The following is a 56814-nucleotide window of genomic DNA, read 5'->3' as shown; positions in this document are numbered from 1 at the left end:
GGCGGATGGCCTCAAGCACATCTTCGGCCTGCAGGATGACCAGATCGGCATTGCAGCCAACCGTCAGGCCGTAATCTTTCAGACCGAGCGTTTTCGCCGAATTGGTGGTGATCGCTTCAAAGACGCGCTGCTTGTCCTCCACGCCGGAAAGCTGGCCCACATGCACAGCCATATGCGCGACCTCCAGCATGTCACCTGAGCCCATGGAATACCAAGGGTCCATGCAGCAATCCTGACCGAAGGAGACGTTGAGCCCGGCGGCCATCAGCTCGCGCACCCGCGTCATGCCGCGGCGTTTGGGATAGGTGTCGTGCCGACCCTGCAGCATGATATTGATGAGTGGGTTCGGGATGACATTGATTTCAGCCTCCGCCATCAGCGGAATGAGCTTGGAAACATAGTAATTGTCCATCGAATGCATGGATGTGAGATGCGAACCGGCAACACGGCCTTGAAGGCCGAAGCGGATCGTTTCAGCCGCCAGCGTCTCGATATGACGGGACATGGGATCGTCGGTTTCATCGCAATGCATGTCGACCGGCAGGCCGCGCTCTGCAGCAATCCGGCAAAGCGCTTCCACAGAGGCGGCACCATCCTGCATGGTGCGCTCGAAATGGGGAATGCCGCCAACCACATCGACGCCCATGTCCAGCGCGCGCTCCAGCGATTTCACGCCGTCCTTGGCCCGGTAATAGCCATCCTGCGGGAAGGCGACGAGCTGAAGGTCGATATAGGGCGCCACGCGCTCCTTCACCTCCAGCATGGCTTCCACGGTGACAAGTCGCGGGTCGGATGTGTCGACATGGCTGCGGATGAACAGAAGGCCTTGCGACACCGCGTAATCGCAATAGGCCAGCGCGCGTTCAATGAGGGCTTCCTTGGTCAGAAGCGGGCGAAGCTCACCCCAGAGCGCTATGCCTTCGAGAAGCGTGCCGGACACATTCATGCGCGGCAAGCCGAGCGAGAGTGTTGCGTCCATGTGAAAATGCGGATCGATGAAAGCGGGGCTCACCATCCGGTTTGTCGCGTCAATGGTCTCACCGGCCTCAGCGCTTATACCGGCCTCGATTGCCCCGATCTTGCCATTTGCGATGCCGATATCGATGCCTTTTCGGCCATCGGGCAGGTTGGCATTTCGGATGATAAGATCGAACATGAATTTAAACTCTGGAACGCTGGGGATATGACGGCGGACATACTGTGGAATTGACAGCATACGAACTATTGCAATGCGCTCCCATGCAGTCAATCGCCGTACTCGGTTTATTGCCTGTGCAATGCAGACAAAGAGGTGACGACAGTCATGTTTTTGTTTTAAACCAAGTTTGAAACAGAGGCTTTCATGCCGCTTTTTGATTGTGAATTTGAACGTCGACCCCACGCCGACATTGGTTTGCGCATTGCAGATAACCCCGCTTTTTTCGACTTTTGAGAATGAAAGGAATAATTCATGTCCAAAACCGTTTTGATCACCGGCGCAACGGCCGGATTTGGCGCTGCCATTGCGCGCACTTTTGCAGCCGATGGCTGGAAGCTTGCCATTACCGGACGGCGCAAGGAACGGCTTGAAGCGCTGGCAGATGAACTGGGCGGGCCGGAGAAGGTATTCATCATGCCTTTCGACATTCGCGACGAGGCTGCAACGCGGGATGCGCTGGCAAACCTTCCGCCGGAATTTGCCGAGATCGATGTGCTGGTCAACAATGCTGGCCTTGCGCTTGGCACCGGGCCGATTGATGCAAGCGATCTGCAAGATTGGAAGACGATGATCGATACGAACATCACCGGTCTTGTGACTATCACGCGCCTGCTGATCGATACGCTGATCGCGCGCAAGGGCCTGATCGTCAATCTGGCCTCCGTTGCCTCCAACTGGGCCTATCCGGGCAGCAATGTTTACGGTGGCACGAAGGCTTTCGTTCAGCAGTTTTCGCTGGGTCTGCGTTCCGATCTCAGTGCCAGGGGCGTGCGGGTTACCTCCATCGAGCCGGGAATGGCGGAAAGTGAATTCACGCTGGTGCGCACGGGCGGCGACAAGGCTGCCTATGACAAGCTCTATGGCGGCGCCAACCCGCTGCAGCCGGAAGATATTGCCCGCACCATCCACTGGGTCGCCACCCAGCCGCCGCACGTGAATATCAACTCGCTCGAAATCATGCCGGTCAGCCAGTCCTGGGCACCGTTTCAGGTGGCGCGGACGTAGTCTTGCTTTGTTGCCCTCTTTCTCCCCTTGGGGAGAAATGTCGGGCGCAGCGCGACAATGAGGGGTTCCAGCCTGAGGGCGAATGAGAACCCCTCATCCGCCCTACGGGCACCTTCTCCCCAAGGGGAGAAGGGGAAATAGCGCCTCGGGCCGTCTCCAAAAAGAAAGGGCCTGAAGCGGTTGCTTCAGGCCCGGCTCAATTTCAAAATTGCGTTCAGGCTTCAGCCGAAAACCTTCGTCAGCGCGTTGTCGATGGCACCAGTCATTGCGTCGATATCGGCTTCGGTGGCAATCAGTGCGGGGCTGAGGCAGAGCGTGTTGTTGAAGCCTGGAACCGAGCGGTTGGTGGCACCGATGATGACGCCCTGGCCGATGCAGTCTGCGACCACGGCCTGAACCTTCTTCTCGTCAGCCGGCTCCTTCGTCTTGCGGTCGGCAACCAGTTCAGCACCGCAGAAGAGACCGATGCCGCGCACCTCACCGATCACGGCGTGGCGTTCCTGCAATGCGTGCAGGTTGTTCATCAGCCGCTCACCCATGGCAGTGGTGTTTTCAAGCAGGCCTTCGTCTTCAATGATGCGCATGTTTTCAAGCGCAGCCGCCGGGCCGGAGACGCAACCGCCGAAAGTGGAGATATCGCGGAAATAGGATAGCGGATCGGTCGGGTCGTCCTTGAACATTTCAAAAACGCGCTCGGTCGTCGCCGTCACGGAGATGGCGGCATAACCGGAGGCAACACCTTTGGCCATGGTGACGAAATCGGGTTCGACGCCATATTGCTGATAGCCGAACCACTTGCCGGTGCGGCCAACACCGCAAACCACTTCGTCGATATGCAGGAAGATATCGTATTTGCGGCAGATTTCCTGCACGCGTTCCCAATAGCCCTTCGGCGGCGTGATGACGCCACCGCCGGCGGTGACCGGCTCAAGGCAGATTGCGCCGATCGTATCCGCGCCTTCGCGCAGGATAACCTCTTCAATGGCGTCAGCCGCGCGCTGACCGTAATTGTCGATATCGCCCCACTGGCTGCGATATTCCAGGCAGTGCGGAACCGAAACGAAGCCCTCGGGCAACGGTCCATATTGGGCCTTGCGCTCTTCCTGGCCACCGGCGGCGAGAGCGCCGAGCGTGGTGCCATGGTAATCGCGCTCGCGGTAAAGGATCTTGTATTTGCGACCGCCATGGTGGCGCTGCGAAATCTGGCGCACCATCTTGAAGACCTTCTCATTGGCCTCCGAGCCGGAGTTGGAATAATAAACGCGGGTGAGGCCCGGCATTTTCTCAATCAGCTTTTCAGCAAAGAGGGCGCCCGGAATGGAGCCGGAAGCACCAGCATAATAGTTGAGCTTCACCAGCTGCTCGCGCACGGCATCCGCAATGCTTTCACGACCGTAACCCACATTCACGGTCCACACGCCGCCAGACAGGCCATCGAGATATTCGCGGCCGTTCACGTCCCAGAGCTTCAAGCCCTTGCCTTCAACGAAGATGCGCGGGTCGACGGTCTCAAAGGGTTTGTGCTGGGTCAGATGGTGCCAGACGTGGCGTTTGTCGGCCTCTACAACGTGGCCCATATCGTTGGGGTTGGCAGCAATGCCCATGGGGTATCTCCTTCAAGCGATGAGGGACCCCGAATACCACATGAGAGGCGAGCGCAACAGCATCTGTGCAACTGGCACCTTAAAAAGCAAAATCTGGCTCTGCGCTGATCTTCAGCCCATGCAGATGTCGTCCATCACTTCGGCAAGAACACGCAAACCTGCTTCAATGCGGCTTTCGGCGACGGAGGTGAAGCCAAGCCGGAAGAAACGGCGGCCTGCATCTGGGTTGGAAAAGAAGATGGCTCCGGCCTCAACGAGAACACCGCGGGCGCGGGCGGCCTCCGCCAGTTTTCGGCTATCCAGCCCTTCAGGCCCTTCAACCCAGAAACTTGTTGCGCCCGGATCACGCCGCCAGGTGCATTGCGGCAGAATTTGCGGCATCAGCCGGGCAATCAGATCAGCACGCTTTTGCAGCACGACACCGGTTTTCTGAATATGCTGGCGATAATGTCCAAGTGCGATGAAAGCGGCCAGAATGCGCTGGTTGTTGGTGGGTGGATGGCGCAGCAGCAAGCGGCGCAACACACGCAATTCGCTGATCACGCCTTTGGGCGCAACGATATAGCCGACCCTGAGTCCCGGCGCGAGCGCCTTGGAAAAGCTGCCGACATAGATGACGCGGCCCGTTTGATCGAGGCTTTTCAGGCAGGGGATTTCCGACTGCGTGGCCTGCGAAAGATCGGCCTCGTAATCGTCTTCGATCAGGATCTGGTCGTTTCGCTCGGCAGCCTCCAGAAGCATCTTTCGGCGGGCAAGCGGCATGGCTGCCGTTGTCGGGCATTGGTGGCCGACAGTCAAGAATGCCACCCGGCATTTCGAAAGCAGCGCATCGGGCAAGACACCGTCCGCATCCATGTTCAGCCGGTGCACATTGCTGGTGGCCAGCGACACGAGGTTGCGAGTATCGGGATAACAAGGGTCTTCGATGCCGGTCGGCGTATCTGCGCCCACAAGAAGCTGTACGAGAATGGAAAGCGCCTGCTGCGATCCAATCGTGACGATGATTTCCTCGGGTTCGGCAAAGATACCGCGCCGGGGCAGAACCTGGACGCGCAGCTGCTCCACGAGATCGGGATCGTCATCGTCTATGCGGTCACCGAGAAAGCCGTGGATTTCTTGCACGCTGGAGGTGGCGCGCACCGCCTCGCGCCAATTGTTGGCGGGGAAGAATTGCGGATCGAACTGACCGAAGAGAAAGGGGTAGGGGTAGTCCATCCAGTCGCGCGGCTTGTTATTCTGCCGCTGGCGGGAGGGATGAATGGCAAAGTGCTCCTGCCAGTCCTTGGCGGCAGCGTCCCGCGTGCTATTTTCGGTGGCGCTCTGACGGTTGATTTCTGCAACAAAGATGCCGCTGCGTTCACGCGAGATCAGAAACCCCTCGTCGATCAGCATCTGATAGGCCGCAGTCACGGTGTTGCGCGCCACCTGCAGAAGGGTGGAGAGTTTGCGGCTGGAGGGCAGGCGTGTGCCTGCTTTCAAGAAGCCGCTTTCAATAGAATAAACCAAAGTGCGGCGGATCTGGATATTCAGGCCCTGGTCACCACGTTCCAGCTCGGAAAACATGCGTTTCCAAACGATATCGGGGTGCAAATTTGGCTGGCTTGTTTTGAGAACCTTCATTGAGGCGTTCTTACTCCCGCTGGCCCGGCGAATCCAGCGCGTGCAAACGGATTTTCCGCCGGGTCATGACAGAGGTAAGATCGAGATGGCGTGGGCAATGTCCTTCTACCCTTGGGGAGAAGGTGGCCTGAAAGGCCGGATGAGGGGTTCCCACACAATCATAAGCGAGAACCCGTCATCTGCCCTGCGGGCATCTTCTCCCCAAGGGGAGAAGAAAATCCGTCATTCGGCGGCCTGCACCTTGGGGCCGGGGACATAATTGAGGATGGGCCCGAGCCAGCGCTCCACCTCTTCGATGTCCATACCCTTGCGCGCGGCATAATCTTCCACCTGGTCGCGCTCGACCTTGGCCACGCCGAAATAATAGCTTTCCGGATGGCTGAAATAAAGGCCGGAGACGGAAGAGCCGGGCCACATGGCCATGCTTTCGGTGAGTGTCACGCCAGTCGTCTTTTCTGCGTCCAGTAGGCGGAAGAGCGTGGTCTTTTCCGTATGGTCGGGCTGGGCGGGATAGCCAGGCGCAGGACGAATGCCCTGATAGGGCTCGCTGATCAGCTCCTGCGGCGCAAAGGTTTCATCGGCACCGTAACCCCAGAGTTCCTTGCGCACCATTTCATGCATGCGTTCGGCAAAGGCTTCGGCAAAACGGTCGGCCAGCGCCTTGACCATGATGGAGGAATAATCGTCATTGGCGCGTTCGAAACGTTCGGCAATGGCCACTTCCTCAATGCCTGCGGTCACCACAAAACCGCCGAGATAGTCTTCCCTGCCGCTGTCCTTCGGAGCCACGAAATCGGAAAGCGCCACATTGGGCCGTCCATCGCGCTTGGAAAGCTGCTGGCGCAGCGTGAAGAATGTGTCGAGCTTTTCTGCGCGGGTCTCATCTGTGAAAAGCTGAACGTCATCGCCCACCGCGTTCGCTGGCCAGAAGCCAACCACGGCGCGCGGTGCAAACCACTTTTCGTCGATGATTTTCGTCAGCATCGCCTGTGCGTCGGCAAAAAGCTGGCGGGCAGCTTCGCCCTGTTTCTCATCCTCGAGAATGGCCGGGTAGCGGCCCTTCAACTCCCAGGTCTGGAAGAAGGGTGTCCAGTCGATATAATCTGACAGTTCGGCCAGATCCCAGGTCTCGAAGGTTTTTGTGCCGAGGAAAGAGGGCTTCGGCGGGGTATAATTTGCCCAATCGATCTTGTGGGCATTGTCGCGGGCCGCGGCATAGCTGATGCGCCGCTTGGCGGCTTCGGCCTTTTCGTGGGCTTCGGCCACTTTGCGGTATTCCTCCTGAATGGCGGTGACGTAACCGGGTTTCTGCTCATCGCTCAGAAGATTTGAGACTACCCCCACGGCGCGCGAGGCGTCCGTCACATAGATTGACTGACCGGCCTTGTAGCGCGGATGGATCTTCACCGCAGTGTGCACCCGGCTTGTGGTCGCCCCACCGATGAGAAGCGGGATATCAAAACCCTGCCGCTCCATTTCAGAGGCCACATGCACCATTTCGTCGAGTGACGGTGTGATCAGGCCGGAAAGGCCGATAATATCGGCATTATGCTCGCGGGCGGTCTGCAGGATTTTTTCGGCCGGGACCATCACGCCAAGGTCGATGATCTCGTAATTGTTGCAGGCCAGAACCACGCCAACGATGTTCTTGCCGATATCGTGCACATCGCCCTTCACGGTTGCCATCACCACCTTGCCGGCGGTCTGGCGGCTGCCGCTGCTTTGCTTTTCCGCTTCCATATAGGGCAGCAGAACGGCAACGGCCTGTTTCATCACGCGGGCGGATTTCACCACCTGGGGCAGGAACATCTTGCCCGCGCCGAAGAGGTCGCCGACCACATTCATGCCCGCCATCAGCGGGCCTTCAATCACGTGCAGCGGGCGCTCGGCGGCTTGGCGGGCTTCCTCTGTGTCGGCATCGATGAATTCGGTGATACCGTTGACGAGGGCATGTTCCAGCCGCTTTTCAACCGGCCAGGTGCGCCAGGTGAGGTCCTTTTCCTTGGCTTCCTTTCCGGCTGCACCCTTGAAGCGTTCGGCAATCTCCAGAAGCCGCTCGGTCGCATCGTCGCGACGGTTCAGCACCACATCTTCGCAGGCTTCGCGCAGTTCCGGCTCAATGGTTTCATAAACGGCAAGCTGACCGGCATTGACGATGCCCATATCCATGCCTTCCTGAATGGCATGATAGAGGAAGACGGCATGCATGGCCTCGCGCACCGGCTCATTGCCGCGGAAGGAGAAGGAGAGGTTGGACACCCCGCCCGACACATGCACATGCGGCAGCGTTTTGATGATATCGCGCGTGGCGGCGATGAAGTCTGCGCCGTAATTGTTGTGTTCCTCAATGCCGGTGGCGACGGCGAAGATATTGGGGTCGAAAACGATATCTTCCGGGGGGAAGCCGACCTCTTCCGTCAAGAGCTTGTAGGCGCGGGTGCAGATTTCCACTTTGCGCGCATGGGTATCGGCCTGACCCTTTTCGTCGAAAGCCATGACCACGATGGCCGCGCCATAGGCCTTGGCAAGGCGGGCCTGCTTGAGGAAGCTTTCCTCGCCTTCCTTCATCGAAATGGAATTAACAAGCGGTTTGCCCTGAACGCATTTCAGGCCTGCCTCGATCACTTCCCATTTGGAGGAATCGATCATGATCGGCACACGGGCAATATCGGGCTCTGCGGCCACCAGGTTCAGATAGTCGACCATCACCTGTTTGGAATCGATGAGACCCTCATCCATGTTGATGTCGATGATCTGCGCGCCGTTTTCCACCTGACTGCGGGCAATATCGAGCGCTTCGGCATAATCGCCGGCAGTGATCAGCTTGCGGAATTTGGCCGAGCCGGTCACGTTGGTGCGCTCGCCCACATTCACGAAGGGAATTTCATCCGTCAGCGTGAAGGGTTCAAGGCCGGATAGACGCATGTGGACCGGCAAATCGGGGACTTGGCGCGGCGGGTATTTCGACACGGCCTCGGCAATGGCGCGAATATGCTCCGGCGTGGAGCCACAGCAGCCGCCAACAATGTTGACGAGGCCGTCGCGCGCAAACTCCTCGATCTGGGCAGCCATGAATTCCGGGCTTTCGTCATATTCGCCGAAACTGTTGGGCAGGCCTGCATTGGGATAGGCGCAGGTGAATGTGTCGGCAACCGATGAAATCTCATCCAGATGGGCGCGCATGGCGTTGGCCCCGAGCGCACAGTTGAGGCCGATGGTGAAAGGCTTGGCGTGGCGCACCGAATGCCAGAAGGCCGTCGGCGTCTGGCCGGAAAGCGTGCGGCCTGAAAGGTCGGTGATGGTGCCGGAAATCATGACCGGCAGATCAACGCCCTTTTCCTCGAAAATCTCCGAACAGGCGAAGATCGCAGCCTTGGCATTCAGCGTGTCGAAAATGGTCTCAATCAGAATAATGTCGGAGCCACCATCGATGAGGCCGCGAAGCTGTTCGCCATAGGCAATGCGCAGATCATCAAACGTGACGGCGCGGTAGCCTGGATTGTTAACATCCGGCGATATGGAGGCCGTGCGGTTTGTCGGGCCGAGCGCGCCTGCCACAAAACGGCGCTTGCCGTCTTCGGCTTCAGCGCGTTTGGCAGCGCGTTTGGCAAGGCGTGCGCCATCCCGGTTCAATTCATAGACCATATCCTCCATGCCGTAATCGGCCTGGGCAATGGAGGTGGAGGAGAATGTATTGGTCTCGATAATGTCTGCGCCGGCAATGGCGTAGCGATAATGGATCTCTTCAATCGCTGCTGGCTGGGTGAGGATCAGAAGATCGTTATTGCCCTGCTGATGGCAATCGCAGCCGCCGAACCGCTGACCGCGAAAGTGATCTTCGCCAAATCCCAGCCCCTGGATCTGCGTGCCCATAGCGCCATCCAGGATCAGAATGCGCTCGCGGGCTGCGGCCTCCAGTGCAGCGCGTGCATCGACTTGCTTTTCCTTGGCGCCTTCGAACAGGCGGTCCATCGTCTCAGACATAGTCACTCCATCCACATAAAGATATGTTTATGTCATTATATAGAGACTTGAGCTGATTGCAAGCGCCGCAAGAGCCTTGTAACGCTGGGAACAAACAGATGCGCGTTAGCATTGTCTAATCAAGCAGGCCGAACGCAGGAATGGATCGGCCAGGAACTTGAGGAGCGTGTCATGAAATCTGTTGCTTTTGCCGTATTTGGTCTTGCCGCAGCGCTTGCAGCCACCTCTGCAGTCGCCACCGTCGGAACCATGATCCACAACCAGTCTCAGCCAAGTTCGCTCGAGACATTTTCCGACATGGTGCCGTGGACCTCCACGCCGAAGCGGGTCGATGTGGCCGATCAGAATCTGGAACGCCTGCCGCCGCGCTACTCGTCCTATGTGACGGATCCGGGCTCCTTGAAAACCGCCGCGAATTCAAGCCGCTTTGTGGTTTATGGATCGATGGGCAATGTGGCGGTTTCTGAAAAGTCTGGCCGGACGCCGATGCCAACGGACCAGACTGCTCTGCTCGAGCCTGAAAGTACTGTTCTTGCGGAAACCAACTAAATTCGGCGCAGGGTTATATCGACTGGTGGGTTCTCAGACAGTCTGACCCTGCACCTCTTCAGCCAGCCACGCGCGAAAGGCTGCAAGCGGGGGATAATCGGCCCGCGCTTCAGGCCAGACGAGCCAATAGGACCCTGCTCCGGCGATGGAGCGCTTGAGCACGGGTTGAAGCCGTCCTTCACGGATTTCAATATCAGCCAGAAAATCGGGCAGCAGCGCCACGCCAAGCCCGGCGATCGCCGCTTGCGTCATCGTGGCGAACTGATCAAACAGCATGCCTGTTATGGGCGGCGTATCGGCCCCTTGCGCGGCAAACCAGCTGCGCCATGCCGTCGGCCGCGTTTCGAGCTGCAACAAGGCCAAGCCCTTCAAATCGTCAGGATGGTTGATCGGGTGTTCAGAAGCGACCGTTGGTGCGATGCATGCCGTCATCCGTTCTTCGAACAATCGCAGGTGATCGGCCTCGCGCCAGTCGTCCGCCCCGAAATGAATGGCAGCATCGAATGTTTCTGCCGCAAAATTGAAACGCTTCAGCCGGGTAGCAAGATTGATCGTGATGCCCGGATGTTTTGCCAGGAAATCGCCCAGCCGCGGGGCCAGCCAACGGGTGCCAAAAGCAGGCAGGATGGATAATGAAAGTGCGCCGCCGCCCGGATTGGTCACGAACTCCATGGACGACCGCTGAATGAGATCAAGCGCACGCGTCACATCGCGGCCATAGGCTTGTGCGGCCTGGGTGGGAACCAGCCTCTGGCGATGCCGCTCGAAAAGCGTGTGGCCGAGCTGATTTTCCAGGTTCTGAACGAGCCGGCTCACCGTGCTTTGCGTGAGATCCAGTTCACGCGCAGCCGCAGCCGTTGAGCCGGTGCGCAAGACGGCCTCAAAGGCAGATAGAAGGCTGATCGAAGGCAGAAAGCGTCGCGGTCTCATGGCTATTCATCTGATACATGGTTTTGAAGAGGATTATTGCCATTTTCTCTGCCGTGCAAGCATAGCACTCATATGCTGCGCTTCGCCGCGCGGGGCGAAATGAAATGGTATGGCCAATATAGGGGGGCCTACCAAGTGCATCACTGTATACATAATGTGGTGAAATTGCTCCTGCCGGACCACATTTTCGTTGCAATGCCCGCCTCAAATGCTAATCTCCAATCAGCAATGTATACAGTTAAAGCTGGCCGCTTGGGAGGGCGTTTTGCGAATGGCACGTTCAAATCTGGCATTTCAGCCCCGTGAGGGCGACATGGTGAGCACCTCGCTCATCAACAATTATTCCATCGAAATCACGGCCAAGGATGCAGCCGCGCTGACGGAAGCGCGCGATCTGATTGCGCCCGGCACGCAGGTATCGGTGACATTTCTGCCGGGTGAAGAAATGCCGGCACGTGTCGCTGCGGCAAAGCAGGTCAAGGCGCTCGGTTTTGTGCCGGTGTCGCACATTTCCGCGCGGCGTATTAAGTCCGAGGCAGAACTCGAACAGTTTCTCGATGCGCTCGTGTCAGAGGCTGAAATCACCAATGTCTTTGTTGTTGCAGGCGACCCCGACAAGCCTGAAGGCCCTTATAATGATGCCCTTGCCGTCATCCAGTCGGGTCTTCTGGAGAAATACGGTATCCGCAAGGTCGGTATTTCCGGCTATCCGGAAGGCCATCCGCAGATCGGCATGCCGCAACTGTGGAAGGCGCTGACCGACAAGCAGGCAATTCTGCAGGAAAAAGGGCTCGATTTCGACGTGACCACCCAGTTTGCCTTCGATGCCGATCCGGTTGTGCGCTGGATTGAAGATGTGCGGGCAGCCGGCGTCCATGCCCCGCTGCGGGTCGGCATTCCGGGACCTGCCAGTGTGAAGACGCTGATGCGCTTTGCAGCGCGCTGTGGCGTTGGAACCTCGACGAAGGTGATGGCGAAATACGGGCTTTCAATCGGTAAGCTTCTGTCTAATGCCGGCCCGGACTCTCTCGTGCGGGATCTCGAGACTGCCATTGATCCTGCCCGCCACGGCGACGTTCGCCTCCACTTCTACCCCTTCGGCGGTCTTGCCAAGACGGGTGAGTGGATCCGCGAATATTCCAAATAATGAAATCAGCGCGCGTGCTTGAGTGCATGCGCTTTTTCCTTCTCTGCTTTATCCTGTGGGAAGAGGCAAGAAGTTTGCTGTTCAGCATGCATGTCTTCGCGCTCCTCCCTTTTAAATGCTTTGCTTTTTGAATAGCGTCCGGAAAACAGCTGCCCCGCCGGCGGCTTTCTTGGAAGGAATTCAGGCATTGAAGGTTGAGGCGCTCGCAATCCCCGATGTGAAGAAAATCACACCCAAACGTTTGGGCGACAGTCGTGGCTATTTCGTCGAACTGTTCAAGGATGCCTGGTTTCGCCAACACGTCGCCGATCTTACCTTCGTTCAGGACAATGAATCGCTATCGGCCGAAGTTGGCACCATCCGCGGCCTGCATTTCCAGACACCGCCATTTGAGCAGGGCAAACTCGTTCGCTGCGTAGCCGGCGCGCTTGTGGATGTTGCCGTCGATATCCGCAAAGGCTCGCCCACTTTCGGCCAATGGGTGGCGGCGGAACTGACGCCGGAAACCGGCGACATGCTCTGGGTGCCACCGGGCTTTGCCCATGGTTTTGCGACGCTCAAACCCTCGACCATCATCAATTACAAGGTGACGGCCCCCTATAGTGGCGAACACGACAAGGGTGTTAAATGGAACGATCCGGCAATCGGTGTCCAATGGCCGCAATTTGAAAAGACGCATCTTTCGGCTAAGGATGAAAAGCAGCCGCTGCTGGCTGAATTGCCTGATTATTTCAAAATCTGAGGGGGTGGCCCCGGTAAATCGAATCGACTGGAGAAGGTGTGGTGGCAAACAGGTTAAAAACGCGCATTTTGGATGGTGAATTTGTCACCGCCGCATGGGTTCATTTCGGTTCGCCCGATGTGGCGGAAGCAATGGTTGCTGCCGGCTGGGATGTGATTGTCATCGACGGTGAACATGGTATTGGCGATGTGGAGCAGTGGATTGCAATCGCCAGAGCCGTTGAGAATGCCGGTGCTGATGTGATCCTGCGCGTTCCCCATGGCCAGCCGTGGCTGATCAACCGCGTGATCGACCGCGGTATCCGCTCCATCATCGTTCCGCGTGTGAACACTGCTGCGCAGGCGCGCGAAATTGCCGATGCCTGCCGTTATCCGCCGCATGGCAATCGCGGTTATGCGGCAGCCATCACACGCTCCTCCAGTTTCGGCACACGACCGGATTACGGTCTTGTGGAGGCGCATGAGGAAGTCTTCCTGATGGTTCAGTGTGAGCATTTTGAAGCCGTTGATAATATTGCAGAAATGGCTTCCGTCAAAGGCGTTGACGGTATCTTCATAGGCCCCAATGATCTGGCCGGGTCTGTCGATCGCATCGAGCGTCTGGACAGTCCCGATGTTGTCCGATTGCTCGAGCGGATCGAGAAGGAATGCCGTCATCAAGGCAGGTTGCTTGCCACGATAACCGGACCCGGACGTGGTTACGGCGAGTTGCGGGCGCTCGGCTATGGCCTGGCCGTCGGTGATAGCGACGTTGGAGCGCTCATGCGGGCAACGCGATCGGGACTTGAAGACCGCGATGCCGCGCTCGGCCTGGACAGCGCAGAGATCAAGGTAACGGGCTATTAGAGGCCCCTTTTTTATGGACAAACGCCGTACTCTATGAGCTTGCGTGGAGCTAGCGTTAAGAAATCGTTAACCAAAAAGTTCTTGACGCGACTCGTGTCCTGCTTCACGTTCGCCTACGGATAAGGGCGTCTATCGTCGATCTTGCCGTAAGTAGGGAATATCTCTGTAATTGTTTTGGTGCCGCGTATCTCTTCATCAGGCCATTTTTTCTGGCGGTGAATTTTCCCCGCTGCGCTTTTGCAGCTTACGCTGATTGTATCGATTCGCGCAGATTGTGAATGAATGGAGATCAAAGGATGGGGCAACCCTCCACCAACCCGAAAGAGGATATGCAGCCAATGCGTCCGGCAGATGAGGCAATTGCGGCGGATGCCGAAGCGCTCTCCGCGCAGCTTCAGGCAATGCGTGACCGCATTTTTGCGCCCACATCCCAGAAAACACTGCGCCGGTTCACCTCGGGCGAGGCGGCAAAACTCGTCGGTGTGTCCGACGGCTACTTGCGCCAATTGTCGCTGGCAGGCGAGGGGCCGCAGCCCGAGGTCGGGGCAGGCGGGCGGCGTTATTATTCGCTCGCCGAAATCGATGCCTTGCGCCACTATCTGGCCGAGCAGGCACTGGCCAAGGGCAATGAGGCCAAGGCGCGCGGTTATGTGAAATGGCGTGATCCCGCGCGCGGCGAACATCTGCAGGTGATTTCGGTCACCAACTTCAAGGGCGGCTCGGGCAAGACCACCTCATCGGCGCATCTGGCGCAATATCTGGCGATGAACGGTCACCGCGTGCTGGCCGTCGACCTGGACCCTCAGGCGTCTCTTTCTGCCCTTTTCGGCTATCAGCCGGAACTTGATCTCTCCGGCAACGACACGCTCTACGGCGCCATCCGTTATGACGAGGAGATCCGGCCTCTGAGCGAGATCGTTCGCAAGACCTATTTCCACAATATCGATCTGGTCCCCGGCAATCTCGAATTGCAGGAGTTTGAACACGCCACGCCGCGCGCACTCTCGTCCCGCAAGCCGGGCGATGATACAGCGCTTTTCTTCACCCGCGTGCAGGCCGCATTGGCAAGCGTTGGCGACAATTACGATGTTGTCGTTCTCGATTGCCCGCCGCAGCTTGGTTATCTCACTCTGTCGGCCCTTTGCGCGTCGTCGTCGGTAATTGTCACCGTGCATCCGCAGATGCTGGACGTGGCCTCCATGAGCCAGTTTCTGTTCATGACCTCCGACTTGTTGAATGTGGTTCGCGAGGCGGGCGGCACGCTGAACTTCGATTTCCTGCGTTATCTCGTCACCCGCTTTGAGCCGCATGATGGGCCGCAGGCGCAGATTGCCGGTTTTCTGCGCTCTCTCTTCGGCGACCGGGTGCTGACAGCGCCGATGCTGAAATCAACGGCGATTTCCGATGCCGGACTGACCAAGCAGACGCTTTACGAAGTGGGGCGTGAAAACTTCAGCCGTGGCACCTATGACCGCGCGATTGAGGCACTGGATGCCGTGAATGCCGAAATTGAGGAATTGATCCATTCCGCATGGGGGCGTGTATGATGGCTGCGCGAGACCGCAAGAACTCGCTCAAAGCGCTGTTCGGGGAACCGTCAATGCCGGCGCCGGCTCCTGAGACGAAGTCGCAACCTGCAACTGCTGCGCCTGCGGCTGACACGGCCCCGGCCAACGCGCCTGCGGGAACTAGCCATCAGCCGCAACGGGCATCGTCGGGCGCGGTCAAGGCGATGGGGCTTTCACTCAACAATCTGAGCCGGGAAGCCGATGAGGCCCGCGCCTTGCGCGAGGCGGTGGAACAGGGCGAGCGCATCGTCGATCTCGATCCCGCCCGCATTGTCTCATCATTCGTGTCCGACCGGCTGAGCGAGGGCGAAGAGCATGATCCGGAATTCCTGAGCCTTGTGGAGAGCATGCGCGAAAGCGGTCAGCAGGTGCCGATCCTGGTCCGCCCGCATGCTGAAGAGGCCGGACGCTTCCAGGTCGCCTATGGCCACCGCCGCCTCAAGGCCGCCATCAGGCTGGGTCGTCCCGTCAAGGCGATCGTGCGGGCGCTCTCCGACGATGAGCTGGTGCTGGCCCAGGGCAAGGAAAATGCCGAGCGGCGCAATCTGAGCTTCATTGAGCGGGCGCTGTTTGCCAAATTGCTGACGGAGCGCGGCTTTGACCGCAAGCTCGTAGGCGAGGCGCTGACGGTGCAGAAGAGCGAACTTTCGCGTCTCCTGCAGGTGGCCGACGCCGTGCCGACGCGTTTTGCCCGCGCTGTAGGCCCAGCGCCCAAGGCAGGGCGTGAGCGCTGGATGGCGCTTGCCGAAATCTTCGAGAAGGACGTTGGCGCGGAAAGCGACAAGGCCGCCGACCTGATCCACTCCGATGCCTTCAAGGCCGCCGACACTGACAAGCGTTTCCAGCTTCTGTTCACACGACTGAAGAAGAAGCCGGTTTCCACCAAGTCAGAGCCAAAGACGATCAGAGCGGCGGACGGGGCAGTGATTGCCCATCTCGACCACAGCGGGAAGTCCGCGAAACTGGCGTTCTCATCCACGCTCGCACCGGAATTCGTCGACCGTATCGAAGGCCTGATTATTGAAGAATATGCCCGTTTTGCGAAAGACAAAGAGGGCTGATTTCACCCCGTTTTCACCCTTGAAGACGGATTTTTGAAACTGAAAAAGGAAGGAAAGAGCAAGGGACAAGAAAAAAGGACCTCCAAAATGTCACCATTCCGGAAGCCCTCTCCAATGTAGCAATTCGAGAGAATCACTTCCAAGGTTCAAAGTCAAGTATCGACAGCGGTAATCGCTGCTTCGAGCGTATTCTTTTTGTGACTTTTCTGGAGAGGGATATCAGGCCGGCGGCAGCATGAAACCTGTCGTGTCGGGACGCGTATCTTTACATCCTTTTGGTGCCTCTCTTCAGGGGATATCATGACTGAACGACTTGCAACGACGCCATTTGGCGGCGGGCAGATGTCTGCGCGCCTGTTTGCCCGGCAGATGGCTGTCTCCAGGCGTCAGGAAGAACTGGCAAAGGTCAGCGGCGGCAATGATGGTGCACCGGCAGACAAGTGGCAGTTGCTGCGCGCGCTCACCGAAGCGCGGGCCGTCTACGGTCTCAGCGACCGCACCATCATGCTTCTGGAAGCACTTGTTTCCTTCACGCCTGAGCGTGAACTGGATGGTCGTCAGCCGATCATCGTATTTCCCTCCAACAGAGAGCTTTCGCTGCGCGCACGCGGCATGGCACCGGCCACGATCCGTCGTCATCTGGCTGCCTTGGTGGATGCGGGCATGGTGTTTCGGCGCGATAGCGCCAATGGCAAGCGCTATTGCCGGCGCGGCGATGATGGCCAGGTGGAAGACGCTTTCGGCTTCGACCTTGCGCCGCTTGCCCTGCAGGCGTCCGAAATCTACGAACATGCGGAAGCCGCCCGCGCCGAGGCAAAAGCGGTCCGCGCCATCCGCGCCGAGATCACGCTGCATCAGCGCGACCTTTCCAAGATTATCGAGATTGCTCTGGAAGAGGGCCGTCAAGGCGACTGGCCGGGTTTTACCGAACGACTGGCCCGTTTGACTCCGCCACTGTCGCGCAATGCACCGCTTAGTCTTCTAAAAGGACTTCGCGAGGAGCTGTTGTACCTTCGGGGCGAGGTGGAAGACAGCTATCTTCAATCTATCTCTGAAGAAGAAATGAGCGCCAATGATCGTCATTCTGAGCGCCACCATCAGAATTCAAATGCTGACCAGATATCTGAATCTAGCGGCAATGAAAAAATGGATGTGGCGGGCATATTGCAAGAAAAAGCGGCGCCGGAACAGAAGGCGGCGATCAGCCTGAAGAAATTGCGGCGGATTTGCCCGGAAATCTGGGAATATGCCCGCGATGGCGTGTCGAGCTGGGCCGATCTGATCAAGACGGCTGATCTGGTTCGCTCCATGCTGGGTGTTTCGCCGGATGCCTGGGCGAAGGCGCGCTCCGCGATGGGCGAACAACAGGCCGCCGTGGTGATAGCCGCCATTCTGGAGCGCTCCGACACGATCCGCTCGCCGGGTGGTTATCTGCGCGATCTCACCCGCAAGGCCGAAGCTGGTGCATTTTCCATTCTTCCCATGCTCAATGCGCTGGACCGGAAGCAGGAATGAACTCGTGAGGCTCGCACAAGTTCAGGTTTTTATGACGTAGTGGCTGAGAATTGCTGACTTCGGAAGGATTGCGATCATGACAGCGCAGATGGCGGAAAAGACGGCGGCGGAAACAGCGCCCGCCCTTCGCATCTATCAGCCCTATCTCGATGCGGGCCAGAAGGCGCGGCTGGCGAGCGACGCGATTGCCTTCGACATTTCCTTCAACACTGCGCCCAATGCCCGTGAATATGAACTGTTCAAGGCTTTGTGGGAGACCGAAAAATCAGCCAATCCGCGCGACTTTTGGGGCCTTGTGTCGAGCAAATTCGAGCTCAAATCCCCGATCGGTTTTCAGCAGTTTCGTGAGGCTGCGCAAAAGGCGATGCAGGAGGGATTTGATTGTTATCTCATCAATCCAATGATTGGCCTCTCCGCGCTCTACGAAAACGGCAAGGAACATGCCGAACTTGGCGGACATCCCGGTCTCGAGCCGCTTTATGCAAAACTGGGCGAAATGGGTCTTCCGGTCAGCGCGCCGCAAAATCACAGGACGTTTTTCTATTGCAACTACGTCGTCGGCAATCACCGCTTCTGGACAGGTTATTTTGCCTTTTGCGATGCGGTGGTTGCCAAATTCGAGAATGAAGCAAAAAGCGGGACGCCGGTTGGCAAAGTCTATGCCGGGAATGGCAATTACGGACGTGACGAAAGTGCCAGCATGCGCCCCTTCCTGATCGAAAGGCTGATAGGCTTTTACCTGAAAATTGCCGAAACCAAGGGGCTGAAAGTCGCCGCCTACCGGCCAACCGTTGAGGATTTCGACGCAAAATTCGGCGTGCGGCTCGGGCGCAAGCTGGAACGTCTCTTCCGCGCCAAGGAAGCTTTTGTTGCCACCGGCGATGAGAGACTGCGCAATGCGTGGCTCAGCAACCGCCATGCCGTGATGGAAAATGCGCCTCTTGTCTGGATAATGGATGATCCGCCGAACTGGCTGCTTTAAAGCTTAAACACCCACATATTTCTGCAGCAGAGCCGGATTGTCCTTCAACACGTCAATTGCCACCGTTTCGCGGATTTCACCGTGATCCATGAAGGCGACAGTGTCGGCCACTGGGATCACCGCATCGACGCGCTGTTCGACGAGCAGAATGGCCTTGCCCTCATCGCGCAGCTTGATCACCACATCGCGAATGGCGGCAATGGCCGATGGCATCAGTCCTTCGGTCGGTTCATCGAGCATCAGCACGCTGGGCTCGATGCAAAGAGCGCGGGCAATTGCCAGCATCGTCTGCTCGCCGCCCGAAAGCGTGCCGGAGACCTGATTGATGCGCTCGCGCAGAACCGGGAAGTAGCTCAGCGCATGCTCAAGCGCCTGTTTTCCGGTGCTGCGGGTGAGAAGGCCAATTTCGAGATTTTCCCGCACGGTGAGCTCGGAAAAGAGCCGGCGGCCCTGTGGCACATAACCGATGCCGTGCTTGGGTATTTCATACGCCGGTTTCTCGCTCAGGTCATTGCCGTCGATGAGGAGCTTGCCCTTGCGTGGTGGAATGATCCCCATGATGGATTTGAGCGCCGTGGTTTTGCCCGCGCCATTGCGGCCGAGCAGACAGAGCACCTTGCCGCCTTCGAGGCGAATGGAAAATTCCCGCAGCGCCTGGCTCTGGCCGTAGAACGTGTCGAAGCCGATGACTTCCAGACTTGCCGCCATCATTCGTCTCCCCGCCCGAGATAGGCGTCCTGTACCGCGCGGTTGGCGCGAATGTCTTCCGGGCTGCCCTCGGCGAGAATGCGGCCCTGGTTCAAAACGGTGATCCGGCCAGCCAGTGTCATCACCACATCCATATTGTGCTCGATCAAGAGAATTGTCGCGTTTTGCGCGATCTCCTTCACCAGATCGCAGAAATCGGAGACTTCGCTGTCAGAGAGGCCCTGGGTTGGTTCATCGAGAATGAGAAGTTCCGGCTGCAGCGCCAGCCCCATGCCCACTTCCAACAGCCGCTGGTGGCCGTAAGCGAGTTCACCCGCCTTGCGTTCTGCAAACTGGCTCAGTCCCACACGAGCCAGAACCTTTTCGGCCTCCGCCCTGATGCGCCCCGCACCGGTTTTTTCGCCGGAATTGGAAAGGCGGCTTTGCACGGCAATCGCGACATTCTCGATCACCGGAAAATCCTTGTAGATATTGGTGATCTGGAACGTGTAAGCAATGCCCCGGCGCACGCGCTTGTAGGCCGGCAGCCTGGTGACGTTTTCGCCTAGGAATTCGACTTCGCCCGCAGTCGCTTCGGTGCGGCCCGAAAGCAGCGAAACGAAGGTGGATTTGCCCGCACCATTTGGGCCGATGATGGCGCGGATTTCGCCCTTTTCGAGCGTGAAATCGACGCCGTCGACAGCCTTGATGCCGCCGAAATGGCATTTGAGGTCTTTGGTCTTGAGAAAGGTTACGTCAGCCATGGCAGCCACTTTTCCTTGATCGTGCCGAGCAGACCCTTGGGGAACCACAGCGTAAGCGCGATCAAAATCAAACCGAGGAAGAGGAAATAGGCACTCGTCACTTCGCTCAGGCGGTCGATGAGCGTTGTCATGAGAATGGAGCCCAGAAGCGGGCCAAGCAGGGTGCCCGCACCGCCGAGAAGCGTGAAAAGCAGCGCCTCGATGGAATATTGGATGCCTGCAAAGGTCGCGCCGATATAGCCAAACAGAATAGCGTAAGCCGCCCCTGCCATGCCCGCTATCGTGCCGGAAACGGTGAAGGAAAAGAGCTTGGCGGTCAGAACGTTGTAGCCCAGCATCTCGGTGCGCGCCTCGTTCTCGCGGATCGCATTGAACAGACGTCCATAACGGCCCTGGATGAGAATGAAACTGACGACAATGGTGATGGCAAGCAGCAGGACGGCGATGTTGTAGCGCGTCGCTGCATCCGTCAGGTCGATAGTCAGGCCAAGGAAATCGAAGCTGCGCGAGGCCTGCGGCATGGTCAGCCCTTCCGAACCGCCCGTTTCCCGGTTGAAATAAAGGATCGCCAGATAGCCCGCCTGTGCCAGCATGAGGGTGAGGATCATGAAAGAGTCGCGCACCGTGCGAAGTGCGATCACGCCGATGATGACGGCCGCGACGAACGACATGAAAATGGCAAAGACAAAGGCAAGCGGCACCGACCAGCCGAAGTGATAGATCGGCAGACCGGCGGCATAAACGCCGGCACCAAAGAACATGGCATGACCAAGGCTCAAGAGCCCGGTATAGCCAAACAGAATATTGAACCCGGAGGCGAAGATGCCGAGCACCATCATGCGGGTGAGCGTGAGAATGGCATAGTCACTGATGACGAACTGCAGCAGGAACAGGAGAACGAGCACGGCCAGGTGCAGGATCAGGCTTTTCATCATACCGGCACCCATCAGCGTTTCGCCTTGGCAAAGAGGCCGTTTGGCTTGAAGACAAGCACCATGGCAACGAAGAGCGTGGAGACGATCTTGGCCAGTGTCGGCGAAAAGAAGACGGAGAGAATGCCGTCAGACAGGCCGATGAGAATGGCGGCGAAAATGGTGCCTTGAATGCTGCCAAGCCCGCCGATGATGACCACGGTGAAGGATAAGAGCAGCGGATCAAGGCCCATGAGATAATGCGCCTGCTGGATCGGCACGATCAGCACGGCACCAATTGCGGCAAGACCCGCACCGATGGCGAAGACGAAAGAGTAGACCTTGCGGACGGGAATGCCGAAGGCAAGTGCCGTTTCGCGGTCAAACTGTGTTGCCCGCATCAACAGGCCCCACTTGGTGCGTTTCAGCACAAACCAGATCACACCGAGCAGCACACAGGCTGCGGCAATGACGAACAGCTTGTAGGACGAATAGCCGAACCAGGGCAGGCGGATTGTGTAATAAAAGGGCGGATCGACAGGCCGCGCATCCGCGCCATAGGTCATCAGCACGCTTTGCTGGATCACGTAAAGGAGCCCGATCGTGGCAACGATGGTGGCTTCGGGATTGTAGTTCAGCCGCGTGAGGATCAGACGGTCTGCCACATAGGCGACCGCGCCGACTGCCAGCGGGCTGATGATGAGGGCGGCGATAAAGCCGATGGCGGGATCGCCCGGCATATTGGTGGCCACAAACCAGGCAATGACGGCGCCCAGCATGAAGAACTCGCCGTGCGCCACATTGACCACGCGCATGACGCCGAACACCAGCGACAGGCCCACAGCCGTCAGCACCAGCACGGAAGCCTGGACGAGACCTTCAAGCGTTGCGAGGAATAAGAAGGGACCGAAACCCATTACGAAAACCTTGTTTGTGGAAATGCCTTTCCCGCTTGCGGGATAGGCGTCAGGGGTGGGAACCCCTCATCCGTCCGTTGGACACCTTCTCCCCAAGGGGAGAAGGACGGGCTGCAACACCGTCCCCAGCATGAAACTGGTTTAGGTATGCCTCTTCGGGGGCTTTCTCCCCTTGGGGAGAAATGTCATGCGAAGCGTGACAATGAGGGGTTCTCGTCCGAGACGTCAAAGAACCCCCTCATCCGTCGTTCTGCCGACTGCTCTCCAGAGAGAGAAGGGTCAATCAGAGCGACATCTTGGAGTAGTCGACTTCCGGCTCGTACATGCCTTCTTCGATGGTGGTGGTGTAGACCACTTCCATCTTGGAGCTCTTCACCTGCGAGATGTTCTGAACACCAAAGGCCTGGTGGGTCTTGGGGTCCATGACCTTCTTGCCCTGCGGATGCTCGTTGGAGGCTTCCATCGTGCCGAGGTTTTCCAGCGCCTCGATGAAGGCTTCCTTCTGTTCAACACCCTTGTAATCAGCCGCTTCCATGGCCGACTTGATCGCAAAAAGCGTTTCCCAGACAGAGAACATGTGCGAGTAGGTGGAGATATCCTTCGGATCCGAGGTCGATGCGCCATTGGCGTCAACACCGACGGCCTCGCGGTAGAACTTGTCGAATTCGGTCTGATCGGCCTGCGCATAACGCGGGGCGGCTTCCCAGAAATAGCTGTCTTCCAGGAAGGAAAGCTGCGGCGTGGCCAGATCAACGGCTTCGATGGAGTCCACAAAGCCGAAAATGGCCGGGTGGCTGGAGCCGAAGAATTCGCCGAGTTCCTTCACGAAGGTCAGGACGCCCGGACCCACCATGACGTGATAGATCACGTCGGACGAGGGATCGATCTGCGGGAAGTAACGCGAGAAGGATGTTTCGGTCGGCGGAACCGGGATGAGGGTGGAAACTTCGCCGCCCTGTTCCTTCATTGCCGCTGAGAAGAAGTCGCGGTGACCATAGCCGAAAGCATAATCCGGATAGATCATGGTGACTTTCTTGCCGAGGTTTTTGGAAACCCAGGGCGCCATGGAGGCGATCTGCGATTTTACGTCCGTGATGCCCGGCTGGAAAGCGTAGCGCGAGAAACCACCGGCTGCCAGCTGATGGGTTTCCGAACACATGAGGTAAGGCACTTTAAGCTCACCAGCGCGTGGAGCCGCAGCTGCCACCACATGGCTGAAGAGCTGGCCGAAAATTGCGTCGACCTTATATTCGGTGGCGAATTTTTCCACCACTTCCGTGCCGCGCTTCGGATCGGTGCCATCATCTTCGATGATCAGCTCAATCGGCATGCCGTTGATGCCGCCACCATCATTGATGATCTTGACGGCAGCGTTCGCCACGCGCTCATACCAGCGGCCATAGGCAGCACCAATGCCGGTGCGGTGGATGGGTGCGCCGAGCTTGATGGTTTCCCCGGCATGTGCCAGGCCATGACGCAGCACGGCGGGAGAAAGGATGAGCGAGGTTCCCGCTGCAAGACCTTTCAGCGCTGTGCGGCGCGTGAGATTGAAGGTTTTATTTCCAGTTTTGTCGGTCATGAACGTTCCCCTGTTCTTGAAACGAATGCTGCAATCGGCTTGGATTTATATCCCTATAAACCCGCTTCCCGGTAGGCCGCTTTTGCACACATATGACGTCTTCTGCGCCTTTTATTTATGTGTACACAAACGATTATGGCTGCAATTCATTTGCTGTCAAATGAATATCGATCCATCCCGCAGGAAATATTTCGAATCGGTGTTTTAAACGTCTTTGTACCTCTTTCGCCGTTTCGGTTTGGCGCGAATATTTGCTGTGTCAGCTCAGCGGCCAGGGATTACCCTTCTTGCTGCCGACACTGCGCGCGCCGCTCAGAATGTGATCGTTCTGTTTTGCCCTGACACCGTTGACGGCATCCTGCAGCGGCATGACGTAATCCATATGACCGCCGAGCGCGCGGTAATCTTCAGCGCGCATGGTGAATTCAATGGGTGCGACGAGGGCTGGCGTCGGCACATGACCGAAAGAATTTTTCGGCATGCGGGTGACATCCACCATGAAGGTGATACCGCCGCCCGGCCAGACGAAGACGGGTGCGCCGCCGCTGGTCACGGTGGTGATCGCCGCCTGCACCGAGCGGGTGAGCCCGATTGGATTTTCGGTCGTGCCGGCGCGCAGCGATCCGCCGGCTCCCGCCATGAACAGAACCGAGGTCATGGCCGGCTCGCAGTTTTCGGCAATACGTTCGGCGGACGGCTTCAGCCGCGGTGGCATATCCTTTTCCACCGGCTCAAGGTCTTCGTTCAGCTCGTAATAGGCCGCATGCTCGCCAGTGGTTGAAACCATCAAAATGGACAGGCCGGGCCAGGCCGTCTTGGGATTGAATTTGCCGATGATTTTCAGCGGATCGTCAAGGTCCGTGCCGCCCCAGCCGGTGCCTGGTTCGGCCACCTGGAAATAGCGGCCAGGGGTGGATCGGCGGCCATTGATCTTGATGCCGGTTTCCGGCCAGCCGATGACTTTGCCCGCCTGGTGTTCGGACATGACGCCGGTGATATGGTCGTCAACCACGATCACCTCATCGACAAGACCCTTCCACTGGGCGGCAAACATGCCCACCGTGGCCGAGCCGCAGCCGACGCGCATCACGTTTTCTTGCGTGCCGTTGACAATCGGCGGTTTGCCAGCCTCGACAATCAGCGTAGCGCCGTCATCGATGGTCATTTCCACGGGCTCGCCATTGCAGAGCCGCAGCAGCGCATCACAGGTAACACGGCCCTCTTTCTTGGAGCCGCCGGTCAGGTGGTTCACGCCGCCAAGCGAGAGCATCTGGCTGCCATATTCTGCTGTCGTCACATGGCCGATTTGTTCGCCCTCGACCCGGACGGGGGAACATTCATGCCCCAGATGCCGGTCGGTATCGATTTTGACCTTGGCACCGCAATAGGAAAATATCCCTTCGGTGACGACGGTGATCATATCGACACCGTTCACCTCGGAAGACACGATAAAGGGGGCTGGCTTGTAATCCGGATAGGTTGTTCCGGCACCCACAGCCGTGATGAAACGGCTCTGGCCGCTGTCCACGCCTTCGCTTTCGCTACTCGCGAGGAAGGGAACGACATCGCCACCATCTTCCAGCCGGTTTTCCAGAATGGTGAGCGGGTCGAGACGCACCAGCTCGCCGCCTGCATTGGCGTAACGGTCACAAGCGCCAGAGCGTCCATCAGCGATGTAACACATCACCGGACAGGCGTCACAACGGATCTTCTCTGGCTTAACCGCTTCGTTCATAGCTGCCTCAAAATTCGTTCGTACACGAATATTACTGAAGATTGAGAACAGCGCAAGCGGCTTTTGAAAATTGGTGAAATTTGCGCTCAAAGCCCGAGAAGACGGGCGTTCCAACACTTCAGGCCTGCTCTGCAAGGCAGCGAAGAATAAAATCGGCCCTCTCGCCAACGGGTGTCTTTGGAAGAAGAATGATCGTGTAGCCGAGGCTCGGAAATGTCTGTAACAGCCGTTCATATTCGGCGATGGCGTCGTTCAAGCCATGTCGCCGCTCGGGGTCGCTGGCATAGATTTCCGGCCATGGCGGGGTTATGAAAACCATCGTGTTATAGCGATGACTGGCCGCCAGTTTTTCGTCCAGAGGCGCGCCGGTTGTATGCTGCAGGGCCGCCAGCGCATCGATGAGACCGCGGTCGAAGAAGGCCCAGTTTTGCGCGTCTTCGTGTGCTGCGTGATCGACAAGCGCCATATCGATGGCGCGCCGCGCAAAGGCTTCCATGTCAATCCAGGGCAGGGCCTTGCCGCCACTTGCTTTTTCTTCCTGCACGATGCGGCGTCCGGGCTCCTCAACCGTGGCATAGCCGCGCGCAGAAAGCTCTTGTAAAAGTGTGGACTTCCCGCCGCCTGAGCATCCGGAAATGAGAACGCGTTTATTCATGCCGCTTTTCCCAGGTCTTTCCTGTTTCAGTTTTCAGCCAGCAGATTGTCCTGCGCATTATATTCGCGGTTGATGGCCTCGTGCATGGTGCGCACCTGTTCGGGCCAGCGCGAGACGATATAGGCGATGGTGGCCTTGATTTCGGCATCTGTCAGCGTGTGGTTGAACTGCGGCATGCCCTTGCCGCCTGCCACCGCCGGAAAGGTGCAGATATCATCCAGCACGCCGGTCTTGATATAGCGGAAAATGGCGCGGTCGGCATGTTCCCACGTATGGCCGGTGGCATCATGCGGCGGCGCAAGCGGATTTTCCGGCGTGCTCTCGGTCTGCCAGCCGGGTTGTCCCTCGCCATTTACGCCGTGACAGGCCGCACAATGGGTAGCGTAGGTGCTGTGGCCAAGAGCAATCACCTGCGCGTCGGCCTGCCGATGCGCCGGTTCACCTCGCATGAAGAGGAAGAGGGCTGCGGCGAGGCAGATAAATATAAGCAATGCAGCGGCGAAGCGGATCAAAGCAAAAACGTCTCCTCTTCTACCTCAGCCTGACAGATAACGGACTGAACTGTCTTTTGCCACATTGAAGCACATAGCTATTTTCAATTTCAAGGGTGAGCCGGCGAGCCAAATCCAACTCGACACAACGCCTTCACAGGATGTATATTCCACATAGCTCGTGTGGGAGAGAGATTATGACTGGCATTGATCCTATCAAAGTCTAAGCAGAATCGCCGACAAAGGTCTTCAACTGACCGATAGACGTTCAGATGTTTTTTTCCGTTCGTGCGAGTCCGCTTTTAAAACGATCTCTCTGATTGCAGCTTTCAAACCTTGCGGGGGGCAACCCACCGCAAGACAATCGGCAGCATGATCAGGATGAGTACCAGGCGGAAAATGTGGTGGGTGGCCACGTAGGCCGGGTCGTAACCGAGCGAGAGTGCCATGGCGCTCATGCCTTCCACGCCGCCGGGCGCGAAGGACACCCAGACCTGGCCGAAGGGCAGGGCAAGCAGCCTGGCAAAGACCAGGCTGACGAGAGCCGAAATGGTCAGCGCGAGAACAGACATGGCAAGGCCCGCTTTGAAGAGGCGGCGGACCTGGGCGGCACTGACGGCGGAAAAGCGCGCTCCGATGACAGCGCCTGCGAGCGCAAAGCCGATGAAGGTGAGCGCGGCGGCAGGGCGGCCTTCCACCATTCCCGCACCATGAGCAATGCCGCTCAAGGCCATGCTGGCAAGGATGTAGGCGGCGGGGATACGCGCCCGTTCAAACAGAAAACCCGCCACACCGGCCACGGCAATCAGGATCAGGCTTGTCGGCATGTCGAGCGTATGGGGCGCACTCACCTTCGCGGTTGCACCGGCTGCATGCTCGATCATCGCAATGGCCGGCGGCAGGAAGATGGTCAGAACAAAAAGCCGCATGCATTGCAGCACCATGACAAAGGTGAGATCGGTGTCGTGCCGGCGCTCGGTTGCCAGAGACAGCGTGTAGGACAGCGCACCGGGCGTGGTGGCAAGGGTGGCGGTGGCGCGCGTTGCGCCGAAGAAGCGATTGAGCACAAAACCCGAGGACAGCATCACCAGCATGACCGTGATCGTCAGCCCCGTGAGGCTTGCCGGAAAGCGCATGAGATCGGACAGGAAATGCGGCGTTATGCCCGCGCCGAGCGAGACGCCGATTGTGGTGAAGCCGAGATTGCGCAAAAGGGCAGGTACCACCAGCTTGAAGCCGAAAGCGGCCAGCAGCGTCACGGCCAGCGTGGAACCGACCAGCGGGCCGGCGGGGACGCCCAGAAACTGAAAGACTGCGCCGCCCGAAAGTGCGGCAGCAAGCGTGATGAGAACAGGTAAGATGTTTCGAGACATGAATGCCGCCTAAGACCGATGACCGGCAACAAGCTTTGCCGCTAGAATGGCAGCGGCCAAATCTTCAATGGCCGTCCCGACACCCTTGAAGAGCGTGATTTCATCGTCGGATTTTCGTGGGTTTCGGTTGTCACGGCAAAGGTCAAGCAAGGTGCCGCAGATATCGGCATCGGCGATCACCCCGGATTGAAGCGGAACGGCAATATCGCCACTTTCCACCTTCGCATGGTCCGTGTCGATATAGACGGAGGCACGTTGGACAGCCTCATCATCCACCTCGCGCATTTGCGGGGTAAAGCTGCCGATGAGATCCACGTGCTGGCCGGGTTTCAGCCAGGCGCCTTTGACCACCGGTTCCTTGGAAAGTGTTGCGCAGGAAATGATGTCGGCTTTGCCCACCGCTCTCTCCAGATCATCCACGGGTTTCGCATCAATACCTTCAGCCCGCAGGTTTTCGGCGAGCCTTTCGGCATTGGCGGCGGTGCGGTTCCAAACGCTCACCGTTTCAATCGGCAGGGCAGCGCGATAGGCATGCGGGATATTGGCAGCCACGCGGCCGGAACCGACCACCAGCAGATGGGAGCTGTCAGGCCGCGCGATGCGTTTGGCCGCCAAGGCCGAGGCTGCCGCCGTGCGCCGTGCGGTCAATTCGCCACCATCGAGGATCAGCTTGTGCTGACCTGTCTTGCGATCAAAAAGAATGTAGCTTGAGGAAATGGCTGGCAGACCGAGATCGGCATTTCCCGGATGCACATTGACAATCTTGACGCCACCCCAGCCCGCATTCTGCCAGGCCGGCATCAAGAGCAGCACATCGGCGGCACCATTTGCATTCTCCATGAAATGGTGATGGCGCAACGGCGATGTGCATTCTGCGCGAAAGCCTTCGTCCAGTGCTTCCAGAAGGGCCGGAAAGGGCAGGGCGTTGCGGGTTTCCTCAAGGCTGAGCAGCTGCATATCGTCTCCATCTGCTTTTTTCTTTGGTTTCAAATTGTAAGTGCGCGGTCAATTTATCGCTCGCTTATGTCACAGGAAACCTGTTGGCTTCAGTTTTTTGTTGCTTTTTCAGGGTGGCGAAAAGTGGGGCGCTGCTTATAAATGCCGGGTGATCCAAGTTGAAATGGCGGCTTGTGCAAGCCCCGCGAAACCGAAAGGTGCGTTTTCATGTCTTTTACCCGTCCCGCTGTTGCTCTCAACCATCAAGGTGTTCTCGCCGCACTTCAGGCCGCTGTGGCCAAGGCCGAAGAAATCGGCGTTCCGCAGGATATTGTCATTGTCGATCAGAGCGGCGAAACGCTGGCCAAACTGCGTATGGATGGCGCCAAATTCACCTCCATGCACACAGCCAATGCCAAGGCGGTGACAGCGGCCTCCATCAATGCGCCGACAGGCAACATGCCGACCGAATTCGGCGTGGCGGCAGGTATTGCGACGCAAGGCCGCGTGATCAACCTCAAGGGCGGGTTGCCGATCCGTTTCGACGGCCTTCTGGCGGGCGCCATCGGTGTTGGCTCGGGAACCGGCGATCAGGACGTTGAAGTCGGTCAGGCGGCCTTGAAGGCGATTGGCGCAGACCCGGTCTGAGGCATTTTGCCCACGGCACCCGGTTTGACAGAAATCGGGTTTGTTGGCAGCTTATCCGTCGCAAGGGTGGGAATTCATGGCGAAAAGACCGGAGAGCCAGACAAGGCTGGATGACGCCGCAAGAGCCGGCTGGCTCTATTATGTCGCCGGTCACACACAGGATGAAATCGCCAATGTGATGGCGATTTCGCGCCAGAGTGCGCAGCGCCTGATTTCGCTTTCCATGGCTGAAAAGCTCATCAAGGTGCGTCTGGACCACCCCATTGCCGTCTGCCTCGAGCTGGCTGACGCCGTGAAGAAGACGTTCGGCCTGAAAATGGTCGAGATCGTTCCCACTGACCCGTCTTCCAGCTCAACCACAGTCGGGCTGGCCGAGGCCGGTGCGGCAGAGCTGGAGCGCTGGCTGAAAAAGCCTGAAGCGCTGACCATTGCCATGGGTACCGGGCGCACGCTGCGGTCCATGATCGACCAGCTTTCGCCCATGGAATGTCCCCAGCACAGCATCGTGTCGCTCACCGGCAATATCAGTCCGGACGGCTCGGCTGCCTATTACAACGTCATCTTCTCCATGGCCGATGCGGTCAAAGCACCGCATTTTCCCATGCCGCTTCCGGTGGTGGTCTCCTCGCGGGAGGAACGCGACCTGATGCACGGCCAGCCCTTGATCGAGCGCACGCTCAAACTGAGCGGCAAAGCCGATGTGACCTTTGTGGGCATTGGCGAACTGGGGGCGGATGCGCCGCTGCTGCTCGACGGTTTCCTGAACGCCGAAGAGATGGACCAGCTCGTTCACTCGGGAGCCGCCGGCGAAGTCTGCGGCTGGATTTTCGGCGCCGATGGCACACTGATCGACCACCCTTTCAACGAACGCGTCGCCAGCCATCCCATTCCGCCACGCGAAACCTCAACCGTGATCGGCATTGCCCGCGGCGAACGCAAACACAAAGCCATCAAAGCCGCCGTTCAGGGTGGGATTATCAACGGGCTGATTACGGATGAAGAGGCCGCACGGATGTTGCTGGGGTGAGGTATGCTCAGGCCGCAATCTGTTGCAAAAGACTTGGCCTGTAAGGTGGATATTAACACTATGGATTTTAAAAGTGTTCCCTCAATTACAATTTAAGAGCGAGTGGCGAGGGGAACATGGAATTTACACGGCGTGAATTGGTGGGCGGGGCGCTTGCCTCACTGGCACTTCCAACGATTGGCTATGCCAATTCTGATTTGGAATTTACACAGGCGATCATTCTCGAAAATCTGGAAAAGAGCATCTGGCTATCGACCAACACGGCGGCCAAGCGTGCGGTCTATGTGATGGCTGCACCGTGGTGTCCCTTTTGCCATCAACTCTATGAGGCGCAGGCCGCAATCGAACATGATCTAGATTTCCGGTTCGTCTACATGAGCTTTCGCCGTTTCGGAAATGCCGTGGCCAACGCCTATTTCTCGGACAGGCAGGATCAGGTTGGGCTTTTCTATGAAAATCCGAACGAGAAAAACAACGCACTTTCCGATAAGTCGGCGGCGTTTATCGATGAAGTCAATACAGTTGCCGGCCACATCATGGCCCCGGCAGTCGGATCACATATATCAGGGTCGGGCGGGTCTTCCTCCGGTCAATCATTCGCCTATCCGACAGTTGTTTTCATGGATTCCCAGAGCCGGCTTCAGGCTATGCTGGGTGCCTGGAATTCTCTCGACTATCTGATATCGGAAAGTGGAACGGCGACCTCACCCGAAGCGGATCCAGGCCGCTATAGCGACCTGGTTCGGTCTCCGCCGGTTCGCCGTGGGGTCAATCGAAACCACTTTGCCAAAGTTAAAGGCACATATCTCTACAGCGCGCCGCGTCTGGATGCACCGAAGGTGGATGTGCTTGAGGAGGGCAGTGGCTACTTTTTTGAATACTCTGCCGAGGTAGACGGCGAACAGTGGATCGGGACAGCTCCGTTTAACAATTATGCGGGGCTGAGCTGGGGAAAGAAAGCCGACTTCTTCACGCAGTGATATGAACAGCGCGCAGATACAAAGCATCAGCCGGTGGCATAGAGAGACGAACACGGATGAGTTTTTTCAAGAAACACGCAGACGCGTTAAACAGCGCATCGCAGGTCATTGGTATACTGGGAGGCCTTGCTGGGATTTTGAGCGGTGGTTTGGCGATTTACGCGCTTTATGAGCCGGGAGTTGCCATTGATTTTCTGCAGAAACTTCAGAAGTCAAACGTTGAGATTTCTGAGAACACCAAGGAGATCGCCGGCTCCTCTAAGGAAATCGAAAAAAACACTGATGTGATCGCGAAAAATGTGCCTTTTTGGTTGAACGTGAAAAGCCTCGAGCGAAACGGATATGGCGGTATTTACATTGTCTACGAAAACGCGACCAACACGACAATTCGAAACGCGTCCATTCGGTTCTTCCAGGGTGAAAAGCAGGTTGACGAACTAAAGACAGTGTTCCCGCCGAGAGAACAGGTCAAGACGAAGATGCCGACATATTATGAGATTCCCGCTTCCGAATACACCGTCTGTGTAACGGGAACGGTGGCGGCCACCGGCGACACGCTCTATGAGCGGCGTGTCTATCCCTACAATGAAACCTTCATCTTTTATGACACGATGAAAGACTATGAGTTTACCGATCAGCCGACGGGAATTTGTGCATCGTGATTGAGCACAGTCTCGCGAATGTGTCTCGCCCTTATCGGCGGCTTGTCGAAACAAGTTCTATTCTCATGCGTTGAACAATGGTGATTGCTACACCAAATACCGTTCCACGCAATTTCCGGGGGTCGTTTGCTGCATGGAAAACCTGGCAACGCTGATTCAAGATCCAGCCGCATGGATGGCGCTTGTCACGCTGGTCGTTATGGAAGTCGTTCTGGGTATCGACAACCTGATCTTCATTTCCATTCTCACCAACAAGCTTCCCCCTGAACACAGACAGAAAGCGCGGCGCGTCGGCATCGGCCTTGCGCTCGTCATGCGGCTTGCGCTTCTGGGTACAGTTGCCTGGATCGTCAAGCTCACCACCCCTATCTTTTCCCTCTTCGAACATGACTTCTCCTGGAAGGACATCATCCTGATTGCCGGTGGTCTGTTTCTCATGTGGAAGGCGACGAAGGAAATTCACCACAATGTTGATCCGGAACCCAACAAGGATGATTTCATGTCCGGGCGGGCCACCACGACGCTCGCCTCGGCCATCGGGCAAATCCTCATTCTCGATCTGGTCTTTTCCATCGACAGCATCATCACGGCTGTTGGCATGACGCCGCATCTGCCGATCATGTTTGTGGCGGTCATCGCGGCCGTGACCGTGATGCTGATTGCGGCAACCCCGCTCGCCAATTTCATCGAGAGAAATCCAACCATCGTCATGCTGGCGCTCGCCTTCCTGATGATGATCGGGACGACGCTGATTGCCGAAGGCATGGGCTTCCACGTTCCGAAAGGCTATATCTACGCGGCCATGGCGTTCTCGGCGCTGGTGGAATTCTTGAATATGCTGGCCCGCAATGCCCGTTCGCGCAACAGAGGGGCGTAGATCGTCAAGATCGGCCTTGTAAAATGCCCGCAGGCTGTGCTGGAAGAAAAGACCGCCGAAACGATCCGGCACCGAGACCTGTTTGATGCCCGCAATTCCGCTGCCTTTTGTCGTTGCCCTGTTGCTGGCGGCTCTCCTTGTCCGCATGCTGCTGGATGACGGCTGGCGCTTCAGGCCGGTTACGATCTTCGTTGCGGCCTGCATCGTGCTCATGGTCACGGTCGGCCTGCGCTGGACGGTTGATTTTGCCTGGGTCAGATTTTTGCAACCGGTCGTTGCCTCACTGCTGCCGCCCATTGCCTGGCTCTGCTTTTCCGGCATGCGACAGGCGACTTCACGGGGCAGGATTTGGCTGCATTTTCTGAGCCCCGTGGTGATGGTGGTTCTGTCAGCCATGTGGCGTCAATGGCATCCGCCGTTGGATCTGCTGATCGCCATTCTTTATTTCGGCTATGGTGCAGCACTGATCCGCAACGGCTGCGGCGGGCCTGATCAACTGGAGAATGTGCGGCTGAGCGATGTTGGTCGTGCCCGCCAGGCCGTCTTGACCGCCGGTGGACTTCTTTTCTTCTCCGGTCTCGTCGATCTCGCCATTTTCGCCGATTTCGATATCTATCGTGGCACGCACGCTGCTTCCATCGTCGCCGTGGCCAATATGCTGACATTGCCCGCCATTGCCTACGCCATTGCCATCATAGGCCGAAGCGTGCCGGAAAGCCGGCGTGAGGCCTCCCAAGAGGATGAGTCCTCCAGCCGCCAGACGGACAATGTGGCGAGCCAAGAAGACAACGCAATCATGGAAAAGGTTGACGCCGCCATGAAGGCAAGAAAACTCTATCGCGACCCGGACCTGACGCTGGAGAGGATAGCGCGCCGTCTCGGCGTTCCTGCCCGCCAGATATCCGCCGCGATCAACCGCATTCATGGGCGAAATGTCTCCCAGATCGTCAACGAATATCGGGTCAGCGAGGCAAAGCGCCTTTTGCTGAAAACCGATCTCCCGGTGACGAGCGTGATGTTTGAAAGCGGTTTCCAGACGAAATCGAACTTCAATCGCGAATTTGCGCGGGTGGCTGGAACGACACCGAGCCGCTATCGCCGCTCGGTGGTCATCGACGGCTAATGTTTCTCCGCAAAAGCGTCCTTCAGAAATTCGGTTATCAGAGAGGCGGTTTCATCGTGGATTTCCGCGCGTGATCGCGTTCCGCCATCACGGCAGATAATCCCGTCACCAGGGACCTCCGCATCCAGAAGCGCAGACGCGCCGGGCTTGCAAAGCTGCATGAAGCTGAAATGCATGGCATCGGGGATGTCTATATATGTGGACGATGCCTTTGGCAGGTTTTCAGCAAGATAGCCGGATTCCACCTTGGCCGGCATGTCACCAATATCGGTTCCCGCACTGACGACAAGAAAAGGGACTTTGACGGCTGCCAGACTTTCCGGCGTGAACCCTTGGGCGCCACCGAGATCAAGTGAGACGACTGCGCTGACCCGCGGATCACCCATCGGCCTTTCAAGTGCCGGGTTGTCCAATCCCAGTTCCTCAGCCAAGTGGCATACGGCAGGAACGGAATTGATTTGGCAAGCCGCCTTGAAGCGTTGCGTGTCGAAATGCGCCCCGGCGATTGCCGAAACCGTCCAGCCACCGAGCGAATGGCCGATAGCGGCGATCCTGTCCAAATCCACCGCGCCACCGAGCCGCGGGTCGGCGGTCATGGCATCGATGACCCGACTTAGATCATGCGGTCGCTCCCACAATTGCTGCGCTTGAGCTGGGTCTCGATTGCGTGTCGTGGTGCCGGGGTGGTCGGGTGCTGCCACAATATAGCCGTTGTGGGACAGTGTGGCGGCCAGCCAGCTCAGATTGCGCCAGCTGCCGCCGAAGCCATGAGAGAGCACAATCAGCGGGCGGTCTCCCGGTGTCGGCTTGGCCTCCGGTATCGCCGCAATGCCCTGGAAGGCCGCATTTTCGCCGACGGCGACAGCGTCCGTTTGCGCATCTGTGGGATACCAGATCGTCACATGAAGCGGACGTGCGCCGTCCTCGCCCAATAGGGTTTCCAGAAATCCGATCGCGTCACTGCAATAGGCCTGTGTTGCCAGGCAGAGTGACAAGGCGGTGAAAGAAAAAAGTTTCAACATGAAAGCCTCTCGATTGACGTTGATGAGACCGGCATCACCCGTTTTCGCCTCTTCCGCGACCTCGAACGCGATCGAGGTCGTGATTTCGAGAAGGATCGCGTTGATTGTGCGGTCTTCAGCCTCTTGTTGTCGGGTGCAATAAAATATCAAGCAAAATCAATATATTGCTCCTCCACTTCGGCGGTGCAGCAACGAAATCCTATTGACATTTTTACGCACAAGGCGATTATTTGCCCATGAGCATAGCAATTGCTCACTTTCTTCATGTGGGAGGGAAAACATGAAACTGAGAACAATCCTGCTGAGCGCAAGCTCGGCTGTCGCCATGTTTGGCATGGCGCATGCCGAAACCATCACCATTGCCACCGTGAACAATGGCGACATGGTTCGCATGCAGAAACTCACCGACGATTTCACCAAGGCAAATCCGGATATCGAACTGAACTGGGTCACGCTGGAAGAAAACGTTTTGCGCCAGAAGGTCACCACCGACATTGCTACCAAGGGCGGTCAGTATGACGTTTTGACCATCGGCACTTATGAAGTTCCGATCTGGGCGAAAAACGGCTGGCTTCTGGAGCTGAACCAGGTTGACGATGTGGACGACCTGATCCCGGCGATCCGCGATGGCCTATCGGTTGACGGTAAGCTTTATGCATCGCCCTTCTATGGCGAAAGCTCCATGGTTATGTACCGCACCGACCTGATGGAGAAGGCCGGTCTGGAAATGCCGCAGGCCCCGACCTGGGACTTCATCAAAAAGGCTGCCGAAGCCATGACCGACCGTGAAAACGGCGTAAACGGCATTTGCCTTCGCGGCAAGGCTGGTTGGGGCGAAAACATGGCCTTCCTCACAGCCATGTCCAACTCCTATGGCGCACGCTGGTTTGATGAAAACTGGCAGCCGCAGTTTGATACGCCCGAGTGGAAGGCCACGCTCGATTCCTATCTCGAGCTGATGAACAATTATGGTCCTGAAGGCGCATCCTCCAACGGCTTTAATGAAAACCTCGCGCTCTTCCAGCAGGGCAAGTGCGGCATGTGGATCGATGCCACGGTTGCGGCCTCCTTCGTCACCAATTCCGACGAATCGACGGTTGCCGACAAGGTTGGTTTTGCACTCGCCCCCGACAATGGTCTGGGCAAGCGCGCCAACTGGCTGTGGGCCTGGTCTCTGGCCGTTCCCGCCGGTACGCAGAAGGCTGATGCGGCGCAGAAGTTCGTCTCCTGGGCAACCTCCAAGCACTACACCGAGCTGGTGGCTGAAAAGGAAGGTTGGGCGAACGTTCCTCCGGGTACCCGCAAGTCGCTCTACATGAACGACAAATATCTTGAAGCGGCACCGTTCGCCAAGATGACGCTGGCCTCGATCAACGAGGCTGACCCGCAGCATCCGACCGTCAAGCCGGTGCCTTATGTGGGCGTGCAGTTCGTGGCCATCCCCGAATTCCAGGGCATGGGTACGGCCGTCGGCCAGCAGTTCTCGGCAGCCCTTGCCGGTCAGAAGAGTGCTGATGAAGCGCTTGCTGCCGCACAGCAGCTGACCACCCGCGAAATGACCAAGGCCGGTTACATCAAGTAAGAAGTCCATCCCGAGGACATATCATCTGTCGCCACCTGACCGGCGGCAGAACTTGGGGCCGCGTTCATCGCAGTATGTGCGCGGCCCCCTTTTTATAGGCTCTGCTGAAAGCGGTAATGCGGCTCCTTGCTTTTCGCGGAAACGTCTTTGGAGGCTAACATGGCAACGACGCAAATGCGCACCACCGCGAGATTGATGCTCGCGCCGTCGGTGATCCTGCTCTTGATCTGGATGGTCGTGCCGCTTGCTGCGACACTCTACTATTCCTTCCAGAATTACAGTCTGTTGAACCCGATCACGTCCTTTGCGGGCTGGGGCAACTATTATTACTTCCTCACCGATCCGGCCTTTTCCTCGGCAGTGGTCAATACCCTGCTTCTGGTTGGCGGCGTTCTGCTGATCTCCGTGGTGGGCGGCACCTTCCTGGCGCTACTCATAGACCAGCCGATTTTCGGGCAGGGGATTGTACGCATTCTCGTCATCTCGCCCTTCTTCGTGATGCCGACGGTGGCAGCCCTTGTCTGGAAAAACATGATGATGAACCCGATCTACGGGATCTTCGCATGGTTGCTTAGCCTGTTTGGCCTTCCGCCGATTGATTTCTTCGCGCAGATCCCGCTGCTTTCGGTCACCATCATTGTGGCCTGGCAGTGGCTTCCCTTTGCCACGCTCATTCTGCTGACCGCACTTCAATCCTTGGATGGCGAACAGATCGAGGCAGCCGAAATGGATGGGGCAGGCGCTGTGTCGCGCTTCATCTATCTGGTGCTGCCGCACCTCTCGCGCGCCATCACGGTGGTCATCCTGATTGAGACGATTTTCCTGTTGAGCGTGTTTGCAGAAATTCTCGTCACCACCAATGGCGGTCCGGGTACGGCCACCACCAACCTGCCGTTCCTGGTCTACACCCAGGCGCTACTGAGCTACGACGTCGGCGTTGCGTCAGCCGGTGGTGTGATCGCGATCATCGTTGCCAACATTGTTGCATTCTTCCTGATGCGCATTGTCGGCAAGAACCTGGAGGCGTAAACCATGGCCCGCAATGTAACCACTGCCAAACGCGTCGGCTGGTCAATCGCCGCCTGGTTTGTCGCACTGCTGATCTTCTTTCCCATTCTGTGGACGGTGATCACCAGCTTCAAATCGGAAGGTGCAGCTATTGCCTTCCCGCCGGTCTTCTTCGATTTCGACTGGACGCTTTCAAGCTATGTCGAAGTGCAGGAACGCTCCGACTATCTGCTCCATGTGTGGAACTCCGCCGTTATCTCGCTCGGCTCGACCTTCATCGCGTTGCTGATTTCCATTCCGGCGGCCTGGTCCATGGCGTTTAACCCGACCAAGCGCACCAAGGACATTCTGATGTGGATGCTCTCCACCAAGATGCTGCCTGCGGTCGCCGTTCTTGTGCCTTTCTATCTGGCCTACAAGAACCTCGGGCTTCTCGACACCAAGCTCGGCCTGATCATCATTCTGACCATGATGAACCTGCCGATCCTCATCTGGATGCTGTTTTCCTACTTCAAGGAAATTCCAGGCGAAATTCTGGAAGCCTGCCGCATGGACGGGGCAACGCTTGGCCAGGAGATTGTCTACATTCTCACGCCCATGGCCGTGCCGGGGATCGCCTCGACACTGCTCCTCAACATCATCATGGCCTGGAACGAAGCGTTCTGGACCCTCAACATTTCCGCCTCTCAGGCCGCACCGCTATCAGCCTTCATCGCCTCCTATTCGTCACCGGAGGGACTGTTCTGGGCGAAGCTTTCGGCAGCATCGACGCTGGCGATCGCTCCGATCCTCATCATGGGCTGGTTCTCGCAGAAACAGCTGGTTCGCGGTCTGACCTTTGGCGCAGTCAAGTAAAGGATGTCTATCATGGGCAGCATTCATCTGAACAAAGTCTCCAAGGTCTTTGGCGATCTGAAAGTGATCCCCTCGCTGGACCTGGAAATCAATGAAGGCGAATTCGTCGTCTTCGTCGGCCCGTCGGGCTGTGGCAAGTCTACCCTTCTGCGCCTCATTGCAGGTCTGGAAGATTTGTCCGGTGGCACCATCTCCATCGATGGCAACGATGTGACCAATGCACCGCCTGCCAAACGCGGCCTTGCCATGGTGTTCCAGTCTTATGCGCTTTATCCGCACATGTCGGTGCGCAAGAACATCGCTTTCCCGCTGAAAATGGCGGGCGAGGACAAGGCCACCATTGACAAGAAGGTGGAAGACGCAGCCCGCGTTCTGAACCTCACCGACTATCTGGAGCGCAAGCCCGGCCAGCTTTCCGGCGGCCAGCGCCAGCGCGTGGCCATTGGCCGTGCGATTGTCCGCCAGCCGACGGCCTTTCTGTTCGACGAGCCGCTTTCCAACCTTGATGCGGCTTTGCGCGTGACCATGCGTCTGGAAATTTCCGAACTGCACCACGAGCTCGGCACCACCATGATCTATGTGACCCACGACCAGGTGGAAGCCATGACGATGGCCGACAAGATCGTGGTTTTGAATCGCGGCAATATTGAGCAGGTCGGCTCGCCGATGGAGCTTTACAACCATCCGCGCAATCTCTTTGTGGCCGGCTTCATCGGTTCGCCGAAGATGAATTTTGTTGAGGGGAAGGACGCCCAGGCGTTCGGCGCACCCACCATTGGCATCCGTCCGGAGCACCTTTCGTATTCCTCCTCGGAAGGGGCTTGGAAGGGCAAGGTCGGTGTTGCCGAACATCTGGGTTCCGACACGTTCTGCCATGTGCACACGGAAAATTCCGGCACCATGACGCTGCGCGTCAGCGGTGAGGCCGGGCTGAAACACGGCGACACGATCTATCTGACACCGGAAGAGAGCCGCATTCATCGTTTCGACGATAAGGGGCTTGCAATCGCATGAAACGGCTGGATGGAAAATCGGCGCTGATCACCGGATCGGCCCGTGGCATCGGCAAGGCCTTCGCGGAAGCCTATATCCGCGAGGGTGCCACCGTTGCCATTGCCGATATCAATATGGCGCAGGCGGAGGCAACGGCTTCTGAGCTTGGGGCTTCAGCCTATGCCGTGCATATGGATGTGACCGACCAGGCCTCCATCGATGCGGCCATTCAGGCGGTCGAAGCACGTTGCGGCGGGCTTGATATCCTGATCAACAATGCCGCGCTCTTTGATCTGGCACCCATCGTGGAGATAACGCGGGCAAGCTATGAAAAGCTCTTTTCGATCAATGTGTCGGGAACGCTTTTTACCATGCAGGCCGCTGCGCGGTCGATGATCAAGGCAGGCAAGGGCGGCAAGATCATCAACATGGCAAGCCAGGCAGGCCGTCGCGGCGAGGCGCTGGTGGCAGTCTACTGCGCCACCAAGGCGGCTGTGATCTCGCTCACCCAGTCTGCCGGGCTCGATCTCATCAAGCACGGCATCAATGTCAATGCAATTGCCCCCGGCGTCGTCGATGGCGAGCATTGGGACGGTGTTGATGCGCTGTTTGCCAAACATGAGGGCCTGCAGCCGGGCGAAAAGAAGAAGAGCGTGGGCGAGGCGGTGCCTTTCGGGCGCATGGGCCGGGCCGAAGACCTGACCGGCATGGCCATATTCCTCGCCTCGCCGGAAGCCGACTACATCGTCGCGCAAACCTACAATGTCGATGGCGGCAACTGGATGAGCTGACCGCTCTCCGGTCCACCGCCCAATACGGGAAGAGACCCATGACAAAACTGTCGCTTCAAAATCTCAAAGACCTTTCCGAAAAGGTGTCGGTTCCCAACTATAGCCGCGAGCAGCTGAGCCCCGGCATCCTGCATTTCGGTGTCGGCAATTTCCACCGCGCCCATATGGCGGTCTACCTGCATGAGCTGTTCAATCAGGGCAAAAACCTGGATTTTGCCATCATCGGCGCGGGTATCATGCCCTCTGATGCGAAGATGAAGGAAACGCTGGCCGCGCAGGATTATCTGACGACCGTTGTCGAGCAGGATATCAACCGCTCTGCCGCCACGATCACCGGCCCGATGATCGATATCATCACCGCACCCGATTTCGGCCGTATCATTGAAACGCTTGCCGATCCGGCAATCCGCATTGTTTCGATGACAATCACCGAAGGTGGCTATTTCATCGATTCCTCCACCGGCAAGTTTGATACCAGACACCCGGCCATCCAGGCCGATGCAGCCAATGCGGATGCACCGAAAACGGTGTTCGGGCTGATCATTGCGGGGCTGAAAGCGCGCAAGGAAAAGGGGCTTGCCCCGTTCACCGTCATGTCCTGCGACAATATTCCGGGCAATGGCGAGGTAACGGAAGCCGCCGTGGTGGAGCTGGCAAAACTCAGCGATCCGGATTTCGCCCATTGGATCCACACCAATGTTGCGTTTCCGAATTCCATGGTGGACCGCATTACACCGGCAACCGGCCCGCGCGAAATCGAGATTGCGGCCACGCGTTACGGCGTCGAAGATGGCTGGCCGGTCTTTTGCGAAGAGTTCAAGCAATGGGTGCTGGAAGACAATTTCCCGCAGGGCCGTCCGGCCTTTGAAGATGTCGGGGCAACCTTTGTTCCCGATGTCGCGCCTTATGAGCTGATGAAGTTGCGCATTCTCAATGGCGGGCATGCGGCCATTGCCTATCCGGCGGCCCTGATGGACATTCACTTCGTTCACGAAGCCATGGAAAACCCCTTGATTGCCGGTTTCCTCTCCAAGCTCGAACATGACGAAATCGTGCCTGTCGTGCCGCCGGTTCCAGATACCAGCCTCTCCGATTATGTGGCGCTGATCGAGCGCCGTTTCATCAATCCCAATATTGGCGACACCATCCCGCGTCTGGCGCAGGACGGCTCCAACCGGCAGCCGAAATTCATCCTGCCATCAACCGCTGACCGGCTGGCCAAGGGCCTGGATGTCACCGGCCTTGCGCTCGTCTCCGCACTCTGGTGCAAATATTTCGAAGGCGTGAGCGATAGCGGCAAACAGATCGTGTTCAATGATGCCAGTGCAGAGCGCCTGCAGGCTGCAGCGCTGGCCTCGCGGGAAGACCCATCGGTCTTTCCGGCATTGGAGGATATCTTCGGCAAGGTGGGCACCAACCCGACATTTCTCGCACGCTTTTCCCATGCCTTGGAGAGCCTGCGCGAGAAGGGGACTGCCGCAACCTTGCAGGACTATCTGGACGGAGCGCTCTAAAGGTGAGTGGAGGCGAAGGCGACCTACTGGTCATTTTCGACTGCGACGGTGTTCTGGTCGACAGCGAGCCGATTGCGCTTTCCAACCTTCGCGATTGCCTGAGCGAACAGGGGCTGACGCTGAGCACCGGGGCCGTGAGTGATCGCTTTCTGGGGCGCAGCCTTGCCTTCGTCATCTCGGCCATTGCTGAAGAGTTCGGCAAGGCGTTGCCCCCGCAGTTTGCCGAAAATCTGCGTCGTCGGCTGTTTGAGCGTTTTGAACGGGAGCTGCAGCCAACACCGCATATGGCCGAAACGCTGAAGATGCTGAAACGGCATGGAATCCGATTTTGCGTTGCCTCTTCCAGTTATCCGGACCGGATTGAAAGAAGCCTGGAAGTGACCGGCCTGCTTTCGCAATTTGACGATAACATCTTCAGCGCAGCGATGGTGGAGAATGGCAAGCCAGCGCCTGATCTCTTTCTGCATGCGGCGGAAACGCTGGGCTATAAGCCCGCGCAATGCGTTGTGGTGGAAGACACCGCGACCGGCATTCGTGCTGCCCAGGCCGCGGGCATGCCGGTTTTCGCTTTCTGTGGCGGAACCCATGCCAATAACGATGACTATAAAGCCTCCTTGCGTGCGCTCAGACCTGATGCAATGTTTGACCTGATGACAGATTTGCTGCACCTTGTCCGCCGTCCAGGGAGAGCGAAAGACAACATGCATGCGTGAATTCATCGTGGCGGTCGATGTCGGGACCGGCAGTGCGCGCGCGGGGGTATTCGACCTCGGCGGTATGCAGATGGCGCGTGTGGTCACGGCAATCGGGGTTCATCAGCCCGATGCGCTTTTTTACGAACAGAACAGCGCGGAAATCTGGCAGGCGGTTGCCCAATCGGTGCGCGGCGCTTGTGAGCAAGCCGGTGTTCAGCCCGATGAGGTGGTGGCGCTCGGCTTTGACGCCACATGCTCGCTTGTGCTGCGGGATGGCAACGGCACGCCCGTTGCCGCCTCGAAATCGGGGCCGGATCAGCAGGATACGATGCTCTGGATGGACCACCGCGCCATCGCCGAAGCCAACGAGATTTCAAGCTCCAGCGACCCCACCCTTGACCGTTTCGGCGGCTATATGTCGCCCGAAATGCAGCCGCCGAAGCTTCTGTGGCTGAAACGAAACCTGCCGGAAAGCTGGGCGCGGGCCGGTCTCATTTTCGATCTTTGCGATTATCTCACCTGGCGCGCGACCGGCTCGACGTCACGCTCGCATTCGGCACTTGCCGCCAAATGGGCCTATGAGCCGGACGCGCCCGGCGCTTATCCGGAGCGTTTCTATCAGCGCATCGGCCTGGAGGATGCACGCCTCCGCACCGGCCTTCCCGAACACGCAACACCATCATGCGAACCGATCGGTACGCTGAGCGAAGCGGCAGCAAAGGAACTTGGTCTTTCCACAAAATGCATCGTCGCGGCAGGGCTCATCGATGCCTATGCAGGAACGATCGGCGTCTTCTGCCAGTCGCCGGAAGAAGCCCCCACCCATGCCGCTGCACTCATTGCCGGAACCTCCAGCTGTGTGGTCGTGCTGCGCCGTTGCAGAGAAGAAAAGCCCGGTGTCTGGGGTGGATTTTGCGGCGCTGCCCTGCCGGGCCTCTGGCTCATGGAGGCAGGCCAATCCTCCTCCGGTTCGCTGCTCGACTTTCTTCTGCGCAGACATGACGCCGGTGGCCCGCCAAGCCTGACCCTGCACATGAAAATCCTCGACCGGATCGCCGAGCGGATTGCGCAGGAGGGGCCGGCCTACGGCCGCCCGATTGCGGTTCTGCCCGATCTTCACGGAAGCCGCGGGCCGATGCCAGATCCAGCGCAAACCGGCGCATTCTCGGGCCTCAGCCTGGAGGGCGGGTTCGACAATCTCTGCCGGCTCTATTGGCGCACCTGTGTGGGCCTGGCCTGCGGCATTCGCCATGTGCTGGAAAATATGCCCGACGCGGAAATGATCGCCACGCTGCTGATGGGTGGCGGGTTGGCCGCCCACCCGCTCATTCCCCAGCTTTACGCCGATATGACGGGCCGAACGGTGCGGGTGGACGAGACCCGCGATCCCGTCCTTCTCGGCACCATGATCAACGCCGCCGTCGCCGCAGGTCGCTATTCGAGCCATGCCGAAGCTGCCGCAAACCTGACCGGCTCAACGACAAAAACAATCGCGCCCCGTCCTGATATTCACACCCACCTCGCCGCCGACTATGCGGCTTATCACGCAATGATGCGGCACAGGGATGAGCTTGCGCGGATATTGGCTGTAACTTGAGTTTGTGCCTGCCGCTGGCTACGACTTCCAAATGATCATCAGGGAACCTCCAGCCAACGCTTCGACAACTTTCGAAGCTTCACCTTCTTCGACCGCAGGACAGCCGAGGCTCCGCCCGATTCGACCTGTTTTTGCGACCATTTCCGGCGACACATAGTCCGCACCGTGTATGACGATATGCCGGAGACGGGCTCTTGAGTTTGTTGCCTCAAGCCCATCCAGATAAAGCGATTTTCCATGGTTGCCGAAATAGGTTACATCGCAGTGATAAATACCGAGCGAAGAGCAACCTGATCCGTCTTCATTCGAGAAAAATTCCGCATATCCGTCGTCTTTCGGCCCCTCTGAGCCGCGACCATGAGCGCAAAGAAGAGCAGTTGTGGTGCCGGCCACGCAGTCGAAAAGGAACATGCGGGGTTTGGCCGAGTGCAGGTCGAAATTGACAACAGCCCAATAGCGCGGATTGCTCGTCGGTCGGTACTGGTTTCTATAATTGATTAGCCGCTCCATGGCTGGCGTAACACCGGCTGAAGCAGCAAGGCTGCGCAAAACGGTTTCTCTTTGTTGAACGCTCGAACTGGAGGCTGTCGCCGTGAAATGATCTGCGATTGTTTCCGTTGCAGTTTTGTCCGACACCATGTCGGCTTCATCTATATCGCCCAGAAAAGGAACCAGATCCTGGAGTGAGGCCTTGGGAATGGCTGGAACGGACGGACGTTTCTCAGGCGTATCGTCAACTGGCGTGCCGTTAGCGAGAACCGGCATGTTCTTGAGGTCCCAATTGTCGCGAGAAATCTCCCGCAGGAGATCCTTTGTCCGGTAAATCGTCAGGCGTAGCACTTCGTTTTTGTGGTTTTTCAACCAGTCGTGGCGCACTTCTACATATTGTTTGATCCAGATTTTCTCATCGCCGCCATGTACCGGCGGCTTTTCTGGAAAGCGGGAGCGCAGGAAATCTAATATTCGCCCGCTGTGAATAAATGAATCATAGATCACGAGCATTGACAGCGGCAATTCAAAGCCGTTTGCCGTTGCCCATTTTTGTGCCGGTGCAAAATAGACGCTATCGAAGAACTTGTCCTGCGTCGCCCACATCACCGGATCATCTTTGCCCGCCTGGCGAAGGAGGGATTTAAACGGTTCGTTGTCTACAAGAGCAACATGGCCGATCAGTTTGACATAGGGTTTGAAATCATCTGAATAGGTACCCTCAGCGGCTGCATACATCTCCACCAATTGACGAAGGTTGCCATATTCGGTTGTTTGCGATCGACCATAGGTAATCTGGCGGATACCGCCGGGTCCATCTTTGTAAATGCTAATCGCACCGTACTTGCCTTTTACGGTACCTGTTTCGAATACGTTTATAACCCGGTCACAAACCAGGCGTTCACCGGCAGTCAGCTTCATGGATATTGCTCCCCCAAGTTTTATCCAAAAAGAGATGCTACAATGGGTAGAGTTAGCCACAGCCCCTGAGATTTGGCAAGCTGCTTATTTCGACAGGCATAGTCAGGTTTAGCCGGTTTGGGCCAACAGAATGGCTCAATATTGTCGCCCGGTGCTCTACCGCAACCCGTCCTTGCCTTCAGCCTCATCATGTGTGAGCCCGCCGACGCGGGGGAGGGGGCGGCCGGTGAGCGCCACGGCGACGGCGACCATGATTTCGTTGGCGCGGGGGGCGTCGTTCACCTCAACCGTCATGCCGTCGAAATGCGAGCGCACGTAAGCTGCATCCTTGTGGCCAAGGGGGATATCGAGGGGATCGCCCGGCCCGCCCATCTTCTTCGATGAGGGAACGAGTGCCGCGCCATGATCCACGGCCTTGCGCAAGGGTGCGCCGAGCTTGGGGTGGAGAATGGCGGCGGCGTGTTCGAGTTCGCCGGCTTCGCCCACCATGGCCGCCTTGCCGTAGCTTTGCACATCAGAGGGCGCGCAGCCGAGTGCGGCCACGCATTTTTCGCCGAGCAGGCCACCCAGGTCTTCGCCGATGGTGATCAGTTCTTCCAGGCCTTTGTCGAAGCGGCCCGCATAGGGGTTTTCGATAATGGCGATGGCGGCGGCACGGCGGGAAGGCGGGTTGACCCGCTCTCCCATTTCGAGGCGAACCTCGTCAGCGATCACAACCAGTTTACGGATTTTCGCGCTCACCGCAGTCCGTCCTCGCCCTTGATTTCAGAGGCCTTGAGGCCGCCGACGCGGGCATGGATGCGCGGGCCGGTCGTCATCACCAGAGCGAGCAGAATTTCATCCGCCTTGGGGCCGTCGTTCAGGCCCACCTCCATGGCGTCGAAATGTGAGCGCACATAAGATGCATTGCAATGTGTCACCGGCACATCAAGCCGGGTACCGGGACCGCCGATCTTTTTGGTGGAGGGGACAATCGCGTTGGAGTTCGGGAGCTTCTCGCGCATGGAATAACCGCCCGGCACATGCCAGAGCGCGCCGTGCTCCAATTCGCCAGCGGTGCCCACAATCGCGCCCTTGCCGTAACCTTCGACCACGGAGGCATCGCCGCCCAGCGCCTTGATCAGGTCGTCAGCCATTTCGAGACCCAGCGGCTTTAGATCTTCCATGAAGAAGGCGATATCTTCGACATATTGTCCGGCAAAGGGGTTCTTGATCACGGCCACAACGGCAGCGCGCTTCAGCGGCTTTTCAGCGCGCGGCCCGCCCTCGTGAAAAATCTCTTCGACAATAACGGCCTTTTTCCGCACGACTGGTTCAACCATTGGTGACACTCCCTCTTATGTGATGATTGTTGATGGTTTCCGGCATGGCGCGGCGATGGCCTGCCAGCGATAGATAAGCGGCGCGGATCAGCCCACGCGAAAGATAGTGCTGCGCGGCAGTTACGCCGCCGTCCAAGGCGGTGTCGATCTCGCCGTCGTCGAGGTCGCCCACAGCGGTCGTGACCGCCCGCGAACCGAGATCATTGTCCGGCTGGATACTGTCTGCGGGCGCGCGCCTGATCTTGGCAGAGCCGGGCAGATCGACGCGATTGGCAATCATGGTGGCGGCAGCGTCAGCGCAGGCGGCATTTTGGGCAAGCACAGTCACCGCGTCTGCGATACCAAGCGAAAAGGATCGTCCACGCCAGCCACTGGTGGCGATCCCGCCAATGCGGTCATCTGGCCTGATGGTGACAGTCCCGCCTGCCGCGCCGGTGGCGGGGTCGTCACAGATGCCGACCGTAAATGCGCCTTCGGCAAGGTGGAGCGCAATGTCGCCGCCATTGTTGACATAGGCGCGGGAGAGCACATTGTTTTCCAGCATCGCTGCCAGAATATGATCTGCCACGCTGCCTGCCACGGCGGCCATGGGGGTGATGAACTCCGGTGAGAATGGAAAGGTCGCCGCCCACATGGCGCGCGCGATCTGCCCTTGAGGTTCGCTTTCCACGGGTTTGCGCAGAAGCGGCAGTTCAAGAACCAGATCGTCAAGGACGGTTGCGAAGGCCGTTTGGGCCTGCTGGTAGGCGCGGCGCACATCGGCTTCAGGCCCGAATGCTTCGATGATCAGATCAATCGGCCCGTGCTGCAGATGCAAACGGCGCTGATCGGCGAGCATGCGTGCCACTGGACCCATCCCGACATCCCTCTTTTTCGCCAAAACTGCCAAAGACCCATCCGCATCATTTCATTCGTATGCGAATAGTATCCGCTTTTTTTGCGCTTGGCGAGAGGGGAGAGCCTCAGAGCCTGCCGATGCGTCTCCAGCGGGCCTCGGCAAGCGAATAAAGCGCGTAGGCAATAAGGCCGACGCCCATGGCAATGGTCAGCCAGGGTCCATAGGGAAGTTTGGCAAGATAGTTCAAGACGTCCTGCAGTCCCGGCTTTTCCGTGGCCTGCTGTTCGCCGAGATAGATGAAGCGGCTGGCAAAAAGCCATGCGATAACGGCGAAGACCAGTCCGCGCGCTGAAAGCCCGATCACGGCAATCGGACGGATGATGCTTTCTGCATCGTCGTCGGCCTTGAAGTATTTTTCATAGGTCCCGGCAAAGGCTTTCCGCCAATGGGCGATTGCAACACCGGCAAAGGTGATGGCGAGCGCCAGGGCCACAGTGCGGGCTCCGAGAAAAGATGTGAGGTATTCCCGCAACGGCGAACCGCCACCGCCACCGCCCTCGGCAAGCCCGATGCCAAGCAGGGACAATGCATAGAGTGCCAGGAACGCATAGGATGTGGCAGACACCAGAAAGGCTGCACGGATGATCAGACCTTTGGCGCCTGAGCCATGCTCATCGGGATCGAAAATCACCTGCAGCAGCCGCCAGATAACATAGCAGCACAGGCCTGCAAGCAGCGCGCAAACCAGAACCACGCCAAAGGGCTGGTGCATGAGGGTGGAGACCGCGTCTCTGGTGTCGGGCTTCTTGCTGCTCACAAAGCCGGCCAACACTGTGAGCGCCCCGACAATGACATAGACCGCGCCGCGCGCTGCATAGCCGGTGCGCGCTGCAATCTTGATCCAGGTTCTTGGATGATCCGGAGCCATGGTTATGGGCCTCGCGTATGGGAGCGACCGAGATCTTCGGTCTCGTCAGAGGGGCGGTTGCGATGTGTCAGCCAATGCGCGGCGTACCAGCAGGTACCCGCCCAGGCACCGCCCAGACACCAGCCGGCGAAAACATCGCTTGGCCAGTGCACGCCAAGGTACACCCGGCTGATCCCCACTAGGGCTGCCAGCAGGAAGGCGCAAGTGATGACGAAGCGTCTGGTTTGGCGACGCTCGACAAAGCGCACGGCGACAGCGGCCAGGGTGAGATAGGTGACCGAAGAAATCAGTGCATGGCCACTGGGAAAACTATAGGTAAATGTGCGGTCCAGATGCTCGACGATATCCGGTCGGGGACGTTCAAACAGCAGCTTCAAAAGCGAGGAGATGAGTGCGCCGCCGACAAGCGAAACGGCGATGAAGGCCGAGGCCGCATAGAGACGGTAGCTGAGCAAGACGCCGGTGGTGATCAGGCAGACAATGATGACCACCGTATAGCTGCCAAGCGTGGTGATCTCCGCTGCGGCCTCTTCAAACCAGGGTGGTCCGATGGCCTGGTCCGGATTCCCATCGACGCGAAACCATTGCAGAACCGTGTGGTCAATGCCATCGATATAGCCTGTATGCACCGCGATGACATCGGCCACAAAAAGGATAAGCCCGACAAGAATGCCGAGCTGTATCATGGTGATATTGCGATTGGGTTGCGCCGCCATGGCAGTCTAACGCCGCAGGTTCAAAACGGTTCCATCAAAATGCCGCATTTCGGCATGCATCGGCGGACGCCTCAAATCTCAGATCTTTTTGACGAATTCCGATTTCAGCTTCATCGCGCCGAAACCATCGATCTTGCAGTCGATATTGTGATCGCCTTCTACAAGGCGGATATTCTTCACTTTTGTTCCGACTTTCAAAACCTGCGAGCTGCCCTTGAGCTTCAAGTCCTTGATCACGGTCACCGTATCGCCATCGACGAGAACCGCGCCATTGGCGTCCTTGTAGACCGGCTCGTCGGAGCCGGATGCTGCATCTGCAGACCATTCGTTCCCACATTCGGGGCACATCAGCAGCCCGCCATCTTCATAGGTATAGGTGGAGTTGCATTTCGGGCAGGGGGGCAGTTCGCTCATGATCATCCTCATTTTTCGCGTTTGAGGTCCAAGGCCCGATGATCAGAAATTGCGTCGCCGGACCATGTTCCGCGCCCGCAAGAGGCATCACGACAAAAGTTCTTATTATCGACCTGAAGACTGTTGCCGCTCTGGTAGAGACAAAGTGACGTTTTGTCGAGTGTGTCGGAATTCTTCAAGACATTTACCGGCGCAAGCTGCATGTCTGTCGAATGTTCAAACAGGAGATAACGATGCTTTTTCGATATGCCATTTTCTACGTTGATGATGTGGCCGCAACGCTCAGCTTTTATGAACGCGCTTTTGGCCTGCAGACCGGCTTCCTGCATGAAAGTGGCGACTATGGCGAGCTGGTGACCGGCGAAACGCGGCTTGCCTTTTCCTCAACCAAGCTCATGCGTCAGCTTGGTAAAAAACCGGCTCCGGCGGCATTGACTTCTCCGACCTTCGAAATTGCCCTGGAAACCGATGATGTGGCGGCGGCCCTTTCGCGCGCTCTGGCGGCCGGCGCCACGCCTGTTCAGGAGGTGCGTGAGGAACCATGGGGACAAACCACCGCCTATGTGGGCGACCCGAACGGCTATCTGGTGGAGCTTTGCTCCGCGGTCCAGTTGCCCAATCCAGGTTGAGCAATCAGCCGCAAGAGGTCCGGTTTGCGGCGCAACCTTTGCGGGGTTGCGCCAAACCAGCGAACGAATTCGCGTGTCATATGTGCCTGATCGCTGTAGCCGAAGGCGAGGGCGGTTTCCGACAGCGACGGATAGATTTCCAGTGCCATGGCTGCGCGCCTGGCGCGGCCCAGCTGACGCCAGAATTCCGGTTTCGGCAAATTGCGCGCCTTGAAGTGACGCTGAAGTGTGCGTTCACTTACTCCGGCCGTGGTTGCCACCCGCGCCACCGGCAGTTGGGTTTCGGCGAGTAGCGCGACAAGGGCGGTCATTTCCTCATCCGTGGTTGCCACATGCATGAGGTCTGCATGCGTCAGGCGCGAACCATGCCGCAGGTCAATGAGGTCAGCTGGATTGACGACAGTGCCGGGAGGCATGCGATAGCCGGTCAGCTCGCGGCTTGCCTGCATGTGCACGATGCGCGGATGCCAGTCGATATCGCTCAGGAAAACATCGTGGATGTCGCCCTCCTGTCTGACGACGATGATATCCCTGCATCCATCGGGAATAATCACGGCGGCCTTCTGCTCGTTGCCGCGGGACGACCAGCCTATATACTCCATGGTGCAACAGCCTTCACGCGTGTGCTTATGCCGGGCGCGACTTCTGCAGTTCGGCGGCATAGTCTTCGAGCTGGTCCACAACCGTGCCCCAACCGTCATAAAAGCCCATGTCTTCATGGGTCTTGCGCGCATCGCTGGTTCGGTGGCGGGCAATTACTGTGTAGGTGGTGCCGCCGTCTTCGGCGTCTGAAAGCAGAATGATGGCAGTCATGAACGGATCGGGCGCAGGTTTCCAGCCTTCACTGTATGTGTCCGTGAAAACAAGTTTTTCACCCGGTATCACCTCCAGATAAACACCCTTGTTGTCCATCTCATTGCCATCGACGTTGAACACCGTGTTGAACCGTCCGCCAACCCGCAGATCAATCTCGCAGCTTGTCACGCCATGCGGTTTGGGCACGAAGAAGTGCATGATGTGCTCCGGCGTGGTCCAGCATTCCCACACGAGGTCGCGGGGTGCCTTCACATGACGCGTGAAGCTGAGGTCGGTTTCCGGATCAAGTTGCATCGTTTCTCTCCCTTGCTCGTTGTTCGACATAGGTGTCAAACTGATCGAGCCGTTTTTCCCACACCCGCTGCTGCTCAACGAGCCAGTTGTTCAACGGCGTGAGATTTTCATTGAGCAGGCGGCATGTGCGGACGCGGCCCTCTTTCGACGTCGCAATGAGCCCCGCGTCTTCCAGCTTGGTCAGGTGTCCCATGAAGGATGGCAGCGCCATCTTGTGAGATGCGGCAAGCTCGCTGACGCTTGCCGGACCGCGGGCAAGCCTTGCAACAACTGCACGGCGTGTTTCGTCGCCAAGGGCTGAAAACATGCGGTTCAGATTGTGATCAAACTTAGCCATATACCTAAGTAAAGGACAGCACGGCGAGCGTCAAGAAAATACTTAGGAACTTGCATAACTATTGGAAAGGCAGTTTGAAGGGGTTGAAAAAGGAAATGCGGCAGACCGGATGGCCGCCGCACCACTTTGACTGTTGATTTCTGCATGCGTCACAAGAGGAGAATGATCAGCACGATGATGAGCAGGAGGCCGAGACCGCCGGAGGGGTAATAGCCCCAGTTGCGCGAGTGCGGCCATGTGGGCAATGCGCCGATCAGCAACAGGATGACGATTATCAGGAGGATAGTGGTGGCAGACATGGGGATCCCTCTCAATCTGTTTTTGCCGGTGCTCAGTGGTGTCTTTTCGAGCCCAAATGTCAGGCTGCGCGGTGGTGTCAGCATGGCATTTGAGCGAGGCGGAAACGCCGCCTGAACCACGAAAAAACGCGCCGGGAATTGAAATGTTCCTCAGCGCGTCTTCTGTGATGTTCTACGGCGTCAAATCATGAATGGGAGTGTTGTCTGCGCGCATGGCGTTGCGCGTCCTCGACGTTACGTGCAGCGTCGATGCTTTCCCGGTTCTTCTCAGGGTCTGTTTCTTCGGCAAGCTGCCGGATTTCGCGGGCCACCCGTTCGATTTCGGCAGCCATCTTGTTTCTGTCGTGCTCAGTCATGGTGTGACCTCCGGTTTCCTATGAGTGGGAAACCGGCAAGTCACGACAAAGTTCCTTGGCGATTTGTTCAAGCCGCCTTGGAAAGGGCCACATAGCGGGCGGTGTGGTAATCGACATCGCCGAGCTGATGGTCGATCATGATCAGGCGCTTGGCAAAGTGGCCCACGGCATATTCCCACGTCATGGCAATGCCGCCATGCATCTGGATTGCCTCTTCAGCCACCAGTTTGCCCACCTTTCCGGCAAGCGTCTTGGCGGCGGAAACGGCCCTCTCGCGCGCCACACGGTTTTCGTTGAAGTGACCGGCGGCATTGATCACAGCAGAACGAGCCTGCTCGATTTCCAGAAGAACGGTTGCCATGCGGTGCTGGAGGGCCTGGAAGCGGCCGATTTCAACACCGAACTGCTTACGGGTCTTCAAGTAGTCGATGGTCATGTCGCGGCAGACTTCCATGATACCGACAGCCTCGGAGGCCAGCGCCATGGCACCGCGTGCCAGAACCTTTTCAATCGCAGGGTAAGCCTTGCCGGCCTCACCCAGAAGCGCATCTGCGGGAAGCTCAACCTTGTCCAGAGTGACTTCGGCGGCATGCAGGCCGTCGATCGAGGGATAAGACCGGACGCTGACACCTGCCGTACCCTTGGGTACGAGGAACAGCGAAATCCCGTCTTCATCCCAGGTCTTGCCAGATGTGCGGGCCGACACGATCAGTGTATCGGCATTGCCGCCGTTCAGCACCACAGCCTTCGCGCCATTCAGCACATAGCCGTTGCCGGGGCCGGATTCGGCAGTGGTTTCAACATGGCTGGCGTCATAGCGGCTCTTCGGCTCGCCATGAGCAAAGGCCAGTTGATGCGTGCCTGCAATCACCTCTTCGAGAACGGCCTTCTGTGCATCATTGCCAAGGTCTGCAATCAGCCCGCCGCCGAGAACTGCGGTTGCCAGCAGCGGCTCGTTGACAAGGCCGCGGCCAAGTTCTTCGAACAGCACCGTGACATCGAATGGCGAACCGCCGAAACCGCCCGCCTCTTCGGTAAACAGCGCGCCAATAAGGCCGAGTTCGGCAAACTGCGCCCAATGATCCGGCGAAAATCCGGTCTCTGTTTCTGCCGCCTTGTTGCGGGCTTCAAGCTTATATTTGTCCGCAATATAGCGGGCTGCCATGTCTTTAAAGAGCTGGCGTTCTTCCGAATGTGAAAAGTCCATTTTTGTTGTCCTGTTATTCCTTCTCCCCTTGGGGAGAAGGTGCCCAAAGGGCGGATGAGGGGTTCTCAAACCGGCTCAGAGGGAACCCCTCATCGCCTCGCTATGCTCGGCACTTCTCCCCAAGGGGAGAAGGCCACCTGATCAAAGCCCCATCACCATTTTGGAGATAATGCCCCGCTGGATTTCGTTGGAGCCGCCGAAGATGGTGATCTTGCGGTTGTTGAAATAGTCGGGTGCGACGCCGAGCGCGTAATCGGGGCCCACCGGCTCGCCATTATAGCCCTCTTCCAGCGCTTCGGAGACGAAGGGCATGGCGTAGGGGCCGATGGCGCGGCGGGAGAGATCGTTGATCGCCTGACGGATTTCCGTTCCCTTGATTTTCAGCATGGAGGAGATCGGGCCGGCCTGCGAGGCCGCATCCGGCGAAGAGAGCACGCGCAGGTTTGTGGTGGAGAGCGCGTCGAGTTCCATTTCCACTTCCGCGATGCGGCGGGCGAAATAGGGGTCTTCGGCAAGCGGCACGCCACGCACGGTCTCAGCCGCGGCAATCTTCTTCACCTCGGCAAGTGCTGCCTTGGAAGCATCCACACCGGCAATATTGGTGCGCTCGTGGGTCAGAAGATATTTCGCATAGGTCCAACCCTTGTTTTCCTCGCCGATCATGTTTTCGGCGGGAACGCGGACATTGTCGAAAAAGACCTCGTTCACCTCATGCGTGCCTTCCAGCAGAATGATCGGGCGCACGGTGATGCCGGGCGATTTCATATCCACCAGAATGAAGGAAATGCCCTCCTGCGGCTTGCCCTCGGTGGAGGTGCGCACGAGGCAGAAAATCCAGTCGGCATATTGGGCAAGCGTCGTCCAGGTCTTCTGGCCGTTGATGACATAGTGATCGCCGTCACGCACTGCGCGGGTCTTCAAGCTGGCAAGGTCGGAACCCGCACCCGGCTCGGAATAACCCTGGCACCACCAGTCCGTGCCATCGAGAATGCGCGGCAGGTAATGCGCCTTCTGCTCCTCGGTGCCGAATTTCATCAGCACAGGGGCCAGCATCTTCAAACCGAAGGGAATGATGCGCGGTGCATTCGCTGCAGCAGCTTCGTCGTTGAAAATCTGCTGCTGGACCGGCGTCCATTCCGCACCGCCATATTTCTTCGGCCAGTCCTGCGCCAGCCAGCCGCGCTTGTTCAGCGTGGCATGCCAGCCGGTCAGGTCTTCCTTGCTCAGGTGCTTGTTGTGCTTCACCTTGTCGGCAAGCTTCGGTGACAGTTCCTTTTTCAGGAAATCCCGCACCTCGGCCTGAAAGGCCAGGTCTTCGGGGGAAAAGCTTAGATCCATTTTCGGCTCCTGTTTCGATATCTGCCTTCTCCCCCTTGGGGAGAAGGTGCCCGAAGGGCGGATGAGGGGTTCTCTGTCAACAACGCCTGGAACCCCTCATTGTCGTGCTACGCCCGACATTTCTCCCCAAGGGGAGAAAGGGGCCTTCTCAATAAATTTCGATCAAACCGGCGGCACCCTGGCCGCCAGCAATACACATAGTGACAACGGCATACTTAATACCACGGCGCTTGCCCTCGTAAAGCACATGGCCGACCTGACGCGCGCCGGTCATGCCATAAGGGTGGCCGATGGAGATGGAGCCGCCGTTGACGTTGTAGATTTCCGGGTCGATGCCCAAACGGTCGCGGCAGTAAAGTGCCTGCGAGGCAAAGGCTTCGTTCAGTTCCCAAAGGCCGATATCTTCAACCTTCAGGCCGTTACGCTCCAGAAGCTTCGGCACGGCGAAAACCGGGCCAATGCCCATTTCATCGGGTTCGCAGCCGGCGGTGACAAAACCGCGGAACGCGCCCATCGGCTCAATGCCGCGCTTTTCGGCTTCCTTGGCTTCCATCAGCACAGAGGCCGATGCGCCATCAGAAAGCTGGGAGGCATTGCCCGCCGTCACAAACTGGTCGGCACCGCGCACCGGCTCCAGGCTCTGCAGGCCTTCCAGCGTCGTTGAGGGCCGGTTGCAGCCGTCCTTGTCGAAGGTCACTTCGTGGAAGGTGATTTCCTTCGTTTCCTTGTCCTGCACACCCATCTTGGTGGTGAAGGCAATGATTTCGTCGGCATATCGGCCTGCCTTTTGCGCTTCTGCAGTCCGCATCTGGCTTTGATAGGCATATTCGTCCTGAGCCTCGCGCGAAACGCCATAGCGGGCCGCCACAATGTCGGCGGTCTCGATCATCGGCATGTACATGGCGGGCTTGTGTTCCACCATCCAGTCGTTCTGATACATGAACATGTTCAGGTGGCTCTGGACGATGGAGATGGATTCCAGACCGCCCGCCAGCATGGCCGGTGCGCCATTCTGTGCGATCTGCGAGGCGGCGGCTGCAACGGCAAAAAGGCCCGAGCCGCAATGGCGCGACACCGTGCCGCCAGTCATGGAAAGCGGCAGGCCTGCGCGCACGCCGATATGGCGGGCAATATTGCCGCCGGTGGCACTTTCCGGCATGCCGCAGCCGAAGATCGCATCTTCGATCAGCTCCGGATCAATCCCTGCGCGCTCAACGGCGGCCTTGGCAACCGCGCCGCCGAAATCCGCCCCATGCGTGGCGTTCAGCTCACCGCGAAAGGCTTTTGTGATGCCCGTGCGGGCGGTGGATACGATAACGGCTTCCCGCATCTTCTTTGCTCCTTGCTCAATTTCTTTCTTCTCCCCTTGGGGAGAAGGTGCCCGAAGGGCGGATGAGGGGTTCCCCCCTGTCATTGTGAGAACCCCTCATTGTCCCTGCAGGACATTTCTCCCCAAGGGGAGAAAGGGGCGCGAATTTCATTTTATAGCCTCAGTTTCCGTCATGGCCGGGCTTGCCCAGACCATCCAAACGCAAGCTGGGGTGTGGATCCTCGGGTCAAGCCCGAGGATGACAAGGAAGGGGAGGCCCCCTCCTCATCCCGCAACCCATCAATCAGCCATTCAGGCTTGAAAAATTCTCGCCCTTGGCCACGAGGTCCTCAATCAGTTTGGCCGGCTTCCAGAACACCGGGTCTTCCTTGGCAAATTCGTTCAGATCGGCCAGCACCTTGTCGAGGC

56 protein-coding genes (2 of these 56 only partly in view) are annotated in these 56814 nt (G+C 57.9%); 24 read left to right on the top strand and 32 right to left on the bottom strand.

What is annotated here, in order from left to right; genetic code table 11:
• Positions 1 to 1156: the 5' portion of an amidohydrolase family protein gene (locus NHF56_RS19295; protein WP_252807631.1), read on the bottom strand. 140 nt of this gene lie to the left of the window's left edge; the window shows 1156 of its 1296 coding nt (coding positions 1-1156); its start codon is at positions 1154 to 1156; its stop codon lies beyond the left edge, outside the window.
• Positions 1157 to 1450: 294 nt separating this feature from the next.
• On the opposite strand from NHF56_RS19295, the gene NHF56_RS19290 reads away from it, so the two are divergent.
• A complete protein-coding gene (locus tag NHF56_RS19290) occupies positions 1451 to 2203 on the top strand; it encodes an SDR family NAD(P)-dependent oxidoreductase (RefSeq protein WP_252807629.1) in 753 nt (250 codons plus the stop codon).
• A gap of 221 nt (positions 2204 to 2424) precedes the next feature.
• Here NHF56_RS19290 and NHF56_RS19285 read toward each other — a convergent pair whose 3' ends face one another.
• From NHF56_RS19285 to metH, 3 genes are all read right to left on the bottom strand, one after another.
• Entirely contained in the window at positions 2425 to 3807 is a 1383-nt protein-coding gene (locus tag NHF56_RS19285; RefSeq protein WP_252807627.1) for an aspartate aminotransferase family protein, read from the bottom strand.
• A gap of 111 nt (positions 3808 to 3918) precedes the next feature.
• A complete protein-coding gene (locus tag NHF56_RS19280) occupies positions 3919 to 5427 on the bottom strand; it encodes a PLP-dependent aminotransferase family protein (protein ID WP_252807625.1) in 1509 nt (502 codons plus the stop codon).
• Between the two features lie 222 nt (positions 5428 to 5649).
• Entirely contained in the window at positions 5650 to 9411 is a 3762-nt protein-coding gene (gene metH, locus NHF56_RS19275; protein ID WP_252807623.1) for a methionine synthase, read from the bottom strand.
• A 171-nt stretch (positions 9412 to 9582) separates the two neighbouring features.
• On the opposite strand from metH, the gene NHF56_RS19270 reads away from it, so the two are divergent.
• Positions 9583 to 9960 (top strand): hypothetical protein, encoded by a 378-nt coding sequence (locus NHF56_RS19270; protein WP_252807621.1) that lies wholly within the window; start codon positions 9583 to 9585, stop codon positions 9958 to 9960.
• Positions 9961 to 9993: 33 nt separating this feature from the next.
• Here NHF56_RS19270 and NHF56_RS19265 read toward each other — a convergent pair whose 3' ends face one another.
• A complete protein-coding gene (locus tag NHF56_RS19265; RefSeq protein WP_252807619.1) occupies positions 9994 to 10890 on the bottom strand; it encodes a LysR family transcriptional regulator in 897 nt (298 codons plus the stop codon).
• A gap of 271 nt (positions 10891 to 11161) precedes the next feature.
• Between NHF56_RS19265 and NHF56_RS19260 the strand changes: the two genes are divergently transcribed.
• The 7 genes from NHF56_RS19260 (at position 11162) to NHF56_RS19230 (ending at position 18750) form a co-directional block, all read left to right on the top strand.
• Positions 11162 to 12037: a methylenetetrahydrofolate reductase gene (locus tag NHF56_RS19260; RefSeq protein ID WP_252807617.1), complete on the top strand. Its 876-nt coding sequence runs from the start codon at positions 11162 to 11164 to the stop codon at positions 12035 to 12037.
• Between the two features lie 187 nt (positions 12038 to 12224).
• Positions 12225 to 12779: a dTDP-4-dehydrorhamnose 3,5-epimerase gene (gene rfbC / locus NHF56_RS19255; protein WP_252807673.1), complete on the top strand. Its 555-nt coding sequence runs from the start codon at positions 12225 to 12227 to the stop codon at positions 12777 to 12779.
• A 41-nt stretch (positions 12780 to 12820) separates the two neighbouring features.
• Positions 12821 to 13624, top strand: coding sequence for an aldolase/citrate lyase family protein (locus NHF56_RS19250; RefSeq protein ID WP_252807615.1), 804 nt, complete (start codon positions 12821 to 12823; stop codon positions 13622 to 13624).
• A 296-nt stretch (positions 13625 to 13920) separates the two neighbouring features.
• Complete coding sequence (gene repA, locus NHF56_RS19245; protein ID WP_252807613.1) at positions 13921 to 15171, top strand: plasmid partitioning protein RepA; 1251 nt, start codon at positions 13921 to 13923, stop codon at positions 15169 to 15171.
• Positions 15171 to 16253: a plasmid partitioning protein RepB gene (gene repB / locus NHF56_RS19240; RefSeq protein ID WP_252807671.1), complete on the top strand. Its 1083-nt coding sequence runs from the start codon at positions 15171 to 15173 to the stop codon at positions 16251 to 16253. Before repA ends, repB begins: the two co-directional genes overlap by 1 nt.
• 300 nt (positions 16254 to 16553) lie before the next feature.
• Entirely contained in the window at positions 16554 to 17768 is a 1215-nt protein-coding gene (repC, locus tag NHF56_RS19235) for a plasmid replication protein RepC (protein WP_252807612.1), read from the top strand.
• 76 nt (positions 17769 to 17844) lie between these two features.
• Entirely contained in the window at positions 17845 to 18750 is a 906-nt protein-coding gene (locus tag NHF56_RS19230; protein WP_252807610.1) for a hypothetical protein, read from the top strand.
• Between the two features lie 3 nt (positions 18751 to 18753).
• Here the strand turns inward: NHF56_RS19230 and NHF56_RS19225 are convergent, their stop codons facing one another.
• From NHF56_RS19225 to NHF56_RS19180, 10 genes are all read right to left on the bottom strand, one after another.
• Positions 18754 to 19458: an ABC transporter ATP-binding protein gene (locus NHF56_RS19225; protein ID WP_252807669.1), complete on the bottom strand. Its 705-nt coding sequence runs from the start codon at positions 19456 to 19458 to the stop codon at positions 18754 to 18756.
• Positions 19458 to 20201: an ABC transporter ATP-binding protein gene (locus NHF56_RS19220; RefSeq protein WP_252807607.1), complete on the bottom strand. Its 744-nt coding sequence runs from the start codon at positions 20199 to 20201 to the stop codon at positions 19458 to 19460. The genes NHF56_RS19225 and NHF56_RS19220 overlap by 1 nt, the downstream gene beginning before the upstream one ends.
• A complete protein-coding gene (locus NHF56_RS19215; protein WP_252807605.1) occupies positions 20189 to 21148 on the bottom strand; it encodes a branched-chain amino acid ABC transporter permease in 960 nt (319 codons plus the stop codon). Before NHF56_RS19215 ends, NHF56_RS19220 begins: the two co-directional genes overlap by 13 nt.
• Positions 21148 to 22029, bottom strand: coding sequence for a branched-chain amino acid ABC transporter permease (locus NHF56_RS19210; RefSeq protein WP_252807603.1), 882 nt, complete (start codon positions 22027 to 22029; stop codon positions 21148 to 21150). The genes NHF56_RS19215 and NHF56_RS19210 overlap by 1 nt, the downstream gene beginning before the upstream one ends.
• 283 nt (positions 22030 to 22312) lie before the next feature.
• Positions 22313 to 23608 (bottom strand): ABC transporter substrate-binding protein, encoded by a 1296-nt coding sequence (locus NHF56_RS19205; protein ID WP_252807601.1) that lies wholly within the window; start codon positions 23606 to 23608, stop codon positions 22313 to 22315.
• Between the two features lie 259 nt (positions 23609 to 23867).
• Complete coding sequence (locus NHF56_RS19200; protein ID WP_252807599.1) at positions 23868 to 25343, bottom strand: 6-hydroxynicotinate reductase; 1476 nt, start codon at positions 25341 to 25343, stop codon at positions 23868 to 23870.
• A gap of 118 nt (positions 25344 to 25461) precedes the next feature.
• Positions 25462 to 25998 carry an AAA family ATPase gene (locus tag NHF56_RS19195; RefSeq protein WP_252807597.1) on the bottom strand — a complete coding sequence of 179 codons (537 nt, stop codon included), beginning with the start codon at positions 25996 to 25998 and terminating at the stop codon, positions 25462 to 25464.
• A gap of 26 nt (positions 25999 to 26024) precedes the next feature.
• A complete protein-coding gene (locus tag NHF56_RS19190; RefSeq protein ID WP_252807595.1) occupies positions 26025 to 26510 on the bottom strand; it encodes a cytochrome c in 486 nt (161 codons plus the stop codon).
• 308 nt (positions 26511 to 26818) lie between these two features.
• Positions 26819 to 27862, bottom strand: coding sequence for an AbrB family transcriptional regulator (locus NHF56_RS19185; RefSeq protein WP_252807593.1), 1044 nt, complete (start codon positions 27860 to 27862; stop codon positions 26819 to 26821).
• A gap of 9 nt (positions 27863 to 27871) precedes the next feature.
• Entirely contained in the window at positions 27872 to 28819 is a 948-nt protein-coding gene (locus NHF56_RS19180; RefSeq protein ID WP_252807591.1) for an ornithine cyclodeaminase family protein, read from the bottom strand.
• 207 nt (positions 28820 to 29026) lie between these two features.
• Between NHF56_RS19180 and NHF56_RS19175 the strand changes: the two genes are divergently transcribed.
• The 6 genes from NHF56_RS19175 to NHF56_RS19150 all read left to right on the top strand — a co-directional run bounded on the left by NHF56_RS19175 (position 29027) and on the right by NHF56_RS19150 (position 34115).
• Positions 29027 to 29446, top strand: coding sequence for a heme-binding protein (locus NHF56_RS19175; RefSeq protein ID WP_252807589.1), 420 nt, complete (start codon positions 29027 to 29029; stop codon positions 29444 to 29446).
• Between the two features lie 76 nt (positions 29447 to 29522).
• The gene (locus NHF56_RS19170) at positions 29523 to 30473 is read left to right on the top strand and encodes a sugar-binding transcriptional regulator (RefSeq protein WP_252807587.1); all 951 of its coding nucleotides are present in this window, start codon (positions 29523 to 29525) and stop codon (positions 30471 to 30473) included.
• A gap of 116 nt (positions 30474 to 30589) precedes the next feature.
• Positions 30590 to 31453 (top strand): hypothetical protein, encoded by an 864-nt coding sequence (locus NHF56_RS19165; protein ID WP_252807585.1) that lies wholly within the window; start codon positions 30590 to 30592, stop codon positions 31451 to 31453.
• A 56-nt stretch (positions 31454 to 31509) separates the two neighbouring features.
• The gene (locus tag NHF56_RS19160; protein ID WP_252807583.1) at positions 31510 to 32115 is read left to right on the top strand and encodes a hypothetical protein; all 606 of its coding nucleotides are present in this window, start codon (positions 31510 to 31512) and stop codon (positions 32113 to 32115) included.
• A 133-nt stretch (positions 32116 to 32248) separates the two neighbouring features.
• On the top strand, positions 32249 to 32992 hold the full coding sequence (locus NHF56_RS19155; protein ID WP_252807581.1) for a TerC family protein: 744 nt from the start codon (positions 32249 to 32251) through the stop codon (positions 32990 to 32992).
• An 85-nt stretch (positions 32993 to 33077) separates the two neighbouring features.
• Positions 33078 to 34115, top strand: coding sequence for an AraC family transcriptional regulator (locus tag NHF56_RS19150; RefSeq protein ID WP_252807579.1), 1038 nt, complete (start codon positions 33078 to 33080; stop codon positions 34113 to 34115).
• Here NHF56_RS19150 and NHF56_RS19145 read toward each other — a convergent pair.
• Positions 34112 to 35287, bottom strand: a complete 1176-nt coding sequence (locus NHF56_RS19145; RefSeq protein WP_252807578.1) for an alpha/beta fold hydrolase — start codon at positions 35285 to 35287, stop codon at positions 34112 to 34114. The two genes, NHF56_RS19150 and NHF56_RS19145, sit on opposite strands and share 4 nt — an antisense overlap.
• 130 nt (positions 35288 to 35417) lie before the next feature.
• Between NHF56_RS19145 and NHF56_RS19140 the strand changes: the two genes are divergently transcribed.
• The 8 genes from NHF56_RS19140 to NHF56_RS19105 all read left to right on the top strand — a co-directional run bounded on the left by NHF56_RS19140 (position 35418) and on the right by NHF56_RS19105 (position 44172).
• On the top strand, positions 35418 to 36719 hold the full coding sequence (locus tag NHF56_RS19140) for a sugar ABC transporter substrate-binding protein (protein ID WP_252807576.1): 1302 nt from the start codon (positions 35418 to 35420) through the stop codon (positions 36717 to 36719).
• A 159-nt stretch (positions 36720 to 36878) separates the two neighbouring features.
• The gene (locus tag NHF56_RS19135; protein WP_252807575.1) at positions 36879 to 37748 is read left to right on the top strand and encodes a carbohydrate ABC transporter permease; all 870 of its coding nucleotides are present in this window, start codon (positions 36879 to 36881) and stop codon (positions 37746 to 37748) included.
• Positions 37749 to 37751: 3 nt separating this feature from the next.
• Positions 37752 to 38582 (top strand): carbohydrate ABC transporter permease, encoded by an 831-nt coding sequence (locus NHF56_RS19130; protein WP_252807573.1) that lies wholly within the window; start codon positions 37752 to 37754, stop codon positions 38580 to 38582.
• Positions 38583 to 38594: 12 nt separating this feature from the next.
• Entirely contained in the window at positions 38595 to 39596 is a 1002-nt protein-coding gene (locus NHF56_RS19125) for an ABC transporter ATP-binding protein (RefSeq protein ID WP_252807571.1), read from the top strand.
• Positions 39593 to 40366 (top strand): L-iditol 2-dehydrogenase, encoded by a 774-nt coding sequence (locus NHF56_RS19120; protein ID WP_252807569.1) that lies wholly within the window; start codon positions 39593 to 39595, stop codon positions 40364 to 40366. The genes NHF56_RS19125 and NHF56_RS19120 overlap by 4 nt, the downstream gene beginning before the upstream one ends.
• Positions 40367 to 40404: 38 nt before the next feature.
• The gene (locus NHF56_RS19115) at positions 40405 to 41880 is read left to right on the top strand and encodes a mannitol dehydrogenase family protein (RefSeq protein WP_252807568.1); all 1476 of its coding nucleotides are present in this window, start codon (positions 40405 to 40407) and stop codon (positions 41878 to 41880) included.
• Positions 41881 to 41882: 2 nt separating this feature from the next.
• Positions 41883 to 42593 (top strand): HAD-IA family hydrolase, encoded by a 711-nt coding sequence (locus tag NHF56_RS19110; RefSeq protein ID WP_252807567.1) that lies wholly within the window; start codon positions 41883 to 41885, stop codon positions 42591 to 42593.
• Positions 42586 to 44172 (top strand): FGGY-family carbohydrate kinase, encoded by a 1587-nt coding sequence (locus NHF56_RS19105; RefSeq protein ID WP_252807564.1) that lies wholly within the window; start codon positions 42586 to 42588, stop codon positions 44170 to 44172. The genes NHF56_RS19110 and NHF56_RS19105 overlap by 8 nt, the downstream gene beginning before the upstream one ends.
• An 18-nt stretch (positions 44173 to 44190) precedes the next feature.
• Here NHF56_RS19105 and NHF56_RS19100 read toward each other — a convergent pair whose 3' ends face one another.
• The 7 genes from NHF56_RS19100 to NHF56_RS19070 all read right to left on the bottom strand — a co-directional run bounded on the left by NHF56_RS19100 (position 44191) and on the right by NHF56_RS19070 (position 49800).
• Positions 44191 to 45582, bottom strand: coding sequence for a murein L,D-transpeptidase catalytic domain-containing protein (locus NHF56_RS19100; RefSeq protein WP_252807562.1), 1392 nt, complete (start codon positions 45580 to 45582; stop codon positions 44191 to 44193).
• A 156-nt stretch (positions 45583 to 45738) separates the two neighbouring features.
• Positions 45739 to 46323 (bottom strand): amino acid synthesis family protein, encoded by a 585-nt coding sequence (locus NHF56_RS19095; RefSeq protein ID WP_252807560.1) that lies wholly within the window; start codon positions 46321 to 46323, stop codon positions 45739 to 45741.
• The gene (locus NHF56_RS19090; RefSeq protein ID WP_252807558.1) at positions 46320 to 46904 is read right to left on the bottom strand and encodes an amino acid synthesis family protein; all 585 of its coding nucleotides are present in this window, start codon (positions 46902 to 46904) and stop codon (positions 46320 to 46322) included. The genes NHF56_RS19095 and NHF56_RS19090 overlap by 4 nt, the downstream gene beginning before the upstream one ends.
• Positions 46897 to 47760, bottom strand: a complete 864-nt coding sequence (locus NHF56_RS19085; protein ID WP_252807556.1) for a UPF0280 family protein — start codon at positions 47758 to 47760, stop codon at positions 46897 to 46899. The genes NHF56_RS19090 and NHF56_RS19085 overlap by 8 nt, the downstream gene beginning before the upstream one ends.
• A 106-nt stretch (positions 47761 to 47866) precedes the next feature.
• A complete protein-coding gene (locus NHF56_RS19080) occupies positions 47867 to 48670 on the bottom strand; it encodes a DUF1206 domain-containing protein (protein ID WP_252807554.1) in 804 nt (267 codons plus the stop codon).
• Positions 48671 to 48672: 2 nt separating this feature from the next.
• The gene (locus NHF56_RS19075; protein WP_252807552.1) at positions 48673 to 49386 is read right to left on the bottom strand and encodes a phosphatase PAP2 family protein; all 714 of its coding nucleotides are present in this window, start codon (positions 49384 to 49386) and stop codon (positions 48673 to 48675) included.
• Positions 49387 to 49464: 78 nt separating this feature from the next.
• Positions 49465 to 49800 (bottom strand): zinc ribbon domain-containing protein YjdM, encoded by a 336-nt coding sequence (locus tag NHF56_RS19070; protein ID WP_252807551.1) that lies wholly within the window; start codon positions 49798 to 49800, stop codon positions 49465 to 49467.
• Between the two features lie 233 nt (positions 49801 to 50033).
• Between NHF56_RS19070 and NHF56_RS19065 the strand changes: the two genes are divergently transcribed.
• Positions 50034 to 50429, top strand: coding sequence for a VOC family protein (locus NHF56_RS19065; protein WP_252807550.1), 396 nt, complete (start codon positions 50034 to 50036; stop codon positions 50427 to 50429).
• On the opposite strand, the gene NHF56_RS19060 is transcribed toward NHF56_RS19065, so the two are convergent.
• The 9 genes from NHF56_RS19060 to NHF56_RS19020 all read right to left on the bottom strand — a co-directional run.
• Positions 50381 to 51031, bottom strand: a complete 651-nt coding sequence (locus NHF56_RS19060) for an AraC family transcriptional regulator (RefSeq protein ID WP_252807549.1) — start codon at positions 51029 to 51031, stop codon at positions 50381 to 50383. The two genes, NHF56_RS19065 and NHF56_RS19060, sit on opposite strands and share 49 nt — an antisense overlap.
• Before the next feature lie 25 nt (positions 51032 to 51056).
• Positions 51057 to 51539, bottom strand: a complete 483-nt coding sequence (locus NHF56_RS19055; RefSeq protein ID WP_252807547.1) for an SRPBCC family protein — start codon at positions 51537 to 51539, stop codon at positions 51057 to 51059.
• Entirely contained in the window at positions 51529 to 51876 is a 348-nt protein-coding gene (locus NHF56_RS19050; RefSeq protein WP_252807545.1) for a helix-turn-helix transcriptional regulator, read from the bottom strand. Before NHF56_RS19050 ends, NHF56_RS19055 begins: the two co-directional genes overlap by 11 nt.
• Positions 51877 to 52025: 149 nt before the next feature.
• Complete coding sequence (locus NHF56_RS19045; protein ID WP_252807544.1) at positions 52026 to 52175, bottom strand: DUF3309 domain-containing protein; 150 nt, start codon at positions 52173 to 52175, stop codon at positions 52026 to 52028.
• 185 nt (positions 52176 to 52360) lie between these two features.
• On the bottom strand, positions 52361 to 52531 hold the full coding sequence (locus tag NHF56_RS19040; protein WP_252807541.1) for a hypothetical protein: 171 nt from the start codon (positions 52529 to 52531) through the stop codon (positions 52361 to 52363).
• 67 nt (positions 52532 to 52598) lie between these two features.
• Positions 52599 to 53738, bottom strand: a complete 1140-nt coding sequence (locus NHF56_RS19035; RefSeq protein WP_252807540.1) for an acyl-CoA dehydrogenase family protein — start codon at positions 53736 to 53738, stop codon at positions 52599 to 52601.
• A 141-nt stretch (positions 53739 to 53879) separates the two neighbouring features.
• Positions 53880 to 55076, bottom strand: coding sequence for an acyl-CoA dehydrogenase family protein (locus NHF56_RS19030; protein WP_252807539.1), 1197 nt, complete (start codon positions 55074 to 55076; stop codon positions 53880 to 53882).
• 148 nt (positions 55077 to 55224) lie between these two features.
• The gene (locus NHF56_RS19025) at positions 55225 to 56406 is read right to left on the bottom strand and encodes an acetyl-CoA C-acyltransferase (RefSeq protein WP_252807537.1); all 1182 of its coding nucleotides are present in this window, start codon (positions 56404 to 56406) and stop codon (positions 55225 to 55227) included.
• Between the two features lie 283 nt (positions 56407 to 56689).
• Positions 56690 to 56814, bottom strand: partial view of a 3-hydroxyacyl-CoA dehydrogenase NAD-binding domain-containing protein gene (locus tag NHF56_RS19020; RefSeq protein WP_252807536.1) — the end only. It continues 1984 nt past the right edge of the window; the window shows 125 of its 2109 coding nt (coding positions 1985-2109); the start codon falls outside the window, past its right edge — the gene reads right to left on this strand; its stop codon occupies positions 56690 to 56692.

This window comes from Rhizobium sp. L1K21 (assembly GCF_024055895.1).
In the GTDB taxonomy this organism is placed as follows: domain Bacteria; phylum Pseudomonadota; class Alphaproteobacteria; order Rhizobiales; family Rhizobiaceae; genus Ensifer_A.
Note: the sequence above shows the minus strand (reverse complement) of the source record. Positions and strands in the feature narration are given on the sequence as shown.

Coding starts and splice junctions, on each gene's coding strand:
- NHF56_RS19230 (WP_252807610.1), top strand. CDS start 17,845: ATGACAGCGCAGATGGCGGAAAAGACGGCGGCGGAAACAGCGCCCGCC.
- repA (WP_252807613.1), top strand. CDS start 13,921: ATGGGGCAACCCTCCACCAACCCGAAAGAGGATATGCAGCCAATGCGT.
- NHF56_RS19265 (WP_252807619.1), bottom strand. CDS start 10,890: ATGAGACCGCGACGCTTTCTGCCTTCGATCAGCCTTCTATCTGCCTTT.
- NHF56_RS19135 (WP_252807575.1), top strand. CDS start 36,879: ATGGCAACGACGCAAATGCGCACCACCGCGAGATTGATGCTCGCGCCG.
- NHF56_RS19150 (WP_252807579.1), top strand. CDS start 33,078: ATGCCCGCAATTCCGCTGCCTTTTGTCGTTGCCCTGTTGCTGGCGGCT.
- NHF56_RS19225 (WP_252807669.1), bottom strand. CDS start 19,458: ATGGCGGCAAGTCTGGAAGTCATCGGCTTCGACACGTTCTACGGCCAG.
- NHF56_RS19035 (WP_252807540.1), bottom strand. CDS start 53,738: ATGGACTTTTCACATTCGGAAGAACGCCAGCTCTTTAAAGACATGGCA.
- NHF56_RS19260 (WP_252807617.1), top strand. CDS start 11,162: ATGGCACGTTCAAATCTGGCATTTCAGCCCCGTGAGGGCGACATGGTG.
- NHF56_RS19100 (WP_252807562.1), bottom strand. CDS start 45,582: ATGAAGCTGACTGCCGGTGAACGCCTGGTTTGTGACCGGGTTATAAAC.
- NHF56_RS19205 (WP_252807601.1), bottom strand. CDS start 23,608: ATGACCGACAAAACTGGAAATAAAACCTTCAATCTCACGCGCCGCACA.
- NHF56_RS19210 (WP_252807603.1), bottom strand. CDS start 22,029: ATGGGTTTCGGTCCCTTCTTATTCCTCGCAACGCTTGAAGGTCTCGTC.
- NHF56_RS19220 (WP_252807607.1), bottom strand. CDS start 20,201: ATGGCTGACGTAACCTTTCTCAAGACCAAAGACCTCAAATGCCATTTC.
- NHF56_RS19290 (WP_252807629.1), top strand. CDS start 1,451: ATGTCCAAAACCGTTTTGATCACCGGCGCAACGGCCGGATTTGGCGCT.
- NHF56_RS19050 (WP_252807545.1), bottom strand. CDS start 51,876: ATGGCTAAGTTTGATCACAATCTGAACCGCATGTTTTCAGCCCTTGGC.
- NHF56_RS19140 (WP_252807576.1), top strand. CDS start 35,418: ATGAAACTGAGAACAATCCTGCTGAGCGCAAGCTCGGCTGTCGCCATG.
- NHF56_RS19090 (WP_252807558.1), bottom strand. CDS start 46,904: ATGGTTGAACCAGTCGTGCGGAAAAAGGCCGTTATTGTCGAAGAGATT.
- NHF56_RS19125 (WP_252807571.1), top strand. CDS start 38,595: ATGGGCAGCATTCATCTGAACAAAGTCTCCAAGGTCTTTGGCGATCTG.
- NHF56_RS19185 (WP_252807593.1), bottom strand. CDS start 27,862: ATGTCTCGAAACATCTTACCTGTTCTCATCACGCTTGCTGCCGCACTT.
- repC (WP_252807612.1), top strand. CDS start 16,554: ATGACTGAACGACTTGCAACGACGCCATTTGGCGGCGGGCAGATGTCT.
- NHF56_RS19175 (WP_252807589.1), top strand. CDS start 29,027: ATGTCTTTTACCCGTCCCGCTGTTGCTCTCAACCATCAAGGTGTTCTC.
- NHF56_RS19195 (WP_252807597.1), bottom strand. CDS start 25,998: ATGAATAAACGCGTTCTCATTTCCGGATGCTCAGGCGGCGGGAAGTCC.
- NHF56_RS19070 (WP_252807551.1), bottom strand. CDS start 49,800: ATGAGCGAACTGCCCCCCTGCCCGAAATGCAACTCCACCTATACCTAT.
- NHF56_RS19170 (WP_252807587.1), top strand. CDS start 29,523: ATGGCGAAAAGACCGGAGAGCCAGACAAGGCTGGATGACGCCGCAAGA.
- NHF56_RS19105 (WP_252807564.1), top strand. CDS start 42,586: ATGCGTGAATTCATCGTGGCGGTCGATGTCGGGACCGGCAGTGCGCGC.
- NHF56_RS19030 (WP_252807539.1), bottom strand. CDS start 55,076: ATGGATCTAAGCTTTTCCCCCGAAGACCTGGCCTTTCAGGCCGAGGTG.
- NHF56_RS19025 (WP_252807537.1), bottom strand. CDS start 56,406: ATGCGGGAAGCCGTTATCGTATCCACCGCCCGCACGGGCATCACAAAA.
- NHF56_RS19130 (WP_252807573.1), top strand. CDS start 37,752: ATGGCCCGCAATGTAACCACTGCCAAACGCGTCGGCTGGTCAATCGCC.
- metH (WP_252807623.1), bottom strand. CDS start 9,411: ATGTCTGAGACGATGGACCGCCTGTTCGAAGGCGCCAAGGAAAAGCAA.
- repB (WP_252807671.1), top strand. CDS start 15,171: ATGGCTGCGCGAGACCGCAAGAACTCGCTCAAAGCGCTGTTCGGGGAA.
- NHF56_RS19045 (WP_252807544.1), bottom strand. CDS start 52,175: ATGTCTGCCACCACTATCCTCCTGATAATCGTCATCCTGTTGCTGATC.
- NHF56_RS19065 (WP_252807550.1), top strand. CDS start 50,034: ATGCTTTTTCGATATGCCATTTTCTACGTTGATGATGTGGCCGCAACG.
- NHF56_RS19085 (WP_252807556.1), bottom strand. CDS start 47,760: ATGGGTCCAGTGGCACGCATGCTCGCCGATCAGCGCCGTTTGCATCTG.
- NHF56_RS19165 (WP_252807585.1), top strand. CDS start 30,590: ATGGAATTTACACGGCGTGAATTGGTGGGCGGGGCGCTTGCCTCACTG.
- NHF56_RS19180 (WP_252807591.1), bottom strand. CDS start 28,819: ATGCAGCTGCTCAGCCTTGAGGAAACCCGCAACGCCCTGCCCTTTCCG.
- NHF56_RS19270 (WP_252807621.1), top strand. CDS start 9,583: ATGAAATCTGTTGCTTTTGCCGTATTTGGTCTTGCCGCAGCGCTTGCA.
- NHF56_RS19280 (WP_252807625.1), bottom strand. CDS start 5,427: ATGAAGGTTCTCAAAACAAGCCAGCCAAATTTGCACCCCGATATCGTT.
- NHF56_RS19285 (WP_252807627.1), bottom strand. CDS start 3,807: ATGGGCATTGCTGCCAACCCCAACGATATGGGCCACGTTGTAGAGGCC.
- NHF56_RS19075 (WP_252807552.1), bottom strand. CDS start 49,386: ATGGCGGCGCAACCCAATCGCAATATCACCATGATACAGCTCGGCATT.
- NHF56_RS19120 (WP_252807569.1), top strand. CDS start 39,593: ATGAAACGGCTGGATGGAAAATCGGCGCTGATCACCGGATCGGCCCGT.
- NHF56_RS19200 (WP_252807599.1), bottom strand. CDS start 25,343: ATGAACGAAGCGGTTAAGCCAGAGAAGATCCGTTGTGACGCCTGTCCG.
- NHF56_RS19155 (WP_252807581.1), top strand. CDS start 32,249: ATGGAAAACCTGGCAACGCTGATTCAAGATCCAGCCGCATGGATGGCG.
- NHF56_RS19060 (WP_252807549.1), bottom strand. CDS start 51,031: ATGGAGTATATAGGCTGGTCGTCCCGCGGCAACGAGCAGAAGGCCGCC.
- NHF56_RS19055 (WP_252807547.1), bottom strand. CDS start 51,539: ATGCAACTTGATCCGGAAACCGACCTCAGCTTCACGCGTCATGTGAAG.
- NHF56_RS19080 (WP_252807554.1), bottom strand. CDS start 48,670: ATGGCTCCGGATCATCCAAGAACCTGGATCAAGATTGCAGCGCGCACC.
- NHF56_RS19215 (WP_252807605.1), bottom strand. CDS start 21,148: ATGGGTGCCGGTATGATGAAAAGCCTGATCCTGCACCTGGCCGTGCTC.
- NHF56_RS19040 (WP_252807541.1), bottom strand. CDS start 52,531: ATGACTGAGCACGACAGAAACAAGATGGCTGCCGAAATCGAACGGGTG.
- NHF56_RS19160 (WP_252807583.1), top strand. CDS start 31,510: ATGAGTTTTTTCAAGAAACACGCAGACGCGTTAAACAGCGCATCGCAG.
- NHF56_RS19115 (WP_252807568.1), top strand. CDS start 40,405: ATGACAAAACTGTCGCTTCAAAATCTCAAAGACCTTTCCGAAAAGGTG.